Origin of the sequence: Gracilibacillus saliphilus (assembly GCF_010994085.1) — a bacterium.
GTDB lineage: Bacteria > Bacillota > Bacilli > Bacillales > Amphibacillaceae > Gracilibacillus > Gracilibacillus lacisalsi.
Map to the genome: position 1 here is coordinate 1 of NZ_WJEB01000040.1, position 57057 is coordinate 57057.

Here is a 57057-nt window from a genome sequence, read left to right on the forward strand (position 1 = left end):
TCTTAGTCATAGGGACTAGGGAGTTTTTTGTTATGGAAAGAAAGTATAAAAGCAGCTGTGTTAATTCATGCTAGCGTTGTAGATGAAAAAATTTGAAAATGATTTCTATAAATTTAATATCTTATCCCAAAATTTAGTATATAATAGGTGAAAAGGTATGGAGGGGTTTTATGGATTTCTGGTCTTCTAATTTGTATGATGAAAGGCATAGCTTTGTATCGAACTTGGGCGAAGGTGTGTTGTGTTTACTTTCTCCCAAGGAAGGAGAGCGGATATTGGATGTAGGATGTGGTACTGGTGATCTTGCAAATGAAATAGACAAAATGGGGGCTAATATTACCGGAGTAGATCGCTCAGCTAATATGATACAAGAAGCTCAAAATAAGTACTCAAACCTTCATTTTCAAGCAATGGATGTATATGATATGGATGTATATGATATGGAATTTCATAATGAATTTGATGCTGTTTTTTCTAATGCTACATTGCACTGGGTGACGAAACCAAAGCAGGCATTGGAAAGGTTATATCAAAGCTTGCATTCAGGTGGAAGATTAGTAGTTGAGTTTGGTGGTAAAGATAATGTGTTATATATAAGACAGGCGATTCAAGAGTCCTATCATCAATTATTTCCAACATATGATCAATTAGAGGAGCCATGGTATTTTCCGAGTATAGGAGAGTACACTTCGCTAATGGAGGAGGTTGGGCTTACAGTTAGTTATGCAAGATATTTCACTAGACCAACTCCGTTAGATGGGGAAGATGGATTGAAGAATTGGATTTTTATGTTTGCAGCAGGCATGTTAGCCCATTTAAATGATGCGGAAAAGGAACAATTAGTAAAGCGTGTTGAACAGGTATTAAAACCAACATTGTACAAAGATCAACAATGGAATGCAGATTACTGTCGAATTCAAGTGATTGGATACAAGAAATAAAAATGTTTCACGTGAAAAAACAATAAAATTGTCGAAGTGAAAAAATCTATTATTCTTTGTATATTATTTGCTAGATTGGCCATACTACTTAATGGAGGTGTGGCATATGGGGAAGAATATTCATATTTGTGGTATATGTAATCAAACAAAGGAAGACGGAATTTTTTTATATCAACTTTATATTTGTCAGGAATGTGAGGAAAAAATCATTTCCACGAGTCCTAAAGACGAAAATTATCAATTTTATGTAGAAAAATTACGTGCTATCAATCAATCTTCTTATACTATATAATGGAGTCACTACTAGTGATTCCATTTATTTTTTTCTGAATTCCCATAAGCTATCAATACAAATTATCTATAAAAGAGAGGCAATAGAATGGATAGCAAGCAAAATCAAATCCCACTCTATCAAGCAATAACAGACTTTAAGGATAACCAAAATGTATCACTCCACGTTCCAGGTCATAAAAATGGAGAAATATTTGTCACGAAGGCAAAGAAACATTTCCAATCGTTTTTGCAAATGGATTTAACTGAATTAGATGGGTTAGATGATTTACATGCACCAGAGGGTGTGATTCAAGAGGCGCAACAATTAGCTGCTGATTGGTTTCAATCTAACTATACATATTTCTTAGTGAATGGTAGTACTGTAGGAAACTTAGCTATGATATTAGCAACATGTGATTCAGGTGATCAAGTCCTCGTGCAGCGGAATTGCCATAAATCGATTTTGCATGGGATGGAATTAGCAGGAGTTCAACCAATTTTCCTGCCTCCAGCATATAACAAAATCAATCAGAGGTATACAGCACCTTCTATAGCAACTGTAAAAAAGGCGATAGCTGAATACCAAGAGGCAAAAGCACTAATCCTTACCTATCCGGATTATTTTGGAGACATATATCCAATACAAGAGATTATTGATCTAGCTCATTCTTGTAACATAACCGTTCTAGTGGATGAAGCACATGGCTGTCATTTTTCTTTACCATCCTTACCCGTACCATCCGCTGTCGAACTGGGGGCAGATGTTGTTGTTCAGTCCGCACATAAGATGACACCGGCTTTAACGATGGCAGCATATCTTCATGTGCAAAGTAGTCGATTAGAGCGAGAGAGGATAAGCTATTATTTGCAAATGTTGCAATCAAGTAGTCCATCGTATCCGATTATGGCAAGTTTGGACTTAGCAAGGTATTATTTAGCTACTTTTACGATAGAACAAAGTGAAGATTTATTTGCTTATATAGAAAAAATTCGTACTTGTTTTAATGATAGTGATGACTGGATCTTGGAACAGAGCGATGATCCATTAAAAGTATGTTTGCGTGTTAAAGAAGGAGTAAATAGTCAAGATATCAAACAACTATTCGAGGAAGAAAAGCTTTACCCAGAATTCATAACAGACAAACATATCCTATTTATTTTGGGGTTAGAGCCGACAATTGAACCTGACATTTTAATAGATAAAATAAGGAGAATTACTGATAGATTAATTTTTTCCTCTAAGCGTGCTACAATAGAAGATAAAAACCATTACTTTAACGAAGATATTAAACCACTAGCATTATCATATGCAGATATGCGACATCAAGAGCAAAAGTGGTGCAATTGGAAAGAGGCAGCTGGTAAAATTGCTGCAGAGGCAATTATTCCATATCCACCTGGAATTCCCTTACTTGCGAAAGGTGAGGAAATTAGCGAAACAACAGTAAAGAAGATACAGGATTTATTGGACCAAAAAATAAGTTTTCAACCAAAAAATCGAAGAAATGGTTTATATATTTATGATGTAACAGAAGGAGAATGAACGTGTTTATAACATTTGAAGGTGGCGAAGGTGCTGGAAAAACAACTATCATTAACCGACTGGCACAACGCTTAACAGAAGACGGACATCAAGTAATCCAAACTAGGGAGCCGGGTGGTATCCCGATTGCTGAAAGAATTCGTGACATCATTTTAGATACAAAAAATACGATGATGGATGCACGAACAGAGGCACTATTATATGCTGCTGCACGAAGGCAACATTTAGTCGAGATAGTAGAACCTGCATTGAAAGAGGGTAAAATTGTACTTTGTGACCGATTTGTAGATAGCAGTCTTGCTTATCAAGGTGCAGCACGTGGTCTTGGTGTGGAGGAAGTTTTTCAAATAAATCAGTTTGCAATTGCAAACCTGATGCCAGACCTTACTCTGTTTTTTGATATACATCCTGAAGAAGGATTAAAACGAATTAATAAAAATATGGAAAGGGAACAAAATAGGTTAGATTTAGAATCATTATCTTTTCATCAACAGGTTTATGAAGCATATCAACAGTTACTTACAAAATTTCCTGATCGTATCGAGAGAATTGATGCAAACTTTGATATAATAGAAGTAGAAGAACAATCATATAAAAAGGTAAAAGCATATTTATCACGGTAAACGTCTTTAGAAGCATTACAGAAAAATAAGAGGTGTTAGTACCTTGATAATTATGCCAACAGCGGGATGAAGCAACTTCCCTCTGATGGAAGTCTTATTTTATACTAAGGTGAAATAAAAAATAAGGAGGTGGCAATTGTGAAATTAATTATGGCGGTTGTGCAAGATAAGGATAGTAATCGTTTGATTGATGCACTTGGAGAAAAGCAGTTTAAAACGACGAAATTATCCTCTACTGGTGGTTTCTTAAAGGAAGGCAATACGACACTGATGATTGGTTGTGAGGATGAGCATGTTGATGATGCGCTAGATATTATCCGTGATAATTGCAGTCAACGAGAGCAATTGGTTTCACCTGTTTCTCCGATGGGCGGAAATGCGGATTCTTATATTCCACGTCCAGTCAATGTAGAAGTTGGCGGAGCAACAGTATTTGTCGTACCTGTCGATTCTTTTCATCAATATTAAAAGGTAGGTTTCACCAGTTATGAAAATTAGTCAAGAAATGCGTACACAACTCGAAGCATTGAACAAAAAGGATCAACAATCAAGGCCACCATCACAAAGGTTTGATACGATGGTAAGACAGCAATCCACGCAATTAAAACAAGCCGAGCTACAAAAATTAATGAGTGAATTGACTGCTCAAGGACAGAAAATTGCTCGGTTTCGTTCCTTTAAAGATCTCGCTGCATATAAAAGAATGGTCAAGCGGTTTGTCAAAGAAGCAGTGGATTATGGGATGGAGTTGAAACAATCCCACAGTTTTATGTTAGATGGAGATAACCGTAGATTAACCATTGTAGAAGAAGTAGATGAAAAGCTAGTGGAATTAACTGAATCTGTTATGGATCAAGAAAAAAACTCTATTCAAATCTTGGACTTAATTGGAGAAATAAAAGGTCTCCTTATTAACCTATATACGTAAGCATACAGAGGATAGATTAGCGGAGAAAACTAATCCATCCTCTTCTTTAAAAAAGGGAAAGAAAGCATAATTGGTATCACAACTTTTATAAGTAAGTATGATAGGAAAACGTATATTTTAAGAAGCAAGAATAGTTATACAGATAGAGTTGCAAATTTTGAAAAGTAGTTATTTATGAGTAAAAATAATTGCGTTCTTTTATGCTAGCGTTGTAGAGCATGATTAAAGCGAAGGTCGCCCACTTTCACTCCTGTGGGAATTGTTTGACCTGAAGATCCACTTTTTCGAGCGGTTTTGAGTCGAAAAAGTTAGCTGAAGGGCAATCCCCCCGGAAAGGGAAGTGGGCAGCCAGAGTGGCGGTTATGTGATTGATACTTTTCACAATGGCCACTAAAACAATCTCAGATCCACTTAGTATGTATGGATAAGGACTGAGCGGATTTTGCTCAGTTTTTCTTAATCAAAAAAAGGAAAGTAGGCAATAATATGGACACGGTATGGGCGGACATGCTAGAAAAACAATCTGTTGTCAGTAAGATGGTAATGAACAGTATTAAAAAATCAAGAATATCTCATGCCTATCTATTCCACGGTGATAAAGGTACGGGAAAGTATGAGCTTGCACTCCTTCTCGCAATGAGTATCTTTTGTAAAGAACGGACAACTGTCGACCCGTGTCATCAGTGTAGTGACTGTCGCCGGATTAAAAGTGGCAATCATCCTGACTTACATATTATCATCCCTGATGGAGCAAGCATAAAGAAAGAACAAATCTTACATTTGCAAAAGGAATTTACGTATACTGGACTGGAATCCAATAAAAAAGTATATATTATTTTACAGGCGGAAAAAATGACCGATAATGCATCTAACCGGTTGCTAAAGTTTTTAGAAGAGCCTAGCCAGCAAACAACTGCAATTTTATTAACAGAGAATAGTCATGCAATGCTGTCTACAATTCGTTCTAGATGCCAGATGATCGCATTTAAACCACTCAATCCTAAGCAATTAGAGCAAAGTTTACAAAGAGAAGGTTTAACAGAATCAAATGCCCGTCTAATGACTCATGTAACAAATAATTTATCAGAAGCAATCGAAAAGAGTAAGGATACTTGGTTTGCACAGTCACGAAAATTAGTGGTACAATTAGTTGAAATGCTTCAACATAATAAAGACGAAGTGCCAATATTTGTGCATACGCAGTGGATGCCACATTTTAAAGAACGTACACAGTTACAAGAAGGTCTCGATTTATTATTATTATGGTTTAGAGATATTGTTCATTATCATTTAGATGAATCTTCTAGGATTGTGTTTGCTAATCACCATAATAAGTTAGAAGCAGCAGCGATGTATTGGTCGATAAACCATGCGACTGATAACTTACAATATATTATGGAGGCAAAACGTAAATTAGAGCAAAATGTGCACCCACAGTTAGTATTGGAGCAATTAACACTTCAACTACAGAGGTGAATATTTGTGATAGAAGTTATAGGTGTCCGCTTTAAAAAAGCGGGTAAAATATATTATTTTGATCCAGATGACTTAAAGGTCGATACAGAGGATTATGTCATTGTGGAGACTGTCAGAGGAGTAGAGTTTGGTAAGGTTGTTGTTGCGAATAAGCAGGTCGATGAAGAAGATGTTGTTCTTCCCCTCAAGAAAGTAAATCGTATTGCCAATGACAAAGATAAATTGATTGTCGTGGAGAATAAGGAGATTGCTGAAGAGGCTTATCAAACATGTCAGGGAAAAATAAAAGAACATGAATTGGAAATGAATTTAGTCGATGTAGAATATACATTTGATCGCAATAAAGTCATTTTCTACTTCACAGCGGATGGCAGAGTTGATTTTCGTAATTTAGTAAAAGATCTTGCTTCTGTATTCAAAACACGTATTGAATTACGTCAGATTGGGGTTAGAGATGAGGCAAAGCTGTTAGGCGGAATTGGACCGTGTGGTCGTATGCTTTGTTGCTCCACATTTTTAGGTGATTTTGAACCCGTATCGATTAAAATGGCGAAAGATCAAAACCTTTCCTTAAATCCGTCGAAAATTTCTGGTCTTTGTGGACGCTTAATGTGTTGTTTGAAATATGAGAATGATGATTATGAAACGGCTAAAAAAGAATTACCGGATCTAGGTGAAGAAATAACGACAGCTTATGGCCATGGAAAGGTAGTCGGACTCAACATCCTGGAACGCCTTATTCAAATCGAAATTCCAGAAAAGGAACGTATGATTGAATACACATTAGATGAACTTATAGATGAAGGAGTTATTAATACCCAGGCCACAGAATAATGGGGTGGAGTATGTGAAGAAAAAGGAATTATTTGAACAAGTTTCTGACATGGAAGAACAAATTGGTCAATTATATCAGCAATTAGGAGATTTGAAACAGCAGTTAGGCGAAATGCTGGAAGAAAATCACCGGCTAGAGATGGAAAATCATCACCTCAGACAACGGTTGGACAATGAGCCGGAAAGTTCCGAGCAAAATGAACAAGCTGATGATGAAGCAGCAATTGGTGAAGGATACGATAATTTAGCCAGACTTTATGAAGAGGGCTTTCATATTTGTAACGTACATTTTGGAAGTCCAAGACAAGAAGGCGACTGCCTCTTCTGTCTACTATTCCTAAACAAAACCAAATAAACCAAACAAAGGCTGGCATACTCAAGTGTCAGCCTTTGTTTTAGAAATAAAGCAGAAAAAATATGAACAAAAAACTGCGCAGTAACGTGAGTATGGATATGCTCTCTTCCATTCTTCCTTGGAGAATGTTGACAAACCGCTTCGGCAGAATACTGCGCTTTCCGTGGGCACGGTCGCAGCTAACTTGGTAAAGAAAAGCACTTTACCAAGTGGATCTTCGGCTCGCGTGAGTTCCCACAGGAGTCTCCGTATTCTGCCTACGCTATTTTTGTTCTCTGATTATAGAAAGTAATGAACTCATGGAACTAAACTTTTCTGTTTTGTTACAGTGCTAATCGGCTGGGAATGCCCTTTTAGCATAGTCGAACCCTATGCTACATATGGTGGAGAAATCGATTGGTTGATTTCGGATAAGTGTTGTGGAGCATATCTTAACGAAGGCCGCCCACTTCCACTCCTGTGGGACCTGTTTGACCTGAAGATCCACTTTTACGAGCGGTCTTTGCTCGAAAAAGTTAGCTGAAGGGCAAACCCCACGGAAAGGGAAGTGGGCAGCCGGAGTGGTAGTTATCATCACGATATATTTTAAAATTATGTCTTAGATTACCGCACATCTAATTACTGCACTACTTAGAACAAACAAAACTTTCATTACTTCGCTGTATATATCAACTATGCACTTTATTGAAGGAGATAAACAAATGCAACTTAAAGAAGACGAACGTATTGATGATCTGTTAGCAGATCAAACCTTGCAAATCATTCAAAGCCCGACTAAGTTCGCCTTTTCCATCGATGCGGTGCTACTGGCAGACTTCGCTACAACACCAAAAACAAGAGGAAAAATACTGGACCTTTGTTCAGGCAATGCCGTTATCCCTTTGTTATTATCAAGGCAATCTAACGTCCCCATAACAGGCGTCGAAATTCAAGCACGGCTATATGACATGGCATGCCGCAGTATTGAGCTGAACAAATTGGACCATCAAATTGATATGATCCATGGTGATTTAAAGGATATGCCGGATCACTTCAAAAATAACAAATTTGATTTAGTAACTGTTAATCCTCCTTATTTCCAGACTGAGAATAAAAATCATCAAAATCATAATGACTATCTAACAATCGCAAGACACGAAATCTATTGTACGTTAGAAGATGTGGTACAATCGTGTAGTAAGCTCGTTAAATCAGGTGGGAAAGTAGCCATGGTCCATCGTCCGTCACGTTTTGTCGATATTATTACTTTATTCAGGCAATATAAAATAGAACCAAAGCGTGTTCGTTTCGTGTACCCGAAAGAAGGAAAAGAAGCAAACATATTATTAATAGAAGGAATTAGAGATGGAAATCCAGATCTCAAGCTTTTGTCGCCATTATATGCTTTCGATGGAGAGGGAAATTATACAAAAGAGGTAGAAGGTATACTATATGGGAGAAAAAAATAATCATTTTGTCTATATTCTTAAATGTAAAGATGAAACATTATATACAGGCTATACAACTGATATCGAACGAAGATTGAAAATGCATGAACAAGGTAAGGGTGCTAAATATACAAGAGGTAGAGCCCCGTTTCAATTGCAGTACCAACAACAATGTAAGACAAAATCAGAAGCTATGCAGTTAGAAGCAAAAATAAAAAAGCTTACTAGAAGACAGAAGGAATTATGGATTAAAGAAAACCAAACGGAAAGGTATGGCGTATATGCAGATACAGAAGAGCTACCAGACTGATACAGAAAAAGGCACATTATACGTAGTGCCGACACCAATCGGCAATTTAGAAGATATTACGATTAGAGCATTACGTATATTGGAAGAGGCTGATGCTGTCTTAGCTGAAGATACGAGAAATACTGGGAAACTGTTACATCATTTTGAACTGAAGCAAAAGATGATCAGCTACCATGAACATAACAAAATGGCAAGACAGGATCAAATTCTTGAGATGCTAAGTAACGGAGAAAATTTAGCTCTAGTAAGTGATGCAGGTATGCCAGGAATTTCAGATCCAGGATTTGAAGTGGTACAAGCTGCCATTCAAGCAGATCTTCCCGTTGTGGTATTACCTGGGGCAAACGCCGCATTATCAGCCTTAGTTGGTTCAGGATTACCAACTGATCATTTTTATTTTTATGGCTTTTTGCCACGAAAGAAAAAAGATCGTGATCAGGCACTACAATTACTGCAATCAATGGATACAACGTTTATCTTGTATGAATCACCACACCGCATTAAGGAGACAATCAAGTTGTTAAGCGAATCACTTGGTGACAGACAAGTAGCAATAGCAAGGGAGTTAACCAAGAGATACGAAGAATATATAAGAGGGAGATTACCAGAAATAGAAGAGTGGATAGCAGATAACTCGATAAAAGGCGAGTGCTGTATTGTTGTAGAAGGAACTAAGGATAATTCACAATCGAAATGGTGGACAGATCTTACCGTAAAAGAGCATGTCGAAAAAGAGATGGAATTAGAAGGATATTCAAGTAAAGAAGCCATTAAAGCAGTAGCAAAAGAGCGCAATATTCCCAAAAGAGAAGTATACAATGCTTACCATATAGAGTAAACAAATAAAAACCCCGTTTCAATCATGAAACAGGGTTTTTATGTATCTTTATTTGTTTAATTTCTTTTGGATTTCGTCAACTAGTGTCTGAGCACCTTCAGGGCTAAGTACTAGTTTTCCATCTGCTAATGTAAAGTTGTCGTCAGAGATATCACCAGTAATATGACAAGTCATATTTGGCTTATATTTTTGTAATATGATACGCTCATCATCGACATAAATTTCAAGAGCATCTTTCTCTTCAATTCCTAATGTTCGACGTAGTTCGATCGGAATTACAACACGACCAAGCTCGTCTACCTTTCTCACAATACCAGTTGATTTCATTATTTATTCTCCCCTTTGATAAATAAATTCGGCAATATTCGACATCTATAGCGTTATAATACCATTAGTTGCCATTATTGTCAAACCTAATTTTCTCATTTTTTTCAAGCTTTTATAAAAAAATTGAAGAATTACAAATGAATAGTTTGTAGTGATTTTTCGACAATTTTAGATGTTTTAAACATAAAATAAATGGTGACAATGTATTTATAATGGAAAATTGTTCGAAAAATCGCTACAATGAATACAGACTGTTTATATATAGATAAAAGTGTATTGAGGAGGTTATAGCATGACAGAGCAAAAGAAAACTTTTTATATAACAACACCGATCTACTATCCTAGTGGAAATTTACATATTGGCCATGCCTATAGTACGGTTGCAGGAGATGCGATGGCACGATACAAGCGACTCCGAGGATATGATGTTCGTTATTTAACAGGAACAGATGAACATGGGCAAAAAATCCAAAAAAAAGCGGACGAAGCAGGCGTTACCCCACAAGCATATGTAGATGAAATCGTTAGCGGTATTAAAGATTTATGGGAAAAGCTAGATATATCATATAGTGATTTCATTCGTACGACAGAAGAGCGTCATAAAAAAGTTGTCGAAAAAATCTTCGCAAAATTATTAGAACAAGGCGATATATATTTAGATGAATATGAAGGAAGCTATTGTACATCTTGTGAATCCTTTTTCACTGAAAGACAACTAGAAAATGGTCATTGCCCTGATTGTGGTGGTCCGGTTGAACATGTGAAAGAAGAATCGTACTTTTTCAAAATGAGTAAGTATGTCGATCGTCTGCTTGCTTTTTATGATGAAAACCCAGAGTTCATTCAGCCGGAAAGCCGTAAAAATGAAATGATTAATAACTTTATTAAACCAGGACTGGAAGATTTAGCGGTATCTCGCACAACATTTGATTGGGGTATTAAAGTCCCTGGAGATCCTAAACACGTCATCTATGTATGGATTGATGCATTAAGCAATTACATCACTGCATTGGGTTATGGTACAGAAGATGACAGTTTATATCAAAAATACTGGCCAGCAGATGTTCATTTAATGAGTAAAGAAATTGTTCGTTTCCATACGATTTATTGGCCAATTATGTTAATGGCACTTGATTTACCATTACCGAAAAAAGTTTTTGCACACGGTTGGATTTTAATGAAGGACGGAAAAATGTCGAAATCAAAAGGGAATGTTGTGAACCCGACTGATCTAACGGAGCGTTATGGATTAGATGCATTACGCTATTACCTGTTACGTGAAGTGCCATTCGGCTCAGACGGTGTTTTCACTCCTGAAGGGTTCGTAGACCGTACAAATTACGACCTTGCCAATGACTTAGGTAACTTATTAAATCGTACAGTAGCGATGATTAATAAATACTTTGATGGTGAAATTCCAGCATTCCGCGCTTCAGAAGAGTCCTTTGATGAACAATTAGAAACATTAGGGAGAGAAACAGTAGCTAATGTAGAAGAAGCGCTAGATGAGATGGGTTTCTCTGTTGCATTAACACAGATTTGGAAGTATGTAAGTCGAACAAACAAATATATTGATGAAACAGAGCCTTGGGTGTTAGCGAAAGATGAAAACAAAAAAGATCGTTTAGGTAATGTCATGGCACATTTAGTCGACAGTTTACGCCGAATTGCGATTTTATTACGCCCATTCTTGACACAAACACCGAATCGAATTTTCGAACAAATTGGTGTGAGTGACAACGAAGCACTTCATACTTGGGAGAGTTTGTTAGACTTCGGAGTAATTGAAGCAGGAACGAAAGTGGTTAAGAAAGATCCGATCTTCCCGCGTTTAGATGTTGAAAAAGAAGTACAAATAATTAAGGGTATGATGACCAAACCTGAGCCGGAGAAGAAAGAAGCGAAATCCGAAGAAAAAAATGAAATAACGTATGATGATTTTATGAAGCTAGATTTACGTGTAGCAGAAGTGACGCACGCTGAGAAAATGAAAAATGCCGATAAATTATTACGTATCCAATTAGATCTTGGTAGCGAAAAACGTCAGGTAATATCAGGTATTGCACAATACTATACTCCTGAATCTTTAAAAGGGAAAAAGGTGATCTGTGTAACCAATTTAAAACCAGTTAAACTGCGCGGCGAGTTGTCAGAAGGTATGATTCTATCCGGAGAAGACAAAGATGGATCTCTATCTTTGGCCACAGTAGAATCAGACTTACCAAATGGATCCGTAGTAAAATAAATATTAAAAAGTATACACACATTCCATTTGAAACGTGTGTGTACTTTTTATTTATGCGCAAAAAAATAGACTGCGAAGTAACGTGGATATGGAAAAGAGATCTCCCCTCTGTTCCGAGGAAAAAGGCTTCTCTTCCAGGGAAAAGATCTTTTCTTCCGAGGATAAGCGACTATATCCAGGGAAGAGAAGGCGATATCCTCGGAACAGCATAAGATTTCCCCGGAAGCGCCGTTCTGTTCCGTGGAAAAGATCCTCTCTTCCGGGGATAAACGACTATATCCATGGAAGAGAAGTCCTGTTAGCTTTGCAACTAAGCTACTTCAGTTTGTATCTACTACGAATGAAATGAGCAGAGTAGAATCAGTTTAGTTTGTTTTTTAAGGAGGAATAGTATGTTATTTGATACACACGTTCATTTAAACGTATCGCATTTTGATGAAGACCGTGAGGAAGTATTACAACGAGCAAAAGAGGCTGGTGTCGAAAACATGGTCATTGTCGGATTTGATCATGAAACGATCCCGAAAGCAATGGAGATTGCCGAACAACATGACCATATTTATGCTGCAGTCGGCTGGCATCCAGTTGATGCTATCGATATGACCGACAAAGAATTAGCGTGGTTAGAAGAATTGTCCTCTCATCCCAAAGTAGTCGCTTTAGGAGAAATGGGCCTAGACTATCATTGGGACAAGTCGCCGAAAGATGTACAACAAGAAGTTTTTCGCAAGCAAATTCAGTTAGCCAAAAAAGTTAACTTACCCATTATTATTCATAATCGCGAAGCGACAGAGGATATCATCCAAGTATTGCAAGAAGAAAAAGCAGAAGAAGTTGGAGGTATTATGCATTGCTACAATGATTCTGTTGACTATGTAGATGCATGCTTAAAGATGAACTTTTATATATCACTAGGAGGGCCAGTAACGTTTAAAAATGCTACTTTACCGAAGGAAGTAGCAAAGTATGTACCAGCTGATCGTTTATTAATCGAAACAGATTGCCCATTTCTCGCGCCACATCCTAATCGAGGAAAACGAAACGAGCCTGCTTATGTCAAGTTGGTTGCGGAAAAAATAGCAGAACTGCGTGAGGTAAGTTATGAAGAAATAAGTAAGCAAACAACTGAAAACGCCAAACGATTTTTTGGTCTAATAGACGGATGATGCCTTTAGTAGCATATGTTTCAGGTTATGTTACGGTAATGTAAACAAACTGAAATATTTCATGAAAAAAAGCAGCAAAACCCTTTGAATTCAAGGGTTTTGCTGCTTTTTCTTTTCATAACGCCATTTGACACTGAAAAAGGATCTTTATATAATACAACGGCGAGTAAAAAGGAGGGAAGAGTTCATGAAGCGTCTTAAAATTAGTCACTTATTGAACAACAAAGACTTCATTTACGCACTTTCTTTATTTGTATTTATCGGCTTTATTTGCACATCATTTTATGAATTATCAAAAGCAGAAGTTACAGTTGTTCAAGAAGGTGAATCAACGACAGTTCGTACACATGCCAAAACTGTCGAAGATGTTCTAAATGAACTTGCAATTGACGTGGGAGAGCATGATGAACTTTCACATGAATTAAAAGACCTCGTAAATAGAGAGATGAAAATCGAGCATACAATTGCAAATCAAGTAATAGTCAGCATAGATGGTAATGAACAAACATATTATACAACTAGTGATACAGTTGAAGAATTTTTGGCAGAGCAAGGTATAGAATTAACAGAAAATGATCAATTGTCATTAGCAGCAAATACAAAAATAGATGATAACTTAGTAATTGGTATCGATAAAGCTTTTCAAGTTACCATTGATGATGCTGGTAATGAAGAGCAAGTCTGGACAACTGGAGGTTCTGTTCAGGAACTATTAGCGGAATACGACATTGAATTAGATGAATTAGATCGTGTGGAACCAGAACAGACAGCTTCAATAGGCAAGAGCACCGATATCGAAATTACACGAGTAGAGAAAGTAACAGATGTTGTAGAAGAAGAGCAAGACTATAGTTTGGTGAAACGAAACGATAGTTCGCTTGAGAAAGGCAAAGAAGAAGTTGTATCAGAAGGTGAACCAGGTTTAGTTGAAAAACACTATGAAGTTGTATTGGAAAATGGGGAAGAAGTATCCCGTGAATTAGTGAAAGAAGAAGTCAAAAAAGAAAGTAAAGAAAAAGTCGTAGCAATTGGTACGAAGGAAAATCAACCAAAAACAACAACGACAACAGCTACTGCAAATACATCGTCCAATAATAACGGAACTGCAAGTGAAACAGTTTCTCGAGGTGACAAGGAAGAAAAGGGAGAAACCCTTTACATGAAAGCAACAGCATACAATTGGGACTGTGCATCATGCGACGGTAGAGGTAAGACTTCTACTGGATATAATTTAAAGGAAAACCCCAACGGAGTTGTAGCAGTAGACCCTAGCGTGATACCATTAGGTACAAAAGTTTGGGTAGAAGGATATGGATATGCAGTAGCTAGAGATACTGGCGGCAATATCAAAGGGAATAAAATCGATCTTCACATGCCAACCAAACAAAAAGCTGAGAGCTATGGTACGAAAACAGTACAAGTAAGAATTGTAGAGTAAATACAAAGCTTACCTTTCGAAGCAAAGGTAAGCTTTTTTGTGTTAAAATGAGAAAGGTTATGAGTAGGTATAAGCAAAACCTCTACTCGAAAGTTAGGTCATCATTGGTAACGTATCAATAAGCTATCTTAAGTAAGAATGGAGGAGCCTTTTTTGAAGGTGAAAGAAATCATTGTTGTAGAAGGAAAAGATGATACCGCAAAATTAAAACAGGCATTAGATGTCGATACAATAGAAACAAACGGTTCAGCTATCAACAAAGATATATTAGCACAAATTGCACATGCTAAAACTAAACGAGGGGTCATTGTATTTACTGATCCTGATTATCCAGGTCAGCGAATCAGACAAATTATTGATCAGCATGTTCCAGGTTGTAAGCATGCCTTTTTAAAAAGAGAAGAAGCTGTACCAGACAAAAAGCAACCTAAGAGTCTTGGCATAGAACATGCTTCATTGGATGTTCTCCGTGAGGCACTAGGACAAGTATATGAATTAACAGAGAGCGGAGAATCGGAAATTACCAAATCAGATCTGCTTCGTTTTGGTTTAATAGGTGGACATGGTTCAAGAGATAGAAGACAGAAGCTTGGGGAACAGTTAAGAATTGGACATATTAATGGAAAACAGTTATTAAAAAGGTTACAGATGTTTCAAATCGCTAAAGCTGAGTTTGAACAAGTGATGGAACAAATAATTCAGGAGGAACGTGCATGAGTGAACAGAAAGCAATAGCCACACCGAAACGAACAAAGGAAATTCTTGAAAAATATGGCTTTTCATTTAAAAAAAGTTTGGGGCAGAATTTCCTTATCGATGTAAATATTTTAAGAAATATCATCCATAATGCAGGCATTACGAAAGAAATGAACGCAATTGAGATTGGCCCAGGTATTGGTGCACTTACCGAACAATTAGCAATTGCAGCTAACAAAGTTGTTGCATTTGAAATAGACGGACGTTTAGTGCCGATTTTGGAAGATACTTTACAAGCGTATGATAATGTAGAACTCATTAATCAAGATATTCTCAAAGCTGATTTTGAAGAGGTATGGGACAGGTATTTTAAAGGCGATAAACCTGTAAAAGTAGTAGCAAATCTCCCTTATTACATTACAACACCTATTTTAATGCAACTATTGATGGCTAATTTACCTATTTCCAGTATTACCGTAATGATTCAAAAAGAAGTAGCGGAAAGAATGGCCGCTGCTGAAAATACAAAAGAATATGGATCTTTATCAATAGCAATTCAGTATTATACGGAAGCAAAAGTAAAAATGGTTGTACCGAAAACAGTTTTTATGCCACAGCCACGAGTAGACTCAGCAGTTTTGCATCTTGAAAAGCGGGCAACTCCACCTGTTACTGTTGAGGATGAGGAATTCTTTTTTCAATTAGTTCAAGCAAGCTTTCAACAACGGCGAAAAACATTACGTAACAATTTATCGCGACATTTTAAAGATATACTTTCAAAGGCTCAGATAGAAGAAGGTTTTGAACAAGTTGGAATTGATGGGACAAGACGAGGGGAATCTTTAAATATTCAAGAGTTTGCTGCTTTAGCGAATTATTTTAAGCAGTATGTAATAGAAAATTCCTAAAAATAAGGAGTTTTCTTTTTTTATACATAATTTTCTTAAAAAAAGGTAAGCTAAACACATAACTTCCAAATTTTTTTGTTGACAGCTTTCAATTATAATTGGTATAATGGAATATTTTTAATTGACGGTTGGACAAGAATGTAGTATAATAAATCTTAGTGAGGTGGAGTGTATTGGCTAAAACATTGGTTGAAATCAAACAAGGTTTAGATGGAAATGTCGGCAAACGTCTACGAATTAAAGCAAATGGTGGAAGAAAGAAAACCATTGAACGTTATGGAACATTAGCAGAAACATATCCTTCCGTTTTTATTGTTGAACTTGATCAACAAGAGAATGCATTTGAACGTGTATCTTACAGTTATGCAGATATTCTCACTGAAACAGTTGAATTAAATTTTACGGAAGAATTAGAAGCGGTCTCAGGGGAGCAGTAAACAATGTTTGCTGCTTTTTTTATTATAAAAATTAAAGAGACACATAATTTATAAACTGCGCAGTAACTGAACATAGATTTGTTCTCCTCCCGTACTCGTACTGCATTAAGAGATAATTTTGAAATATATCATGATGATAACTACCACTCCGGCTGCCCACTTCCCTTTCCGTGGGGCTTGCCCTTCAGCTAACTTTTTCGAGCAAAAACCACTCGAAAAAGTGGATCTTCAGGTCAAACAATTCCCACAGGAGTGAAAGTGGGCGGCCTTCGTTAAGATATGCTCCACTATATGTTGCGTAGGGTACGACTATGCTGAAAGGGTTAGTACTGTAGAAAAGTTTTGTTCCATGAGTTCATTTCTTTCTATAATCAGATAACAAAAATAGCGTAGGCAGAATACGGAGACTCCTGTGGGACAGCGAGAGCTGAAGATCCACTTGGTGAAGTGCCTTTCTTCACCAAGTTAGCTGAAGCCGAGCCCACGGAAAGCGCAGTATTCTGCCGGAGCGTATGTGAGCATTCATCATTAATCAGAATGGGAGAAAGCCTCACTTTTTCTCCTTTCATTACTTCACAGTATTTATCTAATTCGGTTAATAATGCAGTAATTGTGATATCATCTAAGCATGTGATTGCTCATGCAATTTTAAAGTCCCAACAAAATGTCCTTCACCCTTTTATTACCTCGTATCATAAAAAGTGAAAAACATAAAATAGGGTTGTCGTAAAACACGACAGAAAGGGAGTATCTTCAGATGGGTCGAAGACGAGGGGTAATGTCCAATCGGTTTAAAGAAGAGCTTGCTAAAGAATTAGGTTTTTACGACACGGTGCAAAAAGATGGTTGGGGTGGAATTACCGCACGAGATGCGGGTAATATGGTGAAAAGAGCAGTACAAATGGCAGAAGAGAGTTTAAATAAGGACAAAGTCTAAGACTTTGTCCTTTTTGCGCTTTTATTTGTTTTTATGGTATCTTTACATATAGTAAAATTCCTGAATATTAAATGGTCAGTAGGTGAGTGAAATTGTACACTATAGAAAAAGCCCCGGCTAAAATAAACTTAACATTAGATGTACTTTATAAACGGCCAGATCAATACCATGAAGTTGAGATGGTGATGACTACAGTTGATTTGGCGGATCGAATAGAGTTCTTTTTGTTAAAAGAAAACAAAATAGAGGTGGCCTCAGAAAATCGTTTTGTTCCCAATGATGAAAGAAATTTAGCATATCGAGCGGCGAGATTGTTAAAGGATCGTTATGATGTTAAAGAAGGTGTCCGAATTAAAATAGATAAACAAATTCCAGTAGCAGCAGGGCTTGCTGGTGGAAGTAGTGATGCTGCTGCAACATTAAGAGGATTAAATCGGTTATGGATGCTTAATTTAACGCTGGATGAATTAGCTGATTTAGGAGCTGAGGTTGGTTCAGATGTGTCTTTTTGTGTGTATAATTCCACAGCACTTGCCAAAGGGAGAGGGGAGACCATTATAGAATTGCCACCACCCCCGCAATGCTGGGTTATTTTGGCGAAACCTATTCAAGGTGTCTCCACACAATCTGTGTATAAATCTTTACAATTAGATGACTTAAAGCATCCTGATACAGAAGGAATGGTTCAGGCAATTAGACAATCTGATTATCAAGGCGTATGCAGTAGATTGAAAAATGTATTGGAAACAGTAACCTTGCCCAAAAATCCGGAAGTGGAACAAATAAAGCAACAAATGCTTAGTTCTGGTGCAGATGCAGTATTGATGAGTGGGAGCGGTCCAACTGTATTTGGGCTAGTACAACAAGAGAGTAGAGCAGATCGAATTTATAACAGCTTAAGAGGATTTTGTGAAGAAGTATATGTGGTTCGCTTATTAGGTTGTCATCAAAGACTTGATTAAACACGTATAAAATGTTATATTTACCACAAAATATTCGGATTTTGGGGTGTAGTAATGAAAAGAAGTGATCGTCTAGTTGCGATGACCAATTATTTAGTTGAACATCCAATGGAATTAATCTCTCTTCCTTTTTTCTCTGATACATATGGTGCTGCCAAGTCTTCGATTAGTGAAGATTTGTCCATTATCAACCACATGTTCAAAGAAGATGGGATTGGTTATTTAGAATCTATTTCCGGTGCTGCTGGTGGAGTAAAATATGTGCCTAATGTTTCGGTAAATAAAAGTGAATCCATGATCAATAAGTTATGTGAAGAGCTGGAAGATCCTAATCGGATTTTGCCTGGCGGTTATTTGTTTATGAGCGATATTTTAGGTACACCTAGTACTGTTAGAGATGTTGGTAGGCTATTTGCTTCTCGATTTGCAGGATTAAACATTGATTCCATTGTAACGGTAGCAACGAAAGGGATTCCTTTAGCCTATGCTGTAGCTTCATTTTTAAATGTTCCAGTAGTCATTGTTCGTCGTGACCCGAAAGTGACGGAAGGTTCAACCGTAAGTATCAACTATGTATCCGGCTCTTCTAAAAAAATTCAGACGATGGTTTTATCTAAGCGCAGCCTGAAGCCTGGGGAGAATGTTTGTATCATCGATGATTTTATGAAGGCTGGTGGTACGATTAACGGCATGAAAAACTTACTGCAAGAATTTGATGCCAATGTGAAGGCAATCGGTGTACTAGCAGAGGCTGAGGATGAAGAAGAAGATCGGGTAGTAGATGATTATACTTCTTTATTGCAAATTAAAAACGTGGATTCTACTAGTAAACAAATAGAGGTAATAAAAGGGAACTACTTTGATCAGTACTAACGGATCGTGTAAAAAGGTCTAAATATATCGAATTATGTCACTCACCACCTATTATAAGAAAATTTTCTTAAAAAGATAATATTTTTTAAAAATTAAGCAGGAATTTTAAAAAATTTGTTGAATTAAGATAATAAGTTCTTAAAAAGGGAAAAGGTGGTGAAACATAGTGGAAGTAACTGACGTAAGATTACGCCGCGTGAATACCGATGGAAGAATGCGAGCTATCGCATCCATTACATTAGATCATGAATTTGTGGTGCATGATATTCGAGTGATTGATGGGAACAATGGGATGTTTGTAGCAATGCCTTCTAAACGTACGCCGGATGGTGAATTTAGGGATATTGCACACCCAATTAACTCTGGTACTAGAGCAAAAATTCAAGATGCTGTTTTAGAAGAGTATCAACGTGCTGGAGAAACTGAAGTAGAGTATGAAGAAGCAGGAGCTTCTTAAAAACAAGGTTAAAAAAGCCTAATCAATTCTATTGATTAGGCTTTTTGTTTTTTGTCATCGTATACATAAAATATATGCACATAATCCATATACTGCGAAGTAACTTAGACATAGATTTGTTCTCCTCCGTACTGAATTTAGATGAGTGCATAATCGTCGCTGCGGAAAACTACTCCCTTTCCGGGGGCACGGCCTCAGCTAACTTGGTGAAGTGCCTTTCTTCACCAAGTTAGCTGAAGCCGAGCCTACGGAAAGCGGAGTATTCTGCCGGAGCGGTATCCCAGCACTCCTTATGGAAAGAATAAAGGAAAGCCTCACTTCGGAAAATTTCACTAGTACGCAGTTTGTATAGACTTCATCATTACAATTTTAATTCTTTAGTATCAGTGAGCCATCAATATTAAAATGTTGCCATATTATAGTTATTTAAATTATGCCATCTTTATTGAAAATACGTTTGTTTTCGTATATATTCATAATTGGGATATTATTGTACAAAATGAGCACAACCTTTTTTACATATTTTACATAAATATATAAGAAGCGAAGTGGAACGGAGGGACTACCTTGTCAAATCGGTATGCAATTGTTCTAGCGGCAGGAAAAGGAACAAGAATGAAATCTAAATTATATAAAGTTCTTCATCCAGTTTTAGGAAAACCAATGGTACAACATGTAGTTGATCAATTGAATGGATTAGATCTTGCTAGTATAACAACTGTCGTTGGCTTTGGAGCTGAGAAAGTACAGGAACAATTAGGACAAACAAGCGAATTTGTTATTCAGGAAGAACAGTTAGGAACAGGACATGCTGTACAACAAGCTGATAAATATTTAGCAAATAAAAAAGGTACTACCATTGTAGTTTGCGGTGATACACCATTATTAACGAAAGACACCATACAAGCTGTATTGAATCATCATGAGCAGGAACGTGCTGCTGTCACTATTTTAACTGCAAATGCAGAGGAACCTGCTGGATACGGGAGAATTGTAAGAAATGCAAATAATCAAGTTAGCAAAATTGTAGAACAAAAAGATGCAACAGAAGAGCAAAAAGCGATTCAAGAGATCAATACAGGCACATATTGCTTTGATAATGAATGGTTATTTGAAGCATTAAAGAAGGTATCTAATGATAATGCCCAAGGCGAGTATTATTTACCAGATGTGATCGAAATCGCACAAGAAGAAGGCCGAAAAGTAGCAGCTTATCAGACAGATAATTTTGAAGAAACAATTGGTGTTAATGATCGAGTTGCATTATCCCAAGCAGAAATACTTATGAAAAAACGTATAAATGAGCAACATATGAGAAATGGTGTAACGCTTATAGACCCAACCAATACTTACATAGGTACAGAGGTAACAATTGGATCAGATGTTGTAATTGAGCCTGGTTGTGTATTAAAAGGAAACACGACCATAGAAGATGAGGCGGTAATTGGACCGAATTCAGAAGTGAATGATTGCCATATTGGAGCGAATACAGTACTCCGTCATAGCGTTGCAACATCAAGCTATATTGGTCAGCGCGTTCAAATTGGACCTTTTGCACATATTCGTCCGGATGTATCGATTGGTGACGATGTAAAAATAGGTAATTTTGTTGAAATTAAAAAGTCAAAAATAGATAATAAAAGTAAGGTTCCACACCTCAGCTATATTGGCGATGCAGAAATCGGCAGTGGTGTAAATATTGGATGTGGAGCGATTACCGTTAATTATGACGGGAAGAATAAATTTAAAACAACGATAGAAGATGATGCTTTTATCGGGTGTAATGCTAATTTAATCGCACCAGTTACGATTGGTAAGGGAGCATTAATTGCAGCAGGTTCGACGATCAACCAAGATGTACCAGGTGATGCATTATCGATTGGCCGAGCAAAACAAGTCAACAAAGAGCAGTATGCAAAGAAATATAAATAATAATTATTAAAATCACATGGAGGTATACAAATGTCCTATAAGGATTCATCCTTAAAAGTATTTACATTAAACTCGAATCCAAGCCTAGCGGAAGAGATTGCAGCCAATATTGGGGTGGAGTTAGGAAAAAGCTCGGTAACAAAATTTAGTGATGGTGAGATCCAAATAAATATAGAGGAAAGTATCCGAGGTTGTGATGTATATGTTGTGCAGTCTACTTGTGAACCAGGTAATCAGCATATTATGGAGCTATTGATTATGATCGATGCATTAAAAAGAGCATCGGCAAAATCGATTAATATTGTGATGCCTTACTATGGATATGCCAGACAAGATCGCAAAGCACGCGCACGTGAGCCAATTACAGCCAAATTAATTGCAGACTTACTGCAAACAGCTGGTGCTACCAGAGTTATCACGTTGGATTTACATGCACCACAAATTCAAGGGTTTTTTGATATTCCAGTTGATCAGTTAGTCGGTGTTCCGATTTTATCTAGCTATTGGAGTAAAAAAGGTCTAGAAGATATCGTAGTAGTGTCACCTGATCACGGAGGGGTAACGCGTGCAAGACAATTAGCGGATAGACTGAAAGCACCAATTGCAATCATTGATAAACGCAGACCGCGTCCAAATGTTGCAGAAGTGATGAATATAGTAGGTAATATCGAGGGAAGAACAGCGATTCTAATCGATGATATTATCGATACAGCAGGAACCATTACATTAGGAGCAAATGCTTTAATTGAAAATGGAGCAACAGATGTCTATGCTTGTTGTACTCATCCAGTATTATCAGGACCTGCAATCGAAAGAATCGAGAATTCAAAAATTAAAGAATTAGTAGTAACAAATAGTATTCCATTACAAGAAGAAAAACAAATTGATAAGGTAACGCAATTATCTGTAGCACCTTTAATTAGTGAAGCGATTATTCGTGTACATGAACGTCAATCTGTAAGTATACTATTTGATTAAGTTTTTTTAAAAAAGAGGTTTAGCCTGTCACACTCGAGGGAAATATAGTAATATCAGTTATTTCCTGTGGAGGGTGATTATTTTGGCAGCAACTTTGCAAGCGAAAAAAAGAGAGAATTTAAAAACTTCTAATACAAGAGCAATTAGATCAGCAGGAGAAGTACCAGCGATTATTTATGGTTATCAAGTAGAACCAAAAACAGTGGCAGTAGACAGTATTGAATTATTAAAAACAGTAAGAGATGAAGGGAAAAATGCGATTATCTCATTACAAGTAGATGGTGATGCCGTTGATGTAATGTTGCATGATTATCAAATTGATCCATTAAGAGATGAATTAGTACATGCTGACTTTTATGCTGTTAACATGAAAGAAGAAATGGATGTACAAGTTCCAATAGTGTTAGAAGGTGAAGCAATAGGTGCTAAAGAAGGCGGCGTTCTCCAACAACCATTATATGATTTATCTATTAGAGCGAAACCTAAAGATATTCCTGAGCAGATTACAATCGATGTTTCAGATTTAGCTGTAGGGGATAGCATCCTAGTTTCAGATTTAAAAGAAGGAAGAAATTATGACATCCTAGAAGATGAGGGAACAACTATTGTTTCTATCTTAGTTCCAGACGAAGAACCTGCAGAAGACTCCGCTGTAGATGAACCGGCAGAACCAGAAGTTATTGCAGGGGATAAAAAAGAACACGGAGACAGTGAAGAATAAAAAATGCGTAAGGTAAACCGGTTGGAGCTAGATATCACTTTTGTAAATTTCTTATGAATAAGCAAGACGCAACTACCAAAAGTTGCGTCTTTTCACCGTTTTTTATGTTAAACTATAAGGAAGAAAAAAATAGTTAAAGGAAGTCTTTATGCTATGAAATGTATCGTAGGTTTAGGAAATCCAGGCATTAAATATCAGCAAACAAGACATAATGTCGGTTTTATGGTAGTCGACGAACTACTCGAGCGCCATGGTTGGACATTAAATAAAAGTAAATTTAAAGGGCACTTTACGATTGAAACTGTTGGAGAAGATAAAGTAATATTACTCCAACCGCAAACCTTTATGAACTTGTCTGGTGAATCACTCCGGCCATTAATGGACTTTTACAATCTTCAACCAGACGAAGTGACCGTTGTCTATGATGATTTGGATTTACCATTGGGTAAAATTAAGTTGCGGCAAACTGGTGGACATGGTGGTCATAATGGTGTTCGCTCTTGTATTGATCAATTAGGTACAAAGCAATTTAACCGATTACGTTTTGGTATCGGCAGACCGGATAGTCCGATGTCTGTTATTGATTATGTTCTTGGAAAATTTGATGAAGAGGATCAGGACATATTAAAAAAGTCAATTGATCATGCAGCTGATGCAATGGAAGCTTGGCTAAAACAGCCATTTCCAAAAGTAATGAATGAGTATAATTAGAATAACAGTGCTTATCATCAAGCCCTAGCAAAGTCTTAGCATTCTTATTAATTTGTACATTTAAAAATTCACTACGTTGACGGCTAAAAATTTAAAGTATAAATAAGTCATCATCAAGTATAGTTTTTACCTTTATCGGGTAAAATAACAACTAATTACTATAGCTTTCTGATAAGGAGGCGCGAATGATGACTTTATTATATACGTGTAAACATTGTGGTACGGAAATCGGAAGATTGAGGCCACAGATGTTGGATTTAGAAAAGATAGGTTGGAATGTGTTATCGACAGAGGAAAAGAACCAACTGATGAATTATCAACAAGATCAGACCGTTAAACTACAATCTATTTGTGAAAATTGCCAACAGTTATTAGATCAAAATCCACAGTACCATGAGTTAGATTATTTTATTCAATAGGATAACCTCAACTCTCCTTTCATTACACAATAAGCTTTGGTATGTTCACCAAAGCATTTTTGTGCGTTTTGGCAATTATTGAATAAATCAACATATATTAGGTTTAAGGCATTTAGGGGGAGCATTATGTATGAAATAAAACGATACTTACAAAACCGTGATGATGTCTATTCCATTATTAATGGGGTCGAATCCGGTTTAAAAGAACAATTAGTCTCGGGGTTATCTGGATCTGCCAGAAGTATGTTTACAACCCTGATACAAGAAGCTACTCACAAGAAAACATTAATTGTAACCCATCAATTAACACAAGCACAACAATTATATGAAGATATGTTAGAGTTTTCGCAAGAGAAAAATGTATATCTTTATCCTGTCAATGAGTTGCTTGCTTCTGAACTAGCAGTCGCAAGTCCGGAATTATTAAGCCAACGAATCACTGCACTGATCAATTGGCTTAATACTGATAATGCCATTTTAATAGCACCAGTAGCAGCTTTAAAACGGATGCTGCCGCCTATGGAGTATTGGCAAACATACCAACTTCATTTCGAGCTCGAGCAGATTATTGATATCGACCAAACCTTAGGATATTTAGTTGAGATGGGTTATCTTCGCCAGGATATGGCTTCAAGCCCTGGAGAGTTTAGTTTGCGTGGTGGCATCTTAGACATCTATCCTATAACAGAAGAACAACCACTTCGGATTGAATTATTTGATGATGAAATAGATTCGATTCGTTACTATGATGCAGAATCACAGCGCTCACTGGAGAAGCAAGAGCAGGTTACAGTTGTGCCTACGACAGAATTGTTATTAAAGGATAGTGACCTAGTAGCTGCAGGTCAAAAACTAGAACAGTCACTAAACAAAACGGTGAAAAAGGTTAAGAATAAATCTGATCAGCAAGTACTTACGGAGACGATTACGGCGGACATAGATCGTCTAAACCATTGTGAACGTTTTCAAGAAATAAGAAAATATGCAGCCTTTTTCTACGATGATAACTATAGTTTACTAGATTATTTACCAGAAGACGGATTTATTATATTGGATGAAATGAGTAGGATTCAGGAAACCGCCTCTCATTTGGATAACGAAGAGCAAGAATGGCTCAAAGATAATTTGCAAAGGGGTAAAGCTGTTGGGGATTCTAGGTTATCGTTCGATTGGAATGAAGTTTGGAACAATATGAAGCAGCAGCGGTTATATCTTTCTGTCTTTTTACGTCATATTCCAAATACAAATCCAACGAATATTGTGAATCTTTCATGCCGGGCAATGCAACAATTTCATGGGCAAATGAATTTATTAGAAAATGAAATGGACCGTTGGCATAAAGGGGAATTTTCCGTTATTATTTTGGCACCAAATCAAAGTAGAATGGAAAAAATACAATCTGTTCTGGAAGATTATCAGATGAGTGCCACGATAAGCGAAACCTTACCAAATTTACCGGTGCAGCATCCTGTAATTACCATTGGCAATATTAGTGGTGGTTTTGAATTACCCATGCATAAAATTGCCGTTATAACTGAAAATGAGTTGTTTAAACAAAAAACCACTAGAAAAAAACGCAAACAAAAAATATCGAATGCTGAGCGCATCAAAAGTTATCAAGAATTACAAGTTGGTGACTATGTCGTACATGCAAATCATGGTATCGGTCGATATATAGGTATTGAAACATTAGAAGTGAATGGCTTGCATAAAGATTTTATGCTAGTTAAATATTCTGGGGACGATAAGCTTTTCGTACCGATAGATCAAATTGATTTGGTGCAGAAGTATGTTGGTTCAGAAGGTAAAGAGCCTAAATTATACCGGTTAGGCGGTAATGATTGGAAGAAGGTCAAAAGCAAAGTACAATCCAAAGTGGAGGACATTGCAGATGACTTGATGAAGTTATACGCAGAAAGAGAAGCAGCTAAAGGTTATGCTTTTTCATCGGATACTGAAATGCAGCGAGATTTTGAAGCTTCGTTCCCATATCAGGAAACAGAGGATCAATTACGTTGTATCGAAGAAATTAAGCAAGATATGGAGAAAGAACAACCAATGGATCGCCTTCTTTGTGGAGATGTAGGTTACGGTAAAACAGAGGTTGCCATTCGTGCAGCTTTCAAGGCAATCGCTGATGGGAAACAAGTGGCGATATTGGTGCCTACAACCATTTTAGCGCAGCAGCATTATGAAACAGTAATGGAAAGATTCCAGGATTACCCGATTAATATTGGTTTGTTAAGCCGTTTTCGAACAAGAAAACAGCAAACAGAAACATTAAAAGGCTTAAAAAATGGCACTGTAGATATTGTGATTGGGACCCATCGATTATTATCTAAGGATGTTAGCTATAAGGAGTTGGGACTGCTAATTGTTGATGAAGAGCAACGTTTTGGTGTAAAACATAAAGAGAAAATCAAGCAATTAAAAACGAATGTAGATGTATTAACCTTAACCGCTACACCAATACCAAGAACGCTGCATATGTCAATGCTAGGAGTGCGTGACTTATCGGTGATTGAAACACCCCCAGAGAACCGTTTCCCGATTCAGACCTATGTCATGGAGTATAATGCGCCTTTAGTAAGGGAAGCGATTGAACGTGAGTTATCCAGAGGTGGTCAAGTATTCTTTTTATATAATAGAGTGGAATCTATCGATAAAATTGCCCAGGACATCCAAGCATTAGTAGAAGATGCCCGGGTAACTGTTGCACATGGCCAGATGAATGAATCTGAACTGGAAAATGTGATGTTTTCCTTTTTAGAAGGAGAAGCAGATGTATTAGTAAGTACAACGATTATTGAAACAGGGGTAGACATCCCTAATGTCAATACCTTAATCGTTTATGATGCCGATCGTATGGGGTTAAGTCAGTTATACCAATTACGTGGCCGGGTAGGGCGTTCTAATCGTGTTGCTTATGCCTATTTCACTTATCAGCAAGATAAAATTTTGACGGAAGTTTCTGAAAAGAGGTTACAGGCAATTAAAGAGTTCACGGAATTAGGCTCAGGGTTTAAGATTGCTATGCGTGATTTATCTATTCGAGGTGCTGGGAATATCTTAGGCGCTCAGCAGCACGGCTTTATCGACTCTGTCGGTTTTGATATGTATTCTCAGATGTTGAATGAAGCTGTTGAAGCGAAGAAACAAGGCAAAGCTGTCGAAGAAGTACAGCCTTTTGAAGTAGAGTTAGACTTAAAAATTGATGCCTATATTCCAGATCATTATATACCAGATGAGAAACAGAAGATTGATATGTATAAACGATTCCAGGCTATTTATTCACAAGAAGATGTTCATGATTTACGAGATGAACTAATTGATCGTTTTGGCGATTACCCAGAAGAAGTCGAAAATCTTTTCCACGTCTCGACACTAAAAATGATGTCCAAGAAGGAACGAATCGAAGCGATCACAGAACGAAAACAAAAAATAGAAGTAATAGTAGAAGAAGAGAGAAGCCAAGAACTGGATGGTGCGAAATTATTTGAATTTGCCAATCAGTATGGCAGGTTAATTCAGTTAGGTACGGAGAATCGAAAGTTAAAAGTGGAGTTCCGCTTTGATAAGTCCCAATATATCAAGCGATATGAGATTTTAGAGGAATTTATCCAGACTTTAAATGAGATGAAACAAACACCTGTAGCGTAGAATTATGAAATTATCTCCGAAAAAAGGTATAGTTTCCATTTTATTTAATCATACTAACCTTACAACATAATTATTTCTCTTAAAGAAATAATTGTATGTACTGCTCAATTATAGAAAGTGAGGTAAATGATTAATATGAAGGCTACAGGAATTGTACGTCGTATTGATGATTTAGGAAGGGTTGTTATTCCAAAAGAAATTCGCCGCACATTGCGGATTCGTGAAGGTGATCCACTTGAAATTTTTGTGGATCGTGACGGTGAAGTGATTTTAAAAAAATATTCTCCCATTAGTGAGCTAGGTGATTTCGCAACTGAGTATGCGGAGGCATTATTTGATTCCTTAGATTTATCGGTACTTATTAGTGATAGAGACGAGATTATTGCCGTTGCAGGTGAATCGAAAAAAGACTACTTAGGTAAGCATATTTCGAAAAAGATTGATCAATTAATGGATAGTCGTGAATCGGTTATCGAAACGAATACTAACACATTAGAGATTATCGAAAATAAAGACGAGGAATTAGAAGCATATTTACTGCAGCCAATCATTGCAGGTGGCGACCCGATTGGTTGTATGGTGTTGTTTACAAGGGAGAATAAGGATTTTGGTGATGCAGAGAAAAAAGCAGCCCAAGCAGCAGCAACCTTCCTCGCTAAACAAATGGAATAAGAATAACGGATAGTATAGGAGTATATTGCTTCTATACTATTTTTTCTGCCATACGCTCCGACAGAATACTGCGTTGAGAACAAGTGCAACATCTACTCGAACAAAAAATACTTTCGTAGTGTTTTCTATGTCGTCGTACAAACCCCACGGAAAGAGATATCCTCGGAAGCGCCATCCTGTTCCGAGGAAAAAGTCTTACCTTCCGAGGATAATTGGCTATATCCAGGGAAGGGAAGGAGATAACCTCGGAAGCGCCGTCCTGTTCCGAGGAAAAAGTCTTCTCTTCCGAGGATAATCGGCTATATCCAGGGAAGGGAAGGAGATATCCCCGGAAGCGCCGTCCTGTTCCGAGGAAAAAGTCTTCTCTTCCGAGGATAACCGGCTATATCCGGGGAAGGGAAGGAGATATCCCCGGAAGCGCCGCCCTGTTCCGAGGAAAAAGCCTTCTCTTCCGAGGATAACCGGCTATATCCGGGGAAGGGAAGGAGATATCCCCGGAAGCGCCGTCCTGTTCGGAGGAAAAGTCCCTTCCGAGGATAATCGACTATATCTAGGAAGTGGGCAGTCGTTGAGGTAGTTATCACCGCCAAATAATTGACCGCAAATCTAATAACCGAGCTATTCCGTACAAACAGAACTTTCATTAATTCGCAGTATGTATTTGTGAATTCTAATATCGAGTTCTGTAGTTAATTTGATACATTATTCCTGTTTCAATTACTCATTATAGGTGATATCTTTGGCGGTTTTTAGTACAATAGTGTAATGTGTTATGGTGGAAAGGGAGGTGGAGAGTTTGAGCGAGCAACAAATGGCAGTCAAGAAAGCGCTAAATAATAACGTGATTATTGCGACCCACCCATTATATAAGGAAGTTATCTTAATCGGTAAAGGGATTGGTTTTGGGAAGAACAAAGGAGATATAGTACCACAAGAACAGGCAGAAAAAACATTTTTGTTAAAGGATGAGCAAGAGCAGGCGCAATATAAACAATTGGTGTCATATATTGATCCACACGTTATGGAAGTGTTGCATGAGATTATGCTATTAATTGAGAAAAGAATGGATGAAACACTCCATGAGCATATCCATGTTGCTTTAACTGATCACTTATCGTTTGCAATTAACCGTGCACACCAAAATGTACAATTTTCTAATCCTTTTCTATTTGAGATCGAATCATTGTATCCGAAAGAGTTTCAGGTAGCTCAAGAAGTTGTTTCAGTAATTCAAGAGCGAATTGGTATAACTTTTCCGGAAGGGGAAGTTGGCTTCATAGCATTGCACATTCATAGTGCTGTAACGAACAAAACTATCCATGATATGAACCGTCATCATCAACTTATTTCGAAGTTAGTAACTATCATTGAAGAGAATTTAAATATCGAGTTGGAACGAAATGATATTAATTATAACCGTCTTATACAGCATCTCCACCGTGCAATTGAAAGGGCTTATCAAGGTGAACAACTCGGTGAACAAACAAATTTAGCAAAAGTCTTGAAAACAACTTATCCGGTATGCTATAATCTTGCTTGGAAATTGATCAAAGTAATGCAACAACAATTACATATACGAGTTGATGAATCAGAGGTATTGTATTTAACGATTCATCTACAGCGATTAACGCAATCATAAACGTGTTACTGATACGATCAGGCATGAGTAAAAAGGTCTTTTTAGGAAAAGATAGGGGAGAAGTGTATACTTCTATCATTTTCCTAAAACAGAAAGCCTTTTACTCATGCCTTTTTTATTTGCTTACGTATATGGAGTGAATGTTCTGTGAACATATCTGTTGCATGTATAAAAACAACAAGAGGAGGAAATAGATCATGTCCAATTTATTTGGTACCTTACAAAAGGTAGGGAAAGCATTGATGCTACCGGTAGCATTATTACCAGCTGCTGGTATTTTAATGGCATTTGGTACAAGCTTTGCACAAGAGCAATGGGTAGAACGTTTTCCATGGTTTGGCAATGAAGTTGTCCAAACTATTTTAGAGGTAATGTCAGAAGCAGGTGGTATTGTATTTGATAATTTACCATTACTTTTTGCTGTAGGTGTAGCAATCGGTTTAGCAAAAGGTGATGGTGTTGCAGGTTTAGCTGCTATCATCGGATATTTAATTATGAATGTAACGATGAGTGTATTTGGTGGTATCACAGATGGAATGACCGAAGAGGCTGCATATGAAAGTGTACTCGGGGTTCCAACCTTAGGGACTGGTGTCTTCGGTGGTATTATAGTCGGTATACTCGCCGCCTATATGTATAACAGGTTCTTTGATATTGAATTACCGCAATTTTTAGGTTTCTTCGCTGGAAAACGCTTTGTGCCGATTATTACTGCGTTTTCATCATTACTATTAGGTATTGTGATGTATTTAGTGTGGCCGTTCGCACAAGAGGGATTAAATGCTGTTTCTCACTTTATGTTAGAAACAAACAGAACGATATCTACCCTTGTGTTTGGTATTGTCGAACGTGCGTTAATTCCATTTGGTTTACATCATATCTTCTATTCACCGTTTTGGTTTGAATTTGGATCTTATACAAGTGCAGCGGGAGAAATTGTCCGTGGAGATCAAGCAATCTTCTTTCAACAATTAAAAGATGGAGTGGATTTCACAGCTGGTAACTTCATGGCTGGTAAATTCCCATTCATGATGTTCGGTCTTCCAGCTGCAGCATTAGCGATTTATCATACAGCAAAACCTGAGAAAAAGAAAGTGGTTGGAGGTATCATGTTCTCTGCAGCTTTAACCTCTTTCTTAACAGGGATTACAGAACCACTTGAGTTCTCGTTCTTATTTGTTGCACCATTATTATTTGCAATTCACTGTGTGTTTGCAGGTTTGTCTTTTATGACTATGTATTTATTAGATGTGAAGATCGGTATGACTTTTTCCGGTGGCTTTATTGATTATTTGCTGTTCGGTATAATGCCTAACCGTACGGACTGGTGGTGGGTCATCATCATTGGTTTAATTTTCTCTGTTATCTATTACTTTGGTTTCCGATTTGCGATTCAGAAGTTCAACTTAGCAACTCCAGGTCGTGAAGATGAAGCACAAGATGCTGAAGAAGACGGAGAAGTGGACGATCGTCCATTTGAAATTCTAGAAGCAATGGGTGGAAAAGAAAATATTACAAACCTTGATGCTTGTATTACACGTCTGCGCGTAAGTGTAGATGATAAAGGCAAAGTAAATAAAGACCGTTTAAAACAACTTGGTGCTTCTGGAGTAATGGAAGTAGGTAACAATATCCAAGCTATTTACGGTCCAGTGTCTGATACGATTAGAGGTCAAATGCAAGACATAATGGAAGGCAAAACGCCAACGAAAAAAGCAGAGCCAGAAAAAGAAGCTTCACCATCTGCCAATAATGCAGCAGAAGATCTTGATTTTGTTAGTCCAATGCAAGGGGAAGTAATGCCGTTATCTGAAGTGCCTGATCAAGTATTCTCACAAAAAATGATGGGAGACGGCTTCGCGGTGAAGCCAACAGCTGGTGAAATTGTGTCACCTGTTAATGGTAAAATCATTAATATCTTCCCCACAAAGCATGCGATAGGTATTGAAGCTGATAATGGAACAGAAATTTTAATCCATATCGGTATCGACACGGTAAACCTAAAGGGGGAAGGCTTTACAGCTAAAGTGGCAGAAGGCGACGAAGTAAAAAAAGGCCAAACCTTGATGGAAGTCGATCTCGACTTTATTAGCAATAATGCACCATCAACGGTAACACCAGTTATCTTTACTAACTTAGCAGAAGGCCAATCAATCCAATTAAACAAGACAGGAAACATCAACAAAGAAGATAAAGACATCTTCCAAATTAATCAATAATAAATGATACACGCGTTTCAAAAACAACGAAACGCGTGTTTTTTTGTAATCAATTAAAGAATTTTGTGCTTAGTAAACATAAACTGCGAAGTAACTGGACATGGATTTGTTCTCCTCCCGTATTCGTACTGCATTAAGAGATAATTTTGAATTATATCGTGATGATAACTACCACTCCGGCTGCCCACTTCCCTTTCCGTGGGGGGTGCCCTTCAGCTAACTTTTTCGAGCAAAAACCGCTCGAAAAAGTGGAGCTTCAGGTCAAACAATTCCCACAGGAGTGAAAGTGGGCGGCCTTCGCTAAGATATGCTCCACAACACTTATCCGTAATCAGCCAGTCGATTTCTCCACCATATGTAGCGTATAGGGTACGACTATGCTAAAAGGGTTTTTACAGCCCGATAAGTACTGTAATTAACAGAAAAATTTAGTTCCATGAGTTCATTTCTTTCTATAATCAGATAACAAAAATAGCGTAGGCAGAATACGGAGACTCCTGTGGGAACAGCGAGAGCTGAAGATCCACTTGGTGAAGCGTTCTTCTTCACCAAGTTAGCTGAAGCCGAGCCCAAGGAAAGCGCAGTATTCTGCCGGAGCGTATGTGAGCACTCATCATCAAACAGAATGGGAGAAAGCCTCACTTTTTCTCTTTTCATTACTTCGCAATTTATATCTACTGCGAATCAGATAACAGTGCATGATTGGTACTATGAGATTGAAGCGATATGTGGAGTGGGGAATGATCGACTGTTTTTTCATCTAGATGTCACGTGTCTGTGTTATAATGGCAAGGAATTTAGAAAATGAAGGAAGAACAAGATGAATAATAATAAAAAAGACAACCAAGTTTATAGAGGTGCTTTTGCCCTCCTTTTAGCAGGTATACTAAGCAAAGTGATCAGCGCCTTTTACCGGATACCATTACAAAATTTAACCGGTGATATTGGCTTCTATATTTATCAGCAAGTATACCCGATTTTAGGGATTGCCTTCATGTTAGCCTTATATGGCTTCCCTGCTGCAATCTCTAAGTTTTTAGCCGAGAATGGAAAAGAGCAACACCACCAAAAGATGTACATATCGATTTTTACGGTTATGATGGGCTTTGCAATATTTCTTTTTCTTACGATTTTTTTATTAAGTCCTGTTCTTGCTAATTGGATGGGGGATCATCTGTTAACCGATCCACTCCGTCACGTTTCTTGGGTGTTTTTGTTTATCCCTTTTGTTGCCCTATTTAGAGGGATTACCCAATCAGATCAATGGATGGAACCGACTGCTTATTCGCAAATGATCGAACAGTTATTACGCGCTACTATCATTATTGTTACGGCAATACTGATTTATCAAGGGCACCTACACGTATACAAAATTGCGGATGGAGCAATGATAGCAAGTATTATCGCATTGAGTATATCTTTTATTTTCATTTATTTATATGCTAAAAAAAGTAGCACATGGAATCACGGCCATTCATCGAAAAGTATACCCATTAGTCACTTAATCTCCCCGGTCATTGTTGCTGGGCTTATCATCAGTATGAATCATATGTTGTTATTGCTTATGCAGCTAGCTGATGCATTTACAATGGTTCCAGGGCTACTTACATTTGGTGAAACATTAAGAGAGGCTACAGCGACAAAGGGAGTTTTTGATAGAGGACAACCATTATTACAACTAGTGACCGTTGTTGGATCATCATTTGCAATGGCATTGGTTCCACAAGTAACAAAAATAAACTGGCAAATTAGCAGAGAAGAAACCATCGAAAAGCTTCAATTAACAACGAAATATTGTATATTACTTTCCGTGGGGGCTACAGTAGGTTTGTTTACATTATTTCCTGAAGTGAACCAGTTATTGTTTCAAAATCAACTAGGTACTTCTAGTTTGCGAATATTAACGATTTCTCTATTATTTACTTCTTTAACAGTTACGACCGCCTCAACTTTGCAAGGGTTTGGATATATGAAGTGGACGGCGATTATTCTTTTTTTAGGATTATGGGCGAAAATGGTGCTGAACTACTTCCTTATTCCTTTATGGGGGATGGATGGAGCTGCTATAGCAACTGTTAGCACATTAATCATTATATGTATGACGAACTTTTTCTTGCTCCGCTCGGTATTAAACGGAGACCGATTATTTGTGATCCCTTGGATAAAGGTAATAATAGCGAGTTTAGTGATGGCGGTTGTGTTAGCTATTTTAAAACAGACATTCTTCTATTTTATTTCGTTCGAGAATCGATTAGCTCTATTCCTTTTTGTAATAGGGAGTGTAATAATCGGCTTTATCGTCTATGCTATTGTTGTTGTTAAGTGGCGTATTTTAACGAGGAAAGAGCTTGCACCGCTCCCACTATTAAATAGATGGAAGAAAGGATAGGATATAAGAATATGAAACCTTTTATCGAAATTATTGGTCTTGGTGGAGGAGATATCAATCAGCTCCCATTGGGAATATATCGAAAGCTCACAAGTGAACAACAAGTATGTTATGTAAGGACGCTCGATCATCCGGTAATTCAGGCATTACAAGAGGAATCGGTTGATTTTCATTCGTTTGATGATATCTATGAAAAGCACGATCATTTTGATGCAGTGTACCATGAAATTGCTAAGAAATTATTAGATACGGCTAACGAGAAGGGGAACATTGTTTATGCAGTGCCAGGTCATCCAATGCTTGCTGAGCAAACCGTACAGTTATTAATACAAAGTCAAGAGGTGGAGGTAGAGGTTGTAGGTGGCCAAAGTTTCTTAGATGATTTATTTTCTGCATTAAAAATAGATCCGATCGAAGGATTTCAATTTGTAGATGCGACATCATTCAGCCGCCGTCACCTGCAATATGAACAACATCTTGTTTTTTGCCAAGTATATGATGCTTTTATTGCATCAGAGGTGAAGCTAACTTTGTTGGAGGACTTACCAGCAGATTATCCAATTTATTTAGTGGAAGCAGTTGGTAGTAAAGAAGAGTCTATTAAAGAAATCCCGTTAGTCGATTTAGATCAGCAAATGCAGCTAAGTAACTTAACGAGTGTCTACATCCCGCCGATAGACAAAGAAAAACTTCATCACCAATTTTATCGTTTGAAAGAAGTGATTGTCGCTTTAAGAGCACCTGGAGGGTGTCCATGGGATCAAAAGCAAACACATGAAACATTAAAAAAATATTTAATTGAAGAAGCTTATGAAGTGATCGAAGCAATTGATAATGAAGATGATGAAGCATTGGCAGAAGAACTTGGTGATGTACTGTTGCAAATCATGTTACATAGTCAAATTGGAGAAGAAGCAGGATTTTTCACCATTGATGACGTAATATATAGTATCACAGAAAAAATGATTCGACGTCATCCTCATGTCTTCGGTGAATTAGAGGTTGAAGATGAAACAGAAGTCATCAAAAATTGGGAAGCTATCAAAAAGGAAGAAAAGAGAGAACAACAGCCAACGATTCTATCTGAATTGAACAAAGGGTTACCAGCAACATTACTAGCAGAAGAAATCCAAAAAAAAGCAGCGAAAGTAGGTTTTGATTGGAGTGAATCAGATCCGATTTGGGCAAAGGTTTATGAAGAGTTAGAAGAATTTAAAAATGCAAGGGAATATGAAACTTTCGATGCACAAGAAAAAGAATTTGGAGATATACTATTTGCAATGATCAACTTAGGAAGATATTATAAAATTAATCCAGAAATAGCTTTAATGCGAACCAATCAAAAATTTATACATCGTTTTCAATTCGTAGAGCAAAAGGTGAAGGGAAGTGAACGAGCTTGGGAGTCTTTCACATTAAATGAATTGGACCAATTTTGGGAAGAGGCAAAGCGTCTTGAAAACGAATGACAATGTAGAGGAAGGGAATTATCGATGCGACTGGATAAATTTTTAAAAGTTTCTCGTTTAATTAAACGAAGGACCCTAGCAAAGGAAATTGCAGATCAAGGTAGAATTCTTATCAATGGTAATGTTGCGAAAGCTGCTACTAATGTAGCGGTGGGTGATGAAATGAAGATTCAATTTGGTCAAAAACTATTAACCATACAAATTGATGATTTAAAAGAAACGGTCAAAAAAGATGAAGCAAGTAATTTATATACGATTAAACATGAGGAATATATCAATCAATAGTGTTCTATTAAGTTCTAAACTTGTCCCTTTATTCATATATTAGTGATGGATAAAAGGGAGGGAAAAACTAATGAATTACTATGATAAAAAAACGATGCCAGCACCGCAAATGGAACACCACGTGAAAATGACCAACCGTCGTCTCTTGGAGATAGATGGAGTCAAAGAAGTTGATAGCTTTGATAGTGAAGAGTTTCTACTGCAAACCGTTATGGGTTATCTAGTTATTCGTGGAGATAATTTACAAATGAAAAACCTCGATGTAGAATCCGGCCATGTTTCCATTAAGGGTAAGATTTATGAATTATCTTATTTGGACGAGCAACATGGGGAGAAGGCTAAAGGTTTGTTTAGCAAGCTATTCAAATGACATTAAGTACACAATTTATCACAATCATAGCAATGGTGGTATCTGGTGTCTATCTTGGTGCTAGTTATCATACGTTCAAACGGCTGGAACGATTGTGGACCTCAAGCATACTATGGAAATATGTGTTGGAGATTCTCTTTTGGCTCATACAAGCAGCGATTCTCTATTTTATTTTGTTTTTCGTTAATGAAGGGATTTTAAGATTCTATATATTTTTGGCAGTGCTATGTGGTTATGCGATGTTCAAAAGCCTTTTCGAACAGGCTTTTGGACGCGTTGTAGATACCTTAATCCGAATTGCACTTCGTATTTATCGCTTTCTATACCGAATAATAGAAATTTTTGTTGTAAAGCCTATCGTATTTATCGTATCATTAATAGTAGTATGTATTAGCAAAGTATTTATCGCTATATATTCATTGCTATTAATGCTATTAAACGTATTGGGCTGGTCGGTAAAGATGATTCTTTCTATCTTACAGTCATTATTACCAAAAAATGCAAAGAAATATTTACATCCTTTTTATCGATTTTATAGTAAAATAAAAAGAAAAGAATAATTTCCACAAGGGAGGCACTGGTGAATTATGGCTAAACGAAACAAGGTATCTCGTATCAATGACGCCTATATTGAACAATACGACGCTCAAGTAAAACGTCAAAAACGCAGAAAAAAGAAATTATATCGTAGATTAATGTTATTTGGCATAATTGTCTCCGTCACCATGGTTAGCCTCATTACTTTTCATATTAATCAACGTGTGAAATATCAGGATATGCAACAGGAATATACGGAGCTTTCCGAAGAATTAACTACTCTTCAGAATGAAGAAAAGAAACTGACTGAAGAAATAGAGCTTTTAAATGATGAAGAATATTTGTTGCAAATTGCAAAAACGAATTATTTCTTTACGGAAGAAGGAGAAATCGTCTTTAAATTGCCAGAAGAGGATCCATCTTATTGACACCGTTTTAATTGCTTGGCTATAATATAGTTGTAGTATATTTTTTTAAAATTTAAGGAGGAGCAATTTTTTTATGTCAATCGAAGTAGGCAGCAAGTTGCAGGGAAAGGTAACAGGAATCACTAATTTTGGAGCGTTTATTGAATTACCTGGAGGTAAAACAGGTCTAGTTCATATTAGTGAAGTTGCCGATAATTATGTAAAAGACATTAATGAACACTTAACTGTCGGTGATGAAGTAACAGTTAAGGTTCTTAATGTGGAAGATGATGGTAAAATCGGTTTGTCTATTAAAAAAGCAAAAGACAATCCACCGCCATCTAATCGTCGCAAAAATCAAGGAAATCCAAAAAATAACCGCGAAAGAGGCGAATCATTTGAACAAAAAATGAATCGTTTCTTAAAAGATTCTGAAGATCGCTTAGCGACTCTTAAAAAGCATACAGAATCAAAACGCGGAGGACGAGGGGCGAGAAAAGGCTAAAACTTGCTGTCTATGTAACGTAAAGAAGACGGATGTGACTCGTAATTATATATTATAAAGAAAAAGCTATCGATCAAATGATCGGTAGCTTTTTCAGTGTAAGGGGTAAGTGTATAGAATGGAGGTACTGGTTTAACTATAGTACTTTTTCGAATAAACATATTAACACAAATACATAAACTGTGAAGTAACGTAGGATATGGAAAAGGATATCCCCGGAAGCGCCGATCTGTTCCGAGGAAAAAGGTTTCTCTTCCAGGGAAAAGATCTTCTCTTCCGAGGATAAACGACTATATCCAGGGAAGAGAAGGGCATATCCCCGGAACAGCAAAGGATATCCAGGGAAGGGAAAGAGGTATCCTCGGAAGAGAAGTCCTGTTAACTTTGTAACTAAGCTACTTCGCGGTATATATCTACATCGAATCAAATAGAGTTGTATTAGTTTATATAAAAAAGACTTAGGCATTTGCCTAAGTCTTTTGCTTTATAGCGGCGGAGGGAATCGAACCCCCGACCTCACGGGTATGAACCGTACGCTCTAGCCAGCTGAGCTACACCGCCATGATATAAAAATAGGGTTGTCTTATTCGAAAGACACAAAAAATATAATACAACAGCTTTACCTATCTGTCAACAAACAACTTCAAATTTCTTATTATCTTTTCTGTATCAACACGGTCTGTCAAAAATATTGAAAGAAATCAAAGGAAAGGTAAGAAGAAAATGTCGTTTGGTTCTTTATATAAAGAATAGCGTCGAACTTTTTAGAACGGCATCTTCCTTGTTTTGACAAAATATCGAGAGGAGATGTGATTTAATGTGGACAGAGGAGTGATATAAATGAACACATATACGGATAATAAACCAAAATCTTTTTTTTCTAGTTCTCATCCGATGATGAGTAACTTACGTCAAAAGATCGGTCAACATTGGACAAGCTTATTGTTTGAGAAAGGTTTGCTTATTTGTATTATCGGTTTTCTATTAGGAAGAGCTGTCATTTTATCGACACTTTCACCATTCGTCATTGCCTTTGTTGCGGCAGTCTGGTTTTTACGTCGGGACAAAGTACTTCCCCTTATTACATTCTCATTGATAGGAGCTTTTACATACGGTCTGTCACATAGCTTCTATATATTTTTATCTATTTCTATCTTAATAGTCCTCTCCTTTTTTATCTATCAATCGAAATCGGTCGAGAGGATTTTACCGCTTTTCGTCTTTTTTGCAGCAAGTATTCCTAGAATCAGTACTTATGCGATGACAACGGAGCTAACATATCTCGAGTGGGTCATCGCTCTTGTTGAGGGAATATTGGCAGCTGTTCTATTACTAATCTTTATGCAAAGTATTCCATTATTATCACCAAAACGTTATAAACCAATTTTAAAAAATGAAGAAATTGTTTGTTTTATCATTTTATTAGCTTCGGTACTAACAGGAGTAATTGGTGTACAAATCTATGATGCGCAAATGGAACAGGTTTTAGCACGATATTTAGTATTGCTTCTTGCATTGGTTGGTGGTGCTGCAATTGGTTCCACTGTTGGGGTTGTAGCAGGGTTAATATTGAGTCTTGCCAGCATCGCCAACATGTATCAAATGAGCTTATTAGCTTTCTCCGGCCTATTAGGTGGGTTACTGAAAGAAGGAAGAAAGCTGGCTGTCAGTTTAGGGTTATTAATTAGTACGTTGTTAATCAGTTTATATGGCGAATCCTTTGATTATCTGGCAACAGCATTAATGGAATCAGCGTTAGCGATATTATTGTTTTTAATAACACCGAGTAAATTGATTAAACAGATTGCTAAATATATACCGGGAACGGTTGAACATACCAATGAGCAAGAGCAATATTTGCAAAAGGTTCGAAACGTTACTGCCCACCGGGTCGAGCGGTTCTCTAATGTCTTTAAAGCTTTGTCTCGCAGCTTTCAAACAGAATCCAACCAATGGCAGGAACAGGATCTAGAAGTAGACTACTATTTAAGCAATGTCACGGAAAAAACTTGTCAAACATGCTTTAAAAAAGAAACCTGTTGGGTACAACAATTTGATAAAACATACGATTTAATGCGAGATGTCAAAGATCAATTGGAAACAGATAACCAATTGAATAATATAACGAACAGACAGTTTGAAAATCACTGTATTAAATCTCGTAAAGTGATCGATACCATGCAGCAAGAATTATCCTTTTTTGAAGCAAATAAACAACTGAAGAAACAAGTGTTAGAAAGTAGACGTTTTGTCGCAGATCAATTAAGTGGTGTATCAGAAGTCATGGAGAATTTCGCTAATGAGATTCTCAAAGAAAAGGAAAACCATGAGCAACAGGAAATTGAAATAGTTGCGGCGTTAAAACATGTAGGGATTGAACTAGAAAAACTAGATATTTATAGCTTGGAGAAAGGAAACATCGATATTGAAATGGTGATTGCGTTCCAGCAATACCATGGAGAAGCTGCCAAACTGATTGCACCTATTCTCTCTGATATTTTGGATGAAACGATCATTGTCGTTACGGAAGACCTGTCGCCTCTAGCAAAAGGGCATAGCTTTTTTACCTTTGGTTCTGCCAGGAAATTTGTCATTAATACTGGGGTGGCACACGCAGCCAAAGGAGGAGGGTTAATATCAGGGGATTGTTATAAATCAATGGAGCTTGGTGCCGGGAAATATGCTTTAGCTATTAGTGACGGTATGGGAAATGGGGACAGAGCACATGAAGAAAGCACCGAAACATTACGGTTATTACAACAAATCTTAGAATCTGGTTTGCACGAGCAGGTAGCAATTAAATCGATCAACTCCATCTTAGCACTTAGAACAAATGAAGAGATTTATGCAACATTAGATTTGGCAATGGTAGACCTCCACCATGCAATCGTTCGCTTTTTGAAAGTAGGTTCTACTCCTAGTTTTATTATGCGAAGTGATGCTGTAGAGAAGATAGAGGCTAGTAACCTTCCAATCGGAATTATTCAGGAGGTAGAAGTTGATGTTGTCAGTGCACAATTAAAAGCAGGAGATTTCTTAATTATGATGAGTGATGGGATATTTGAAGGTCCGAAAGACATAGAGAATGTCGATCTATGGTTGAAGCGAAAACTGCTGGAAATGGAAACGAAAGAGCCTCAAGAGATCGCTGATTTATTACTTGAAGAGGTGATTCGAACTCAAAGTGGTGAGATTGAAGATGATATGACGGTATTGGTAGCTCAAATTACGGAAAATCAACCACAATGGGCACCTATTCGTTCTTTTCGGCAATTTGAAAGAGAGGACATTAGTTAATGAACAGCAGGTCAAACGTATAATTCCTCCCATTATTGGCGAACCTTACTAATAATCAATGACCAATAATAGGAGGAAAATGTATGAAAACGGGGACACTTAAACAAATTCTTTTAATTACGGATGGTTGCTCGAACCAAGGAGAAGATCCGGCACTAGTAGCTAGTTTAGTAGCCGAACAAGGAATTACAGTTAATGTTATTGGCATATTAGAAGATGATCATACAGAACAACCAGAGGGATTGGAAGAAGTAGAAGAAATCTCTGAAAACGGCCAAGGGGTTAGTCAAATTGTTTATCAGGATGCATTAGCACAGACCGTTCAAACTGTGACCAAACAAGCGATGACGGAAACGTTGCAAGGTGTTGTGAATAATGAATTAAAGCAAATCTTAGGTAGTGAAAAAACAATGGAAGAATTACCTCCAGATCAGCGTGGGGAGGTAATGGAAGTAGTGGACGAACTAGGAGAGACTTGTGATTTAGAGGTATTAGTACTCGTTGATACAAGTGCTAGTATGACCAATAAACTACCAACTGTTCAAGAAGCTCTTATTGATCTTTCCATTAGTATGAATGCAAGAATTGGGCGAAGCCGTTTTGCTGTATATCAATTCCCGGGACGGAAGAAGCCGATTCAACAATTAGTAGATTGGACATCGAAACTAGATTCCATCACTTCTATTTTTGCCAAAATATCAAGCGGTGGTATTACACCGACTGGGCCTGCTTTAAAAGAAGCCATGTATCAATTTGGTAAGAAGACGTTACGAAGGAGATTTACGCGCGATGATTACACAGACATCGAAGAAGCCTGATATTCAGTTAAGAAAAGGACAAATTGTCAAAGGTAAATGGCACCGTCATCATTATCATGTCGTAAAAAAACTGGGGAGTGGTGCGATAGGATCTGTTTATCTTTGTGTACACGAAAACAAACAAGTAGCACTGAAAATCAGTAAACAAAGTGCTTCTGTTAGTTCTGAAGTAAACGTATTGAAGTCCTTCCAAGCGGTTCAAGGTTATCACCTTGGACCTTCTTTGATAGATGTGGATGATTATCAGGCTCATAATGGCTTTACCTATTCTTTTTATGTAATGGAATATATATCTGGTGAGTCGTTACATGATTTTATGCGAAGAAATGGTCATGAATGGTTAGTATCTCTTTTGATCAAATTTGCTAATGATTTACACGTATTACATCAGCAAGGGTATGTATTTGGTGATTTAAAGATAGAAAATTTAATTGTATCACGCAAGCCCGTTCAATTAAGATGGGTTGATGTTGGTGGAACAACCTTACAGGGTAGAGCAATTAAAGAGTATACTGAATTCTATGATCGTGCGTATTGGCAATGCGGTTCACGAAAAGCTGACCCAGGCTACGATCTCTTTGCGTTAGCAATGGTAATTTTGCGTGTCTATTATCCAAATGGTTTTACAAAAGGAACTAATCCTAAAAAAACGTTACAACAGAAAATCAATCAGGCAGTGACAATCGATCCATTGAGAAAATTATTACTGATGCTCATTAATAATTCTATAACCGAGGCAGAACAGATAAAAGATTATTTGTTAAATTATTTTATTCATCAGAAGTCGAAACGAGATAAGAGAAGACAGCATCAAAAAGCAAAAAGCTCTCATGAAGCATTATATCCTTTTCTTGAAATAGGTAGTATATTAACCATTGGAGGTGCCTGTTATCTTTATGTTACATTTTTTATGTGATAAAAAGATTTTATCATTCATATTATGTTAAAATAATGTAAACAAGATTGGATGGGGTGGTGGTGTTTGAGTAGAACAACCCTTTATGATAAATTAACGCCATTTATGAAGAGACATCACTTATTACATAAGCATGCCAAAGTATTAGTAGGTGTTTCAGGTGGCGCAGATTCCTTGCTATTACTACACTATTTAGTAAGCTTGCAGAAACTTTGGGATGTACAAGTTACGGTAGTTTCTATCGATCATGGTTTGCGTGGGGAAGAGTCTGCGGCAGATGTTCAATACGTTGAACAGATTTGTGAGCAATTAGGCGTCCCTTTTATAGGGAAAGAGGTAAATGTGAACAGGAGAAAAGCAATACATAAAGAAGGGACACAATTAGCGGCCCGTACTTTGCGTTATCAAGTATTTAAACAGGTTATGAAAGAAACAGGTTCTGACCTTTTAGCTTTGGCACATCATGGTGATGACCAGGTAGAAACCGTATTAATGCGAATAGTACGTCAGTCTAATCCTGCTGCTTTAACTGGTATCCCAGTAAAAAGAAAATTCGCAAATGGATACATCATTAGGCCTTTATTATGTTTATCTAAGAATGAAATTTACCAATATTGCCGAGAGCTCGAGATCGTAGCTAGGGAGGATCCTTCGAACCAATCTATCGATTATACACGCAATTTTTTCCGGTTACATGTTTTACCGTTGCTCAAGCAACAAGACCGTCACGTCCACCTTCATGTGCAGGAAATGACAGAGCGTATGACGGAGGACGAGGAATTTCTTCAAGCACAAACTAAAGCAATGTGGCATGATGTCATAACATGTGAAAAAGACACGGTGTTTTTTAATATTAAAGCTTTTCGATCTTACCCGATAGCTTTACAAAGACGAGCCTTTCATCTAATATTAAACTATCTTTATCAAGAAGTACCAACAGATTTATCTACACAACATGAAAAAGCTTTTTTTGCATTATTAGATCAAGAAAAGAGTAATGTTACTTTAGATTTCCCAAAATCCTTAAAAGTAACAAAAAACTACCAAGAATTGCGTTTCCACTTTCTCTCCCAAGTCGAAAAGGAATGGAAAGTCCATCAATTCATAAAGGTTCCCGGTGAAATGCTATTACCGAATGGAGCCATCCTGACAGCCACATATACCTCTGGAGATATTCAGGAAGATAATTATACTTTACATATCCCGATTGAATGTGAATCATTATTACCACTTAGTATGAGAGTGAGAATGCCAGGGGACCGTATCAAAGTGAGAGGATTAAATGGTCGGAAGAAAGTAAAAGATATATTTATTGATGAGAAAATTCCGGTTTATTTAAGAGATAGCTGGCCGCTTATCTTTGGTGCAGACGGATCTTTGCTTTGGATTGTTGGTTTAAGGAAAGCGGAAATAGTAAATGAAGGTTCTGTTGGGAAATATATTTCATTAACATATACGGATTCAAATGAATAGGAGGCAGCAAGATGCATGATGAGATAAAGGAAATATTAATTTCCGAAGAGCAAATACAAACGAAATGTCAAGAACTTGGTGAACAGTTAACCAAAGAATATGATGGCAGGTTTCCACTAGCGGTTGGTGTGTTGAAAGGTGCATTACCTTTTATGTCGGATATTTTACGTGCGATTGATACACACCTAGAAATGGATTTTATGGATGTTTCAAGTTACGGGAATGAAATGCGTTCCACTGGTGAAGTTAAAATCGTGAAAGATTTAGACACAAAGGTAGAGGGTCGTGATATTTTAATTATTGAAGATATTATTGATAGTGGTCTAACACTCAGTTATCTAGTTGATTTATTTAAGTATCGTCAGGCAAATTCAATTAAAATTGTCACATTATTAGATAAACCTGAAGGAAGAACTGTTGATATTAAAGCAGATGTGGTAGGTTTTGAAGTGCCAAATGAATTTGTGGTGGGTTATGGATTAGATTATCAAGAGAAATATCGAAACTTACCATATATCGGTATTTTAAAGCCAGAAGTTTATGGTGGAGAAGAATAATTAAAATCAAACAACGGTCAGTTGTAATTAGTTGTCATAAAGTCTTGCAATATGATACTATTTACTATAGTTTTCTCGTTTCGGGAGGAGGTAGGCAATGAATCGGATTATACGTAATGTGATCCTCTATTTCGTAATCTTTTTAGTTGTGATAGGGATCATATCAGTATTCAGCAGCCAAAACAACCAGGCTGAAGAATTAAAAGTAAACGAATTTATGCAAGCATTGGAAAATAACCAAATCAAAGAAATGGAAATGCGCCCTTCCAATGGTGTAATACGTGTGGTAGGGGAATTAGAGCAAGATGATAAACCCTTTATGACTAATATCCTAGATACTCCTGGTATCATTGAACAAGTTGAAGATACCGCTAAAGATCAAGGGATATTAACAATTGAGGAAGAGGAACAACCGAGTGGATGGGTTACGTTCTTAACGACCATGATTCCATTTGTTATTATATTCATCCTGTTTTTCTTCTTGCTTAACCAGGCTCAAGGCGGTGGTAGCCGTGTCATGAACTTTGGTAAGAGTAAGGCGAAAATGTACAGTGAAGAGAAGAAAAAAGTTCGTTTCAGAGATGTTGCTGGTGCGGATGAAGAAAAGCAGGAATTAGTAGAAGTAGTTGACTTCTTAAAAGACCCACGTAAATTCTCTGCTATTGGTGCAAAAATACCAAAAGGGGTTTTACTAGTAGGACCTCCTGGTACAGGTAAAACATTACTTGCTAGAGCTGTTGCAGGTGAAGCAGGAGTTCCGTTCTTCTCTATAAGTGGTTCGGATTTCGTGGAGATGTTTGTGGGTGTTGGTGCATCCCGTGTACGTGATTTATTCGAAAATGCGAAGAAAAATGCACCATGTATCATCTTTATAGACGAGATTGATGCAGTAGGTCGTCAACGTGGTGCTGGTGTAGGTGGCGGTCACGATGAACGTGAACAAACCTTAAACCAATTACTCGTTGAAATGGATGGTTTCGGTGAGAATGAAGGAATTATCATTATCGCTGCAACTAACAGACCAGATATTTTAGACCCTGCGTTATTACGTCCAGGACGTTTTGACCGTCAAATTACCGTAGATCGTCCAGACTTAAAAGGTCGTCAAGACGTATTAGGTGTTCACGCACGTAATAAACCATTAGCAGAAGATGTTGATTTGAAGACAATCGCTATGCGTACACCAGGATTTTCAGGTGCAGACCTTGAAAACCTCTTAAATGAAGCAGCACTTGTTGCAGCACGACATGATAAAGAGAAAATCGATATGGAATCAGTAGATGAAGCAATTGACCGTGTCATCGCTGGGCCTGCTAAGAAAAGTAGGGTTATTTCAGAAAAAGAACGCAATATTGTTGCTTATCATGAAAGTGGACATACGATTATTGGTATGGTGCTAGATGATGCTGACATGGTACATAAGGTAACGATTGTACCTCGTGGTCAAGCAGGTGGTTATGCCGTAATGCTTCCGCGTGAAGATCGCTATTTTATGACGAAACCAGAATTGTTTGATAAGATTACCGGGTTATTAGGTGGTCGTGTAGCTGAAGAAATCATCTTTGGCGAAGTAAGTACTGGTGCTCATAATGATTTCCAGCGTGCAACCGGAATTGCTCGTAAGATGGTTATGGAGTACGGTATGAGTGATAAGATTGGACCTCTGCAATTTGGAAGTGGTGGAGGGCAAGTTTTCTTAGGTCGCGATATGCAAAATGAGCAAAACTACAGTGATGCGATTGCATATGAAATCGATCAGGAAATCCAAAACTTCATCCAAGAATGTTATAACAGAGCAAAACAAATTCTCACAGAAAATCGTGACAAGTTAGAACTTGTAGCGAAGACTCTACTAGAGGTTGAGACATTAGATGCTGGTCAGATTAAAGGCCTGTTTGAAGATGGTAAACTTCCAGATCCAGTAGTTTCTGAACAAGATGGTAAAGAAAAACCATCTCCAACAGAAACGGATGATACAAAAGAAGATGATAACAAGTCATCTGACTTTAAAGTAAATATTCAACCGAAGGAAGAAGAAGAAAGCTATTTTGACCAGGATTCCAAAAGCTATTTCGACCAAGACAAATCAACTGAAGAGTCCGACGATAAAGATAAACAATAAAACGAAAAGCAGTTCCTACTAAAAAGGAACTGCTTTTTTACGCTTCAAGAAACAGAATAAATAAACTGCGAAGTAACGTAGGATATGGAAAAGAGATATCCCCGGAAGCGCCGATCTGTTCCGAGGAAAAAGGCTTCTCTTTCAGGGAAAACATCTTCTCTTCCGAGGATAAACGACTATATCCAGGGAAGAGAAGGGCATATCCCTGGAACAGCAAAGGATATCCAGGGAAGGGAAAGAGGTATCCTCGGAAGAGAAAGAGATATCCCCGGAAGAGAAGTCCTGTTAACTTTGTAACTAAGCTACTTCACAGTTTGTATCTACTGTGTATTAGTTATTATTTCAGGGCTTCTTTTATTTTTGGATTGAAATATTTGTGCTTTCCCAAGTGTATGGTATAACTAGTGTGGGTTAGGACTTACAACCATAAAACTTGCGACTTGTTGCTTGCAAGCTATACAATATAAAAATAAGTAAACAATTTTTTTGGATATTTTGGAGGATATTATGATCTTTGTATTAGATGTTGGTAACACAAACACTGTATTAGGAGTGTTTAATGACGGCCAATTAACATATCAATGGCGCATGCAAACGGACAAAAACAAAACAGAAGACGAATATGCCATGTTTATTAAATCGTTATTAGGACATGAAGGATTAAATTTTTCTGACATTAACGGTATTGTCATTTCATCTGTAGTCCCACCGATTTTATTTGCCCTTCAGCGTATGGCAGACAAATATTTCCATTGTAATCCCATGATAATTGGGGATGAAAAAGTGAATCCATACTTAAAAATGAAGTACCCTAATCCTAAAGAGTTAGGTGCTGATCGTGTTGTCAACGCGGTAGGTGTCATTAAAGAATATGGTTCCCCGAGTATCATTATTGATTTCGGGACGGCTACGACCTATTGTTACATCAATGAAGCAGATGAATATGTCAGTGGTGTTATCACCCCGGGCATTAATATTTCTTTAGAAGCTCTATACCAGAATGCTGCCAAGTTGCCGAAAATAGAAGTGAAAAAGCCAAGTAAGGTTTTAGGGCAATCAACGGTAGAAGCAATGCAATCTGGTGTTTACTTTGGGTACGTCGGTCAAGTAGATGCTGTCGTTAACCGGATAAAAAAAGAGGTTGGAGGATCACCAAAAGTGATCGCCACAGGAGGTTTAGCAACATTAATTGCCAAAGACTCCTCTGTAATTGATATCGTCGACCCTTATCTAACCTTAAAAGGTTTGTACGAAATATACCAAAAGAATGAGCAAGATTTTGCGTAAAGAAAGGACGTTTATAAATGAGTGATTATTTATTAAAAGCAACAGCATTCGGCGGAGATGTAAGAGCCTACGCAATCCGTTCAACAGATACAGTAGAAGAAGCACGAGTTCGCCAAGATACATGGGCAACTGCTTCGGCTGCACTTGGAAGAACACTTTCCATTTCCACGATGTTAGGTGCGATGCTGAAAGGTGAAGACAAGCTGACGGTAAAAGTCGAAGGAAACGGTCCAATGGGAGCAATTATTGCGGATGCAAATGCTAAAGGGGAAGTACGTGGCTATGTCGGAAACCCACATGTCGATTTTGAATCAAATGCACAAGGGAAATTGGATGTAAGAAGAGCAGTTGGAACGGAGGGAACATTAAGCATTGTAAAAGATTTAGGCCTAAAAAATCATTTTACTGGTCAAGTTCCCATTGTATCTGGAGAAATAAGTGAAGATTTCACCTATTACTTAGCTAATTCTGAGCAGGTTCCATCAGCGGTAGGAGCAGGAGTTTTAGTCAATCCAGATCATAGTATTTTAGCTGCTGGAGGATTTATTGTACAAATGATGCCGGGAGCATCAGAAGAAACCATTGCTCAAATTGAGGAAAAGGTTGCCAATGTTCCACCTATTTCAAAGTTGATCCAAGATGGGAAACAGCCAGATGAGATATTAGAGTTGTTATTAGGTGAAGGAAATCTAAAGGTTCATGAGCGTTTACCAGTACAATTTTCTTGCCCTTGTTCAAAAGAAAGACTGGAAACAGCAATCCAAAGTTTAGGAAACGAAGAGATTGATTCGATGATTAGGGAAGATCATGGTGCTACGGCTTCTTGCCATTTTTGTAATGAAACATACAAATTTACGATCGATGAGTTGCGGGCATTGAAGACAGAGTAATAGGGGGAGTAATAGTTGAGGGTATCACGTCTGGTATTATGGTCTATTATATTACTATTGCTCATAACAAATATTACAACCATTTTTATCTTTTCAGGACAAAACAGCTCAGATGAATTTGTAGTATTAGATGAGAATCCGGTGGATCGTAATCAACCTTTAGCAGAAATTGGGGATGAGGAAGTTTTATATCAAGATTGGATGAGCGAATTAATAGAGCAATATGGCGAATCCGTTTTACATGATTTAATTGATAAGGAAGTTGTTTTTCAGTTAGCAGAGGATAAAGACCTTGAGGTTCATTCGAAAATAATCGACCGAGAATTATCGAGAATGATGGTAATGCAAGGATTGTTATCTGAAGAGGAAAAGGAGAAAAAAATTGAAAAATGGACCGAGCAAATAAAATATCGTTATTATCTACAACAACTTTTAAGTGAAGATGTTAGTGTTTCTGAAGCAGAAATAGAAGAGTATTATCAATTTTATCAAAACCAATACCAGTTTGATGATATGGTCCAGTTGTCTCATATTCTTGTTTCGACACAACAAGAAGCAGAATATGTGATGGCGAGGTTGGATGATGGCGAACCTTTCAATGAGGTTGCAAAAGATTTGTCCATTGATGAGGAAAGCGGAACGGATGGAGGATATTTAGGGTTTTATTCTGAGACAAGCAGTTTTATACCAAGGGAATACTATGACACAGCGATTTCATTAGAAGCGGGGACATATAGTGAACCAATATTGGTGAATAACGGATATGCTATTATCTTCCATCATCAACATCTCCCTGCTATTGAATTGAACTATGATGAAGTGTATGAGGAAGTACGTCAAGATATTGCCTTAGATCAATTACAGTCTGAAGTAGATGCTTCAGCTCTTTGGGATCAAATAGAAGTAGAATTAAACTATAAAAATGAAAAAAATTAACAGACGCTTTCCATTTTATGGGTTGACATTGTATACCGTTTCATGTACATTGTATATAAAACCAATAATTTTACTTGGATTTGAGGAGGAACTGGAATGAAAGTAGCTCAAAATGTTGCGGAATTGATTGGAAATACACCGATTGTGAAATTAAATCGCACAGCGGATCCTGAAGGTGCAGAGATTTATCTGAAGTTGGAATTTATGAACCCTGGTAGCTCTGTTAAAGATCGTATCGCACTAGCGATGGTTGAGGCGGCAGAAGAAGAGGGTGTTTTAAAAGACGGAGACACCATCATTGAACCAACTAGTGGTAATACTGGTATTGGTCTAGCATTAGTTGCCGCTATTAAAGGTTATAAAGCGATTTTAGTAATGCCTGATACCATGAGTATGGAAAGACGTAATCTATTAAGAGCTTATGGTGCAGAGTTAGTATTAACACCAGGTGCAGAAGGTATGAAAGGTGCAATCGCGAAAGCGACAGAATTACAAAAAGAAAATGGCTACTTCATGCCCCAGCAGTTTAATAACGTAGCAAACCCTGCTGTTCATGCTCGTACGACTGGTAAAGAAATTGTCGAGCAAATGGGCGATCAACTAGATGCATTTGTTTCGGGTATTGGAACTGGTGGAACAATCACTGGTGCAGGTAAAGTATTGAAGGATCAGTACAAGGATATTAAAATCTATGCGGTAGAACCAACTGATTCAGCTATATTATCTGGAGGTAAACCGGGTCCTCACAAAATTCAAGGAATCGGTGCAGGGTTTGTACCAGAAGTTCTTGATACAGATGTTTATGATGAAGTGATTACTGTATCTAATGATCAAGCCTATGAAACAGCTAGAGAGGCAGCTCGCAAAGACGGCGTACTAGGTGGTGTATCTTCAGGTGCTGCTATTTACGCTGCTAAACAAGTAGCACAAAAACTTGGCAAAGGCAAAAAAGTCCTTGCAGTTCTTCCAAGTAACGGAGAACGCTATCTATCAACCCCTCTTTATCAATTTGACGAAGAATAAACAACAAGGCAATTTAATAAAGAGAATAAATAAGCACAAACCCCGTTTCAGTTCATGTTGAAACGGGGTTTTATTTTGCATAATCATCGCAGTATACATAAACTGCGAAGTAACTTGCATGGATTTGCTCTTTTCCATTCTGCATTTTGATGAATGCTCCAGTACGCTTCGGCAGAATACTGCGCTTTCCGTGGGCGCGGCTTCAGCTAACTTGGTGAAGAAAGACACTTCACCAAGTGGATCTTCAGCTCTCGCTGTCCCACAGGAGTCTCCGTATTCTGCCTACGCTATTTTGGTTCTCTGATTATAGAAAGAAATGAACTCATGGAACTAAACTTTTCTGTTTAATTACAGTACTTATAGCGCTGTGAAAACCGTTTTAGTATAGTCGTACCCTACGCTACATATGGTGGAGAAATCGACTGGCTGATTACGGATAAGTGTTGTGGAGCATATCTTAACGAAGGCCGCCCACTTCCACTCCTGTGGGAACTGTTTGACCTGAAGATCCACTTTTTCGAGCGGTTTTGGCTCGAAAAAGTTAGCTGAAGGGCAAACCCCGCGGAAAGGGAAGTGGGCAGCCGGAGTGGCGGTTATGATCAGGATATATGTCAAAATTACTTCATAGGTGACTGTGCATTTAGTTTCGAACAAACAGTTTTCGCTACTTCGCAGTTTGTATCTAATGAATAAAACATTCTGATATCTGGTGGGTATCGCAATGTGTATTTTACTATTGGATAAATATAGCGCTAGTAGTAGAGAATATTTTTCAACAGACCTAAACTTTCTATGTTTATTTGTGGTATAATATTTTGTTATGAATAGATTATAGAATTCGTTTCGTGAGGACGGGGTATCATGGAAAAGTGGTTACGAACAAAAATGAAAGACTATTATTACCCAGAGAAAACATTAGTAATGGGTATCTTAAATGTTACACCAGATTCTTTTTCTGATGGAGGAAAATATAATAATATCCAAGCAGCCATCCGCCAGGCTAAAAAAATGGAAGAACAAGGCGCTGATATCATCGATATTGGTGGTGAATCTACAAGACCCGGTCACACACCAGTATCTGAAAAGGATGAAATAGACCGAGTCATTCCTGTGATTAGAGCACTCGTTGATGAAATCAATATACCCATTTCCATTGATACATGGAAAGCTAAGGTAGCAAAGCTATCAATAGAAGCAGGTGCGTCGATTATTAATGATGTCTGGGGTGCCAAGAAAGAACCGGATATCGCAAAAGTGGCAGCAGAATTGGATGTTCCCATTATACTTATGCATAATCGCGAAAACCCAAGATATGATGAACTGATGGAAGATGTATTATCTGATTTAAAAGAAAGTATCCAAATTGCGTTAGATGCCGGAGTGAAAAGAGACCAAATTATTCTCGACCCGGGCATTGGATTTGCTAAGACATATGAAGAAAATATTCAAGTCATGAAGGGAATGGATCGACTTCGAGAATTAGATTATCCTGTTTTACTAGGAACCTCCCGTAAGTCCATTATTGCCAAAACTTTGAATTTGCCAGTGGATGAGCGGGATGAAGGAACTGGGGCAACTGTATGCTACGGTTTGACAAAGGGTTGTGAAATAGTTCGTGTCCATAATGTCGAGATGCATGTAAGAATGGCTAAGATGATGGACAAGCTGATTGGTAAGGGTGGTGCATAAGATGGATAAAATATACCTTAATCAAATGACTTTTTATGGGTTTCACGGTGTATTTCCTGAAGAAAAGAAGCTAGGGCAACGCTTTTTAGTAGATGTAGTATTGGAAGCAGATTTGAAACAGGCAGGTCAATCAGATGATCTTCAGTATTCCATTGATTACGGGCTCGTGTATCAATTGACCAAGCAAATCGTTGAAGGAAGATCTAAAAATTTAATTGAAGCAGTAGCTGAAGAGGTTGCAGAGACACTTTTATCCAAGTTTGATCCATTACAAGCTTGTAATGTCAAGGTAATGAAACCTGACCCTCCTATTCCTGGTCATTATCAGTCGGTTGCTGTTGAAATTTATAGGGAGAAATCTTTATGAGAAAAGTATATATAGCGCTTGGATCTAATATCGAACCAAGATTAACTTATTTAAATAAAGCTATGGAACAATTAGCTGTACATGATAAAATAGAACTCAAAGATCAATCTTCAATATATGAAACAGACCCTGTTGGTTTTGTAGAACAAGATCAATTTTTGAATATGGTGATTGAAGTTGAAACAGATTTAGATCCTAATTCTCTGTTGAACGTTTGCCAAAGTATCGAACAGAATCTGGGTAGAAAACGGGAAGTAAAATGGGGACCGAGGACAATTGATCTTGACATTTTAGTATATAATCAAGAAAATATAGAAACAGAGCGATTAATTTTACCACATCCAAGATTACATGAACGAGCATTTGTTTTAATACCATTAGCAGAAATAAATCCATTTTTGTATATTGCATATTTGGATAAGAATATAACGGAATTATTAGCAATTGTACCTGCAGAAGATAAAGAAGGTGTAGTCAAATGGCAACCAATAGATGGGGTAAGAGAATCAAAGCATTTCGGAAGTTGAAAGGTTATACGCAAATTGAATTTGCAGATGAACTTGGAATATCGGTTTCGCAATTAGGAGAAATTGAAAGAGGTAAAAGAATTCCTACTGACGATCATTTAAAATATATTGCAGCTAAGCTCGATATTTCATTAGAAGAGTTGCAACCTAAAATAGAAGAAAATGAAGAGAAACGGTATGTAGAACACAGATGATATTATCATCCGTACTCAGGTTGTATTAGCACCAATGGCTAGTTGGTATTTAAAAGGAAATGGTAAAGTACGTAATTAACGAGACAGAGTCGAAGAACTTGATGAACTGTTATATGACTTTGTAGAACAACAAGCAAGAGTTTCCTGAGTGTGTAAACATTGACACAGACAAGTTCCTTTTCTATACTAATCATGAACGAATGTGATACTGCCAGTGTGATGCTGGCAGTTTTTTGATATATATTACATAAATTATTAATTATTGAGGTGAACGAAAATGAGCGAAGAACTGAATGAACACATGCGCGTACGTTTGGATAAAATGAACAGTTACCGTGAACAAGGGATTGATCCGTTTGGTGATAAATTTGTTCGTACACATTTGGCAGAAGAGTTAAAAGAACAATATGATCAGTTCTCTAAAGAGGAATTAGAAGAAAAGGCAATTGAAACGACAGTGGCAGGTCGAATTATGACGAAACGCGGTAAAGGAAAAGCTGGTTTTTCACATATTCAGGATTTAAGCGGCCAAATCCAATTATATGTACGGAAAGATAGAATTGGAGAGGAAGCTTATGAAATCTTCAAATCAGCAGACTTAGGAGATATTGTGGGTGTTACAGGTACAGTATTCAAAACAAATGTAGGGGAACTCTCAGTTAAAGCAAACGAATTTACAATGCTAACGAAATCTCTACGTCCTTTACCAGAAAAGTTCCACGGTTTAAAAGATGTAGAACAACGTTATCGCCAACGGTACTTAGACTTAATTACTAATATGGAAAGTAAAAATACGTTTGTTCTTCGCAGTAAGATCATTCAGTCTATGCGACGCTACTTAGATGAGAGAGGTTTTTTGGAGGTAGAAACTCCAATGATGCATGGTATTGCAGGTGGTGCATCAGCACGTCCGTTTGAAACACACCATAATGCGCTCGATATTCCATTATATATGCGTATTGCCATTGAGTTGCATCTAAAACGATTGATTATAGGTGGTATGGAAAAAGTATATGAAATTGGCCGTGTATTCCGTAATGAAGGGGTATCTACTCGCCACAATCCGGAATTTACTATGATTGAATTGTACGAAGCATACGTAGATTATCATGATATTATGGAGCTGGTTGAAAACTTGGTGTCTCATATCGCTGAAGAAGTAACCGGATCTACAACAATTACTTATGGAGATTATGAGGTTGATTTAGCACCAAAATGGACAAGGCTTCATATGGTAGATGCGATAAAAGAACATACAGGTGTTGACTTCTGGAAAGAGATGACGGATGAAGAAGCAAAAGCTTTAGCGAAAGAAAACGGGGTAGAAGTAGAAGATGCGATGACATTTGGACATGTTGTTAATGAATTTTTTGAACAGAAGGTAGAAGAGAAACTAATCCAACCAACGTTTGTGTACGGTCACCCTGTGGCAATATCTCCTTTAGCTAAGAAGAATAAAGAAGATGAACGTTTCACAGATCGTTTTGAACTGTTTATTGTTGGACGTGAGCATGCAAATGCATTCTCGGAGTTAAATGATCCAATTGATCAGAGAGAAAGATTTGAAGCACAAGTTAAAGAAAAAGAGCAAGGTAATGATGAAGCACATGAAATGGATGACGATTTCTTGGAAGCACTAGAATATGGTATGCCTCCAACAGGTGGTTTAGGTATAGGTATTGATCGATTAGTTATGCTGTTAACTAACTCACCATCGATTAGAGATGTTTTACTTTTTCCTCAAATGCGTAATAAATAATAGTATGGAAGAACCTTGATCGTCTAGGTCAAGGTTCTTTTCATGGGAGTAATTAAGATAGAAGATGACTTATTTAAAAAAAGTGAAAAAAGTTGTTGACTTTAAATCTTACTACGTGTTATATTATTAATCGTCGCTGAAAACGACATGACAAAAAACATCCATCACAACTTAAAATACAACTTGAAATTTTAAAAAAAGGTTGTTGACATAATGTGAGTGAGATGATATGATATAAAAGCTGTCGCAAAAAAAGACAGCAAGCCTTGATCTTTGAAAACTGAACAAAACAACC

At 37.3% G+C, this 57057-nt stretch carries 54 protein-coding genes and 1 tRNA gene; 53 read left to right on the forward strand and 2 right to left on the reverse strand.

Going from position 1 to position 57057, the window contains the following annotated elements:
• The first annotated feature begins 170 nt into the window (after positions 1-170).
• The 12 genes from GHT08_RS18995 (at position 171) to rsmI (ending at position 9548) form a co-directional block, all read left to right on the forward strand.
• Positions 171-941 carry a class I SAM-dependent methyltransferase gene (locus GHT08_RS18995; RefSeq protein ID WP_163582979.1) on the forward strand — a complete coding sequence of 257 codons (771 nt, stop codon included), beginning with the start codon at positions 171-173 and terminating at the stop codon, positions 939-941.
• A 106-nt stretch (positions 942-1047) separates the two neighbouring features.
• The gene (locus tag GHT08_RS19000; RefSeq protein WP_163582980.1) at positions 1048-1233 is read left to right on the forward strand and encodes a sigma factor G inhibitor Gin; all 186 of its coding nucleotides are present in this window, start codon (positions 1048-1050) and stop codon (positions 1231-1233) included.
• An 87-nt stretch (positions 1234-1320) separates the two neighbouring features.
• Complete coding sequence (locus GHT08_RS19005) at positions 1321-2757, forward strand: aminotransferase class I/II-fold pyridoxal phosphate-dependent enzyme (protein ID WP_163582981.1); 1437 nt, start codon at positions 1321-1323, stop codon at positions 2755-2757.
• The gene (gene tmk, locus GHT08_RS19010) at positions 2754-3380 is read left to right on the forward strand and encodes a dTMP kinase (protein WP_163582982.1); all 627 of its coding nucleotides are present in this window, start codon (positions 2754-2756) and stop codon (positions 3378-3380) included. Before GHT08_RS19005 ends, tmk begins: the two co-directional genes overlap by 4 nt.
• Before the next feature lie 138 nt (positions 3381-3518).
• Positions 3519-3848, forward strand: a complete 330-nt coding sequence (locus tag GHT08_RS19015) for a cyclic-di-AMP receptor (protein WP_018934307.1) — start codon at positions 3519-3521, stop codon at positions 3846-3848.
• A gap of 19 nt (positions 3849-3867) precedes the next feature.
• Positions 3868-4308: a YaaR family protein gene (locus GHT08_RS19020; RefSeq protein ID WP_018934306.1), complete on the forward strand. Its 441-nt coding sequence runs from the start codon at positions 3868-3870 to the stop codon at positions 4306-4308.
• Positions 4309-4794: 486 nt separating this feature from the next.
• Positions 4795-5784 (forward strand): DNA polymerase III subunit delta', encoded by a 990-nt coding sequence (holB, locus tag GHT08_RS19025; protein ID WP_163582983.1) that lies wholly within the window; start codon positions 4795-4797, stop codon positions 5782-5784.
• Positions 5785-5790: 6 nt separating this feature from the next.
• On the forward strand, positions 5791-6618 hold the full coding sequence (locus tag GHT08_RS19030) for a PSP1 domain-containing protein (protein WP_163582984.1): 828 nt from the start codon (positions 5791-5793) through the stop codon (positions 6616-6618).
• A gap of 13 nt (positions 6619-6631) precedes the next feature.
• Positions 6632-6973 (forward strand): DNA replication initiation control protein YabA, encoded by a 342-nt coding sequence (gene yabA / locus GHT08_RS19035; protein ID WP_163582985.1) that lies wholly within the window; start codon positions 6632-6634, stop codon positions 6971-6973.
• 701 nt (positions 6974-7674) lie between these two features.
• Complete coding sequence (locus GHT08_RS19040; RefSeq protein WP_163582986.1) at positions 7675-8421, forward strand: tRNA1(Val) (adenine(37)-N6)-methyltransferase; 747 nt, start codon at positions 7675-7677, stop codon at positions 8419-8421.
• Positions 8405-8710: a GIY-YIG nuclease family protein gene (locus tag GHT08_RS19045; RefSeq protein ID WP_163582987.1), complete on the forward strand. Its 306-nt coding sequence runs from the start codon at positions 8405-8407 to the stop codon at positions 8708-8710. Before GHT08_RS19040 ends, GHT08_RS19045 begins: the two co-directional genes overlap by 17 nt.
• Positions 8682-9548, forward strand: a complete 867-nt coding sequence (rsmI, locus tag GHT08_RS19050) for a 16S rRNA (cytidine(1402)-2'-O)-methyltransferase (protein ID WP_163582988.1) — start codon at positions 8682-8684, stop codon at positions 9546-9548. The genes GHT08_RS19045 and rsmI overlap by 29 nt, the downstream gene beginning before the upstream one ends.
• A 48-nt stretch (positions 9549-9596) precedes the next feature.
• Here the strand turns inward: rsmI and GHT08_RS19055 are convergent, their stop codons facing one another.
• Complete coding sequence (locus tag GHT08_RS19055; RefSeq protein ID WP_153836820.1) at positions 9597-9875, reverse strand: AbrB/MazE/SpoVT family DNA-binding domain-containing protein; 279 nt, start codon at positions 9873-9875, stop codon at positions 9597-9599.
• Between the two features lie 292 nt (positions 9876-10167).
• Here GHT08_RS19055 and metG point away from each other — a divergent pair, with 292 nt between their 5' ends.
• The 26 genes from metG to GHT08_RS19185 all read left to right on the forward strand — a co-directional run bounded on the left by metG (position 10168) and on the right by GHT08_RS19185 (position 38907).
• Positions 10168-12120 carry a methionine--tRNA ligase gene (gene metG, locus GHT08_RS19060; RefSeq protein ID WP_163582989.1) on the forward strand — a complete coding sequence of 651 codons (1953 nt, stop codon included), beginning with the start codon at positions 10168-10170 and terminating at the stop codon, positions 12118-12120.
• 392 nt (positions 12121-12512) lie between these two features.
• Positions 12513-13286 carry a TatD family hydrolase gene (locus tag GHT08_RS19065; RefSeq protein WP_163582990.1) on the forward strand — a complete coding sequence of 258 codons (774 nt, stop codon included), beginning with the start codon at positions 12513-12515 and terminating at the stop codon, positions 13284-13286.
• 187 nt (positions 13287-13473) lie between these two features.
• Positions 13474-14724, forward strand: a complete 1251-nt coding sequence (locus tag GHT08_RS19070) for a G5 and 3D domain-containing protein (protein WP_163582991.1) — start codon at positions 13474-13476, stop codon at positions 14722-14724.
• Between the two features lie 153 nt (positions 14725-14877).
• Positions 14878-15441 (forward strand): ribonuclease M5, encoded by a 564-nt coding sequence (gene rnmV, locus GHT08_RS19075; RefSeq protein ID WP_163582992.1) that lies wholly within the window; start codon positions 14878-14880, stop codon positions 15439-15441.
• The gene (gene rsmA / locus GHT08_RS19080; RefSeq protein WP_163582993.1) at positions 15438-16328 is read left to right on the forward strand and encodes a 16S rRNA (adenine(1518)-N(6)/adenine(1519)-N(6))-dimethyltransferase RsmA; all 891 of its coding nucleotides are present in this window, start codon (positions 15438-15440) and stop codon (positions 16326-16328) included. The genes rnmV and rsmA overlap by 4 nt, the downstream gene beginning before the upstream one ends.
• Positions 16329-16501: 173 nt before the next feature.
• Positions 16502-16765, forward strand: coding sequence for a biofilm formation stimulator Veg (veg, locus tag GHT08_RS19085; protein WP_018934293.1), 264 nt, complete (start codon positions 16502-16504; stop codon positions 16763-16765).
• 757 nt (positions 16766-17522) lie between these two features.
• Positions 17523-17702, forward strand: a complete 180-nt coding sequence (locus GHT08_RS19090) for a small, acid-soluble spore protein, alpha/beta type (RefSeq protein WP_163582994.1) — start codon at positions 17523-17525, stop codon at positions 17700-17702.
• A 92-nt stretch (positions 17703-17794) separates the two neighbouring features.
• Positions 17795-18664: a 4-(cytidine 5'-diphospho)-2-C-methyl-D-erythritol kinase gene (gene ispE, locus GHT08_RS19095; RefSeq protein WP_163582995.1), complete on the forward strand. Its 870-nt coding sequence runs from the start codon at positions 17795-17797 to the stop codon at positions 18662-18664.
• Positions 18665-18718: 54 nt separating this feature from the next.
• Positions 18719-19537: a pur operon repressor gene (purR, locus tag GHT08_RS19100; RefSeq protein WP_163582996.1), complete on the forward strand. Its 819-nt coding sequence runs from the start codon at positions 18719-18721 to the stop codon at positions 19535-19537.
• Between the two features lie 166 nt (positions 19538-19703).
• On the forward strand, positions 19704-19994 hold the full coding sequence (gene spoVG, locus GHT08_RS19105; RefSeq protein ID WP_163582997.1) for a septation regulator SpoVG: 291 nt from the start codon (positions 19704-19706) through the stop codon (positions 19992-19994).
• 567 nt (positions 19995-20561) lie between these two features.
• Entirely contained in the window at positions 20562-21926 is a 1365-nt protein-coding gene (gene glmU / locus GHT08_RS19110; RefSeq protein WP_163582998.1) for a bifunctional UDP-N-acetylglucosamine diphosphorylase/glucosamine-1-phosphate N-acetyltransferase GlmU, read from the forward strand.
• Positions 21927-21956: 30 nt separating this feature from the next.
• A complete protein-coding gene (locus tag GHT08_RS19115) occupies positions 21957-22904 on the forward strand; it encodes a ribose-phosphate diphosphokinase (protein ID WP_018934287.1) in 948 nt (315 codons plus the stop codon).
• A gap of 82 nt (positions 22905-22986) precedes the next feature.
• On the forward strand, positions 22987-23625 hold the full coding sequence (locus GHT08_RS19120) for a 50S ribosomal protein L25/general stress protein Ctc (RefSeq protein WP_163582999.1): 639 nt from the start codon (positions 22987-22989) through the stop codon (positions 23623-23625).
• A 153-nt stretch (positions 23626-23778) separates the two neighbouring features.
• A complete protein-coding gene (gene pth / locus GHT08_RS19125; protein WP_163583000.1) occupies positions 23779-24336 on the forward strand; it encodes an aminoacyl-tRNA hydrolase in 558 nt (185 codons plus the stop codon).
• A 188-nt stretch (positions 24337-24524) separates the two neighbouring features.
• On the forward strand, positions 24525-24755 hold the full coding sequence (locus GHT08_RS19130) for an anti-sigma-F factor Fin (protein ID WP_163583001.1): 231 nt from the start codon (positions 24525-24527) through the stop codon (positions 24753-24755).
• A 126-nt stretch (positions 24756-24881) separates the two neighbouring features.
• Positions 24882-28415: a transcription-repair coupling factor gene (gene mfd / locus GHT08_RS19135; protein WP_163583002.1), complete on the forward strand. Its 3534-nt coding sequence runs from the start codon at positions 24882-24884 to the stop codon at positions 28413-28415.
• 135 nt (positions 28416-28550) lie between these two features.
• On the forward strand, positions 28551-29087 hold the full coding sequence (gene spoVT / locus GHT08_RS19140; RefSeq protein ID WP_026287410.1) for a stage V sporulation protein T: 537 nt from the start codon (positions 28551-28553) through the stop codon (positions 29085-29087).
• 772 nt (positions 29088-29859) lie between these two features.
• Positions 29860-30726 carry a glucose PTS transporter transcription antiterminator GlcT gene (gene glcT / locus GHT08_RS19145; RefSeq protein WP_163583003.1) on the forward strand — a complete coding sequence of 289 codons (867 nt, stop codon included), beginning with the start codon at positions 29860-29862 and terminating at the stop codon, positions 30724-30726.
• Positions 30727-30923: 197 nt separating this feature from the next.
• The gene (gene ptsG / locus GHT08_RS19150) at positions 30924-32945 is read left to right on the forward strand and encodes a glucose-specific PTS transporter subunit IIBC (protein ID WP_272953914.1); all 2022 of its coding nucleotides are present in this window, start codon (positions 30924-30926) and stop codon (positions 32943-32945) included.
• An 820-nt stretch (positions 32946-33765) separates the two neighbouring features.
• Entirely contained in the window at positions 33766-35334 is a 1569-nt protein-coding gene (locus GHT08_RS19155; RefSeq protein ID WP_163583004.1) for a putative polysaccharide biosynthesis protein, read from the forward strand.
• A gap of 11 nt (positions 35335-35345) precedes the next feature.
• Positions 35346-36803 carry a bifunctional methyltransferase/pyrophosphohydrolase YabN gene (yabN, locus tag GHT08_RS19160; protein ID WP_163583005.1) on the forward strand — a complete coding sequence of 486 codons (1458 nt, stop codon included), beginning with the start codon at positions 35346-35348 and terminating at the stop codon, positions 36801-36803.
• 24 nt (positions 36804-36827) lie between these two features.
• A complete protein-coding gene (locus GHT08_RS19165) occupies positions 36828-37088 on the forward strand; it encodes an RNA-binding S4 domain-containing protein (protein ID WP_163583006.1) in 261 nt (86 codons plus the stop codon).
• A gap of 70 nt (positions 37089-37158) precedes the next feature.
• Positions 37159-37458 carry a sporulation protein YabP gene (gene yabP / locus GHT08_RS19170; protein ID WP_018934276.1) on the forward strand — a complete coding sequence of 100 codons (300 nt, stop codon included), beginning with the start codon at positions 37159-37161 and terminating at the stop codon, positions 37456-37458.
• Positions 37455-38018, forward strand: coding sequence for a spore cortex biosynthesis protein YabQ (gene yabQ, locus GHT08_RS19175; RefSeq protein WP_163583007.1), 564 nt, complete (start codon positions 37455-37457; stop codon positions 38016-38018). The genes yabP and yabQ overlap by 4 nt, the downstream gene beginning before the upstream one ends.
• 27 nt (positions 38019-38045) lie before the next feature.
• Positions 38046-38423 (forward strand): FtsB family cell division protein, encoded by a 378-nt coding sequence (locus GHT08_RS19180; RefSeq protein ID WP_018934274.1) that lies wholly within the window; start codon positions 38046-38048, stop codon positions 38421-38423.
• A 73-nt stretch (positions 38424-38496) separates the two neighbouring features.
• On the forward strand, positions 38497-38907 hold the full coding sequence (locus GHT08_RS19185) for a S1 domain-containing RNA-binding protein (protein WP_018934273.1): 411 nt from the start codon (positions 38497-38499) through the stop codon (positions 38905-38907).
• Positions 38908-39394: 487 nt separating this feature from the next.
• Here the strand turns inward: GHT08_RS19185 and GHT08_RS19190 are convergent.
• A tRNA-Met gene (locus GHT08_RS19190) sits at positions 39395-39468 on the reverse strand.
• A 279-nt stretch (positions 39469-39747) separates the two neighbouring features.
• Here GHT08_RS19190 and spoIIE point away from each other — a divergent pair.
• The 15 genes from spoIIE (at position 39748) to lysS (ending at position 56762) form a co-directional block, all read left to right on the forward strand.
• On the forward strand, positions 39748-42204 hold the full coding sequence (gene spoIIE, locus GHT08_RS19195; protein ID WP_163583008.1) for a stage II sporulation protein E: 2457 nt from the start codon (positions 39748-39750) through the stop codon (positions 42202-42204).
• Between the two features lie 83 nt (positions 42205-42287).
• On the forward strand, positions 42288-43022 hold the full coding sequence (locus GHT08_RS19200; RefSeq protein ID WP_163583009.1) for a vWA domain-containing protein: 735 nt from the start codon (positions 42288-42290) through the stop codon (positions 43020-43022).
• On the forward strand, positions 42994-43938 hold the full coding sequence (locus GHT08_RS19205; protein WP_163583010.1) for a serine/threonine protein kinase: 945 nt from the start codon (positions 42994-42996) through the stop codon (positions 43936-43938). Before GHT08_RS19200 ends, GHT08_RS19205 begins: the two co-directional genes overlap by 29 nt.
• A 66-nt stretch (positions 43939-44004) precedes the next feature.
• On the forward strand, positions 44005-45411 hold the full coding sequence (gene tilS / locus GHT08_RS19210; RefSeq protein WP_163583011.1) for a tRNA lysidine(34) synthetase TilS: 1407 nt from the start codon (positions 44005-44007) through the stop codon (positions 45409-45411).
• 11 nt (positions 45412-45422) lie between these two features.
• Positions 45423-45968, forward strand: coding sequence for a hypoxanthine phosphoribosyltransferase (gene hpt, locus GHT08_RS19215; protein WP_163583012.1), 546 nt, complete (start codon positions 45423-45425; stop codon positions 45966-45968).
• Positions 45969-46065: 97 nt separating this feature from the next.
• Positions 46066-48090: an ATP-dependent zinc metalloprotease FtsH gene (gene ftsH, locus GHT08_RS19220; RefSeq protein ID WP_163583013.1), complete on the forward strand. Its 2025-nt coding sequence runs from the start codon at positions 46066-46068 to the stop codon at positions 48088-48090.
• Between the two features lie 507 nt (positions 48091-48597).
• On the forward strand, positions 48598-49377 hold the full coding sequence (locus tag GHT08_RS19230; RefSeq protein ID WP_163583015.1) for a type III pantothenate kinase: 780 nt from the start codon (positions 48598-48600) through the stop codon (positions 49375-49377).
• Between the two features lie 17 nt (positions 49378-49394).
• Positions 49395-50267, forward strand: coding sequence for an Hsp33 family molecular chaperone HslO (hslO, locus tag GHT08_RS19235; RefSeq protein WP_018934265.1), 873 nt, complete (start codon positions 49395-49397; stop codon positions 50265-50267).
• Between the two features lie 15 nt (positions 50268-50282).
• Positions 50283-51203: a peptidyl-prolyl cis-trans isomerase gene (locus tag GHT08_RS19240; protein WP_163583016.1), complete on the forward strand. Its 921-nt coding sequence runs from the start codon at positions 50283-50285 to the stop codon at positions 51201-51203.
• 96 nt (positions 51204-51299) lie between these two features.
• Positions 51300-52226 carry a cysteine synthase A gene (gene cysK, locus GHT08_RS19245; RefSeq protein WP_163583017.1) on the forward strand — a complete coding sequence of 309 codons (927 nt, stop codon included), beginning with the start codon at positions 51300-51302 and terminating at the stop codon, positions 52224-52226.
• 861 nt (positions 52227-53087) lie between these two features.
• Positions 53088-53915 carry a dihydropteroate synthase gene (gene folP / locus GHT08_RS19250; protein WP_163583018.1) on the forward strand — a complete coding sequence of 276 codons (828 nt, stop codon included), beginning with the start codon at positions 53088-53090 and terminating at the stop codon, positions 53913-53915.
• A 1-nt stretch (position 53916) separates the two neighbouring features.
• A complete protein-coding gene (gene folB, locus GHT08_RS19255) occupies positions 53917-54282 on the forward strand; it encodes a dihydroneopterin aldolase (protein WP_163583019.1) in 366 nt (121 codons plus the stop codon).
• On the forward strand, positions 54279-54809 hold the full coding sequence (gene folK / locus GHT08_RS19260) for a 2-amino-4-hydroxy-6-hydroxymethyldihydropteridine diphosphokinase (RefSeq protein ID WP_163583020.1): 531 nt from the start codon (positions 54279-54281) through the stop codon (positions 54807-54809). The genes folB and folK overlap by 4 nt, the downstream gene beginning before the upstream one ends.
• Complete coding sequence (locus tag GHT08_RS19265; protein ID WP_163583021.1) at positions 54761-55003, forward strand: helix-turn-helix domain-containing protein; 243 nt, start codon at positions 54761-54763, stop codon at positions 55001-55003. The genes folK and GHT08_RS19265 overlap by 49 nt, the downstream gene beginning before the upstream one ends.
• A 277-nt stretch (positions 55004-55280) precedes the next feature.
• Positions 55281-56762, forward strand: coding sequence for a lysine--tRNA ligase (gene lysS, locus GHT08_RS19270; RefSeq protein WP_163583022.1), 1482 nt, complete (start codon positions 55281-55283; stop codon positions 56760-56762).
• Positions 56763-57057: the final 295 nt, after the last annotated feature.

Coding starts and splice junctions, on each gene's coding strand:
- tmk (WP_163582982.1), top strand. CDS start 2,754: ATGAACGTGTTTATAACATTTGAAGGTGGCGAAGGTGCTGGAAAAACA.
- GHT08_RS19185 (WP_018934273.1), top strand. CDS start 38,497: ATGTCAATCGAAGTAGGCAGCAAGTTGCAGGGAAAGGTAACAGGAATC.
- GHT08_RS19115 (WP_018934287.1), top strand. CDS start 21,957: ATGTCCTATAAGGATTCATCCTTAAAAGTATTTACATTAAACTCGAAT.
- lysS (WP_163583022.1), top strand. CDS start 55,281: ATGAGCGAAGAACTGAATGAACACATGCGCGTACGTTTGGATAAAATG.
- GHT08_RS19230 (WP_163583015.1), top strand. CDS start 48,598: ATGATCTTTGTATTAGATGTTGGTAACACAAACACTGTATTAGGAGTG.
- hpt (WP_163583012.1), top strand. CDS start 45,423: ATGCATGATGAGATAAAGGAAATATTAATTTCCGAAGAGCAAATACAA.
- mfd (WP_163583002.1), top strand. CDS start 24,882: ATGTATGAAATAAAACGATACTTACAAAACCGTGATGATGTCTATTCC.
- spoIIE (WP_163583008.1), top strand. CDS start 39,748: ATGAACACATATACGGATAATAAACCAAAATCTTTTTTTTCTAGTTCT.
- GHT08_RS19165 (WP_163583006.1), top strand. CDS start 36,828: ATGCGACTGGATAAATTTTTAAAAGTTTCTCGTTTAATTAAACGAAGG.
- cysK (WP_163583017.1), top strand. CDS start 51,300: ATGAAAGTAGCTCAAAATGTTGCGGAATTGATTGGAAATACACCGATT.
- metG (WP_163582989.1), top strand. CDS start 10,168: ATGACAGAGCAAAAGAAAACTTTTTATATAACAACACCGATCTACTAT.
- GHT08_RS19090 (WP_163582994.1), top strand. CDS start 17,523: ATGGGTCGAAGACGAGGGGTAATGTCCAATCGGTTTAAAGAAGAGCTT.
- holB (WP_163582983.1), top strand. CDS start 4,795: ATGGACACGGTATGGGCGGACATGCTAGAAAAACAATCTGTTGTCAGT.
- ftsH (WP_163583013.1), top strand. CDS start 46,066: ATGAATCGGATTATACGTAATGTGATCCTCTATTTCGTAATCTTTTTA.
- purR (WP_163582996.1), top strand. CDS start 18,719: ATGAAAAGAAGTGATCGTCTAGTTGCGATGACCAATTATTTAGTTGAA.
- GHT08_RS19055 (WP_153836820.1), bottom strand. CDS start 9,875: ATGAAATCAACTGGTATTGTGAGAAAGGTAGACGAGCTTGGTCGTGTT.
- GHT08_RS19180 (WP_018934274.1), top strand. CDS start 38,046: ATGGCTAAACGAAACAAGGTATCTCGTATCAATGACGCCTATATTGAA.
- GHT08_RS19205 (WP_163583010.1), top strand. CDS start 42,994: ATGATTACACAGACATCGAAGAAGCCTGATATTCAGTTAAGAAAAGGA.
- GHT08_RS19040 (WP_163582986.1), top strand. CDS start 7,675: ATGCAACTTAAAGAAGACGAACGTATTGATGATCTGTTAGCAGATCAA.
- yabN (WP_163583005.1), top strand. CDS start 35,346: ATGAAACCTTTTATCGAAATTATTGGTCTTGGTGGAGGAGATATCAAT.
- GHT08_RS18995 (WP_163582979.1), top strand. CDS start 171: ATGGATTTCTGGTCTTCTAATTTGTATGATGAAAGGCATAGCTTTGTA.
- spoVT (WP_026287410.1), top strand. CDS start 28,551: ATGAAGGCTACAGGAATTGTACGTCGTATTGATGATTTAGGAAGGGTT.
- GHT08_RS19155 (WP_163583004.1), top strand. CDS start 33,766: ATGAATAATAATAAAAAAGACAACCAAGTTTATAGAGGTGCTTTTGCC.
- GHT08_RS19020 (WP_018934306.1), top strand. CDS start 3,868: ATGAAAATTAGTCAAGAAATGCGTACACAACTCGAAGCATTGAACAAA.
- GHT08_RS19130 (WP_163583001.1), top strand. CDS start 24,525: ATGACTTTATTATATACGTGTAAACATTGTGGTACGGAAATCGGAAGA.
- hslO (WP_018934265.1), top strand. CDS start 49,395: ATGAGTGATTATTTATTAAAAGCAACAGCATTCGGCGGAGATGTAAGA.
- GHT08_RS19005 (WP_163582981.1), top strand. CDS start 1,321: ATGGATAGCAAGCAAAATCAAATCCCACTCTATCAAGCAATAACAGAC.
- GHT08_RS19000 (WP_163582980.1), top strand. CDS start 1,048: ATGGGGAAGAATATTCATATTTGTGGTATATGTAATCAAACAAAGGAA.
- GHT08_RS19070 (WP_163582991.1), top strand. CDS start 13,474: ATGAAGCGTCTTAAAATTAGTCACTTATTGAACAACAAAGACTTCATT.
- glcT (WP_163583003.1), top strand. CDS start 29,860: ATGGTGGAAAGGGAGGTGGAGAGTTTGAGCGAGCAACAAATGGCAGTC.
- ptsG (WP_272953914.1), top strand. CDS start 30,924: ATGTCCAATTTATTTGGTACCTTACAAAAGGTAGGGAAAGCATTGATG.
- yabQ (WP_163583007.1), top strand. CDS start 37,455: ATGACATTAAGTACACAATTTATCACAATCATAGCAATGGTGGTATCT.
- GHT08_RS19200 (WP_163583009.1), top strand. CDS start 42,288: ATGAAAACGGGGACACTTAAACAAATTCTTTTAATTACGGATGGTTGC.
- folK (WP_163583020.1), top strand. CDS start 54,279: ATGAGAAAAGTATATATAGCGCTTGGATCTAATATCGAACCAAGATTA.
- pth (WP_163583000.1), top strand. CDS start 23,779: ATGAAATGTATCGTAGGTTTAGGAAATCCAGGCATTAAATATCAGCAA.
- GHT08_RS19045 (WP_163582987.1), top strand. CDS start 8,405: ATGGGAGAAAAAAATAATCATTTTGTCTATATTCTTAAATGTAAAGAT.
- yabP (WP_018934276.1), top strand. CDS start 37,159: ATGAATTACTATGATAAAAAAACGATGCCAGCACCGCAAATGGAACAC.
- rsmI (WP_163582988.1), top strand. CDS start 8,682: ATGCAGATACAGAAGAGCTACCAGACTGATACAGAAAAAGGCACATTA.
- GHT08_RS19065 (WP_163582990.1), top strand. CDS start 12,513: ATGTTATTTGATACACACGTTCATTTAAACGTATCGCATTTTGATGAA.
- folB (WP_163583019.1), top strand. CDS start 53,917: ATGGATAAAATATACCTTAATCAAATGACTTTTTATGGGTTTCACGGT.
- GHT08_RS19265 (WP_163583021.1), top strand. CDS start 54,761: ATGGCAACCAATAGATGGGGTAAGAGAATCAAAGCATTTCGGAAGTTG.
- rsmA (WP_163582993.1), top strand. CDS start 15,438: ATGAGTGAACAGAAAGCAATAGCCACACCGAAACGAACAAAGGAAATT.
- folP (WP_163583018.1), top strand. CDS start 53,088: ATGGAAAAGTGGTTACGAACAAAAATGAAAGACTATTATTACCCAGAG.